Below are 57,671 nucleotides of genomic sequence, written 5' to 3' on the forward strand. Positions count from 1 at the left end.
GGATCAGGAACTAGGAGCTCTTCACCGTGCGCTTGGTCCAGCGGTAGATGAACGTTAGCGCGATAATGAAGAGGATCACGCCTACCACGGTGGCGGAGGCACCACCCTCAAAGATTTCCAGCGGGCTCTCGCCGCCAGCGGCGGCGATGATGCCGGCATTGACCACGCCAAAGAGGGACTCACCCACGATCAAGCCGGTAGCCAGGAGGGTTCCCATGCGCTTGGCAAACTCGGGGCGGGATTGCTTCGCGGCCCACTTATCGTAGAAAGTGCCCAGGATGGCGCCGATGGGGATGACGATGGTCAGCGCGGCCGGCAGGTACATACCCATGCCAGCTGCCAGCGGGGACAATGAGTACTTATCGGTGAACTTGCGCAGGAGCTCGTCAATAATAATAAGAACAGCGCCGATGGCCATGCCGATAAAGATAAGGTCCCAATCCAACGAACTATCGAAGATGCCGGAGGCAACCGAAGACATCAAGGCGGCCTGTGGGGCGGCCAAGGCGTCTTCGCCCGCACCCTCCATGCCTTGGAAACCGAAACCGTTGAGCATGACCTGCAAAATCGGCGGGATGACTAGGGAGCCGAAGACCACGCCGATAATGAGCGCTACCTGCTGCTTCCACGGGGTAGCGCCAACGAGTGCGCCGGTCTTCAGGTCCTGCAGGTTGTCATTGGAAATGGTGGCAATACCAAAGACAATGGCCGCGGTAAAGAGCGTATACGCCACCAAGGACAAAGGATCAGCGCTGGTGCCGCGGGTAACGGCGGCGATGAGCAGCGAGGCAGCAAGCACGGCAATGATACCGATGGAGGAAATCGGCGAGTTAGACGCACCAATCAGGCCCGCCATGTAGCCGCACACAGAGGCGATAATGAGGCCTACCAGCAACGTAAAGAGCACGGAGACGGTAATGAGCACGGCCATATGGTCATGGATATCGGTACCCTGCACGAAGTCCCACAGCAGCAGCGCGATGGGCACCATAAACGCCACGATGGTGGTGGCAACATAGGGGAAGGGAATATCTCGCTCGGTCACATCCACGGCGGAACCGGACTTACGGGCGCGCGAGGAGGCTAGCGACTGGCGGATACCCAGCGCAATGGGCCCGGCAATCTTCAGCAGGGTCCAGATAGCGGCAATGGCCATGGTGCCCACGCCGATGAAGCGGATATCATCGGAGAAGGTGGTATCGACGACGTCGGCAAGCGCGGTGGCGCCCGAAATATCACCGGTGGTGAAAATGGGCAGCAAGATGAAATAGGAAATCACTACGCCAACCAGCATGGCGATGCCCACCGGCAGGCCCACCAAGTGGCCCACGCCGATAAGGGCGGTAGAAAGGCTCGTGCCCAGGGTGGTCGCGCCGGCGCCGAGTTTGAAATAGGCGGTGACCTCAGAGGCGGCCGCCTTCATTGCGGTCAGCAGCGCCATGACGGCCGAGGTAATACCGCCGGCGACGATGATGCGCAGACCCTTGGCATTTTCTTCCTGGTTGGCGCCGGAAGCATTTTCATCGCCCACCTTGAGGACCTCGGCCGCGGCCACGCCCTCCGGGTAGGGCAGATCGGAGCCTGTTACCAAAGCGCGGCGCAACGGGATGGAATACATCACGCCCAGCACGCCGCCGATGATGCACACACCGGCCGTCTGCAGGAAGCCGAAGCCCTGCCAGTACCCCACCATCACTAGGCCCGGGAGGACGAAGATGATGGCGGACAAGGTGCCCGCAGCAGAGGCGATGGTCTGGACAATATTATTTTCTTTAATGTTATGACCTTTGAAATGGCGCAAGACTGCCATGGAAATCACGGCAGCGGGGATGGAGGTAGCAAAGGTCAAGCCCACCTTCAGGCCTAGGTACACGTTGGCAGCGGTGAAGATGAGGGTAATCAGGCCGCCGATGATAATGCCGCGCAGAGTCAGCTCGGGCAGGGTGGCCTTGGAACCTGCGGCGGATGATGCGTTCGCCATGCCAGGTCCTTTCTATTCTCGGCTATGAAAGTTTCTCGTTTCACCCCGCGTAACAAACCGCAGCCTGCCACGTCCGTTCCTGTCTGTTTGTCCCCGATTCCTCGCCGGAATGGGGTCCGAACGGACAAAATCCGCACAGGGTGGAATGAATAAATTTTAGTTCACCACCCCAGCGTTTTCCTATTCCGGTTGCTCTATAGCTTGGGCAGGACGGGTACGGTAGTACACATGACTGCACTTAGTGAAAGCATCCGCAACGACCGCGAGACCATTTTCCGCCAGCTCAGCGAGCTCGTAGCCTTCAACTCCGTCCACAATGAGGAGGGCTTGGAGGACCAGACCAAGGGCGCGAGCCAGTGGGTTAAATCCGCACTCGAAGAGGCTGGAGTGAGCGTAGAAACCATCACTACGGCCGATGGCTCCACCGCCATCTTGGGCGAGCGCAAGGGCGACGAGGGGGCCAAAACCGTCCTGCTTTACTCCCACTATGACGTAGTACCGGCGGGCAACCGCGAAGCGTGGGATTCTGATCCTTTTACCCTTACTGAGCACCAGGCCGCCGATGGCTCTACTCGTTGGTACGGCCGCGGCGCCGCCGATTGCAAGGGCAACGTGGCCATGCACCTAGCGGCCCTGCGCGCGGTGGACAATAACGGCGGCACCAAGGTCAACCTGAAGTACCTCATCGAGGGTTCTGAGGAACGCGGCGGCGAGGGCCTGTCCCAGCTCATCAAGGACCGCCCGGAGCTTTTTGCGGCCGATGCCATCCTCATCGCCGATGCCGGCAACTCCGCCGTAGGCCAGCCGACCTTGACCACTTCCCTGCGCGGCGGCGCGCAGATTGGTGTGCAGGTCGATACGCTGGCCGCCGGCGTTCACTCCGGCCAATTTGGTGGCGCGGCCCCGGACGCCGCCAAAGCCCTGATGCGCGCCATCGACTCCCTATCCGATGAGTACGGCCGCACCGTTATCGATGGCGTAGATACCACCGCCGAGTGGTCCGGCCAGGAATACTCGGCCGAGGCCTTCCGTGCCGATGCACAGCTGCTGGAGGGCACCAAGATCATGGGCGAAGATGACCCGGCTGGCGCCACCCCGGTGGCAAATATGGTCTGGTCCCGCCCAGCCATTACCGTGACCGGCTTTACCTCTACCCCGGTTGCAGAAGCAGTCAACGCCGTGCCCGCTACCGCTTCCGCCCAGCTCAACCTGCGTGTTCCAGCTAGCGCCGATGCCGCTGCGATTGCCGACGCCGTCTGTGCGCACCTCCGCAGCCACACCCCTTGGGGCGCCCACGTCAAGGCCGAGGTGCTCGAGTCCAATGCCGGCTTTGCCACCGATCCGGAAAAGCCAGCCGCTGCCCTGCTAGGCGAATGCCTTTCCGAGGCCTATAACGCAGAGACCGCCGCTCAGGGCATGGGCGGTTCCATTCCGCTAACCACCGAGCTGCAAGAGGCGCATCCTAACGCGGAGATCGCCCTCTACGGTGTGGAGGAGCCCAAGTGCACCATTCACTCCGCCAATGAGTCGGTGGATCCCACCGAGATCGAAAATATTGCCGCAGCCGAGGCACTCTTCCTGCAGCGCTACTCCTAAGGCTTGCGCCCCTGGCCCAGCCTGGGTCCTGGCTATTGCCGCGGCACTGCGGCGTACCCCGCTCCCCACGGAGCGGGGTTTCTTTATGCCGCAAAACAGCAGCATATAATACAGCGCCAAAAATAGTTCTTTCAAAGCCGTAGAAAAGCCGGTAAAGTGGCAAAAAGTTGGCCCCGCGCTCGGCCATGTTGCTTGCACTATGCCCCCGCGGCGTACTCAGCGGCGTGCGGCTCGTGAATGTTCTCGTCTCTCAGTAGTTGTGATGCTCGTGGTGTTCGCGGCAGCGGGGCAAGAGAACGCGATACAACCAAAAGGAGCGCAGTAACCAACGTGCTAATACTCCTGGGTACTCTCATCGCCGCCACCGTGGTGGCACCGCTGCTCATCATGCGATTGGGTCGCCCGGCATTTGGAATTTTGGCCCTAGTCCCCGGCGCAGGCTTTGTGTGGACGCTCATGCACTTTCTGCGCGGCACCTTCGCAGACGGTGGCGCGGTTGAGCATACCGTGGAATGGATGCCCTCCGCGAACCTAAGTTTTGACCTCCGCTTAGACAGACTAGGCGCGCTGTTTAGCCTCATCATCTTGGGCATGGGCGCGCTGGTATTGATCTACTGCTGGGGCTATTTCGACGGCACGCGACGCCGCTTGGCCATGTTCGCGGCGCAAATGGTGGGCTTCGCCACCGCCATGTTTGGTCTAGTGGCCGCGGATAATTTCCTGCTGATGTACGTGTTCTGGGAGATTACCTCCCTGCTGTCTTATCTCTTGGTTAGCTACTATGCGGAACGAGCCTCCTCCCGCCGCGCGGCCCAGCAGGCGCTGATGGTCACCGCGCTGGGCGGGCTAACCATGCTCATGGGCTTTATCTTGCTCGGGCGGCAAACTGGGGCGTGGACCTTTAGTGATATCTCCGCCTATGAGAACTTTGCGCAAACACCCTATGTCACGGTGGCCATCGTGCTCATCTTGGCGGGCGCGCTGACAAAGTCCGCAATCGTACCGGCACACTTTTGGCTCCCCGGCGCGATGGCGGCGCCGACTCCGGTCTCCGCTTATCTCCACTCCGCCGCGATGGTTAAGGCCGGCATCTACCTCGTCGGGCGCTTGGCGCCCTCGATGTATGAGGTGGCAACCTGGCACGTGGTGGTTATCTCCTTAGGCGTATTTACCATGCTGCTCGGTGGCTGGATGGCGCTCAAACAGCGCGACCTGAAGCTGATTTTGGCCTATGGCACCGTCTCCCAGTTGGGTTTTATCACCTCCATCATGGCCGTAGGCTCGCGGGAAGCCATGCAGGCCGGCCTCGCGCTGACCTTTGCGCACTCGCTATTTAAGGCGGCGCTTTTTATGGTCGTCGGAGCTATCGATCACTGCTCGGGCACGAGGGATATCACCAAGCTATCCGGCTTGGGGCGCAAGGAGCCCTTCCTTTTCGGTATTGCGATCATTTCCGGGTTCTCCATGGCCGGCGTCCCACCACTGTTTGGCTTCGTGGCTAAAGAGGCCGTGCTGGAAGCCACCATGCACGAAGAGCTCTTGGCCGGCATGCCGCGCAATATGATGCTTGTGGCCTATGTCCTCGGTTCTATCCTCACGATGGCCTATACGCTGCGCTTTTTGTGGGGTGCCTTTGCCACCAAGAAGGAGGTCAATGGAACGGAGCTGGCAGAGGCCGTCGCCAAGATGCATCCGGTCAACCTGGGGCTATGGCTCTCCCCTGTCTTACTTACCGTCCTGACAGTGGTACTTGGTGTATTCCCCAAGCCGCTTTCGGCAGCCTTTGACCAACACCTCAATTCCACCTTCGGCCCGGAGGAGCATAGCGAGCTAGCCCTGTGGCATGGCTTGACGGTGGCGCTGGGCCTCTCCGCACTCATTATTGTGGCCGGTATTATTATGCACTGGCAACGCCAGGTCCTGGTCAAGTGGCAATTCTCCTACCCCGCACTGGGCAATGCGGATGACGCCTACGATTCGGTCATCGCTCTTTTGCGCCAGCTCTCGCTGCGCACGACGGCAACCACGCAGCGCGGCTCCCTGCAGCTGAACTTGACGGTTATCTTTGCCACGTTGATGCTGCTGCCACTGGCTATGATCATCAAAGGCGATCTCACTGATATCCGCATGATAGTGGCGGAAAATCCTTGGCAGATCGTCGCCGCCTTCATCATCATGGTGGCCGCCGTGGCTGCCACGGTCACCGATAATCGTTTATCAGCCGTCATCATCGTCGGGGTGACTGGCTATACGCTCGCCTTCATCTTCGCTCTGCACGGTGCGCCGGACTTGGCGCTGACGCAGCTGTTGACCGAGACCATCGTGATGGTTCTTTTCATGCTGGTTCTGCGCCGCATGCCGGCCTCCACCGAATGGAAGCAGGACCCCAAGATGGGCCGCCTGCGTGCCTGGCTTTCCGTGGGCACGGGTCTTACCGTCACCGTAGTAGCGATGTTTGCTATTAACGCGCGTCAGTCCAAGCCCATCTCCGAGTTCATGCCGGATCTGGCCAAAGAGATTGGACACGGTGCCAATACTGTCAACGTCTTGCTGGTGGACCTGCGCGCCTGGGATACCTTTGGCGAAATCACGGTGATTATCATTGCCGCACTGGGCGTGGTCTCGCTGATTTATCGCACCCAATCTTTCGGCCGTGAAAGCCGCCGCCCCACCCTGCGGGTTACCGGCCGGCGGTGGCTGGCCGCCGGGGTGGAATCTGAGCAAGCACTCAACCGCTCGCTGATGATCGATGTCTCCACCCGCGTGCTCTTCCCGTCCATGGTCGCACTGTCCTTCTATTTCTTCTTCTCCGGCCACAATGCTCCTGGCGGTGGCTTTGCCGGCGGCCTCGTGGCAGCGCTAGCACTCATCCTGCGTTACCTGGCTGGTGGGCGCGCGGAGCTGGAAGAAACCCTGCCTATTGACGCCGGCCGCACCATGGGCACCGGTCTCTTGCTGTCCGCACTAGCCACGGTGACCCCGATGTTCTTTGGTCACCCGCCGCTTACCAGCGGATACACCTCACCGGAGATTCCGCTCATCGGCAAGGTTTCGCTACCTTCAGCGTTGGTCTTTGACGCAGGTGTCTACCTCATCGTCGTGGGGCTCACGCTCTACATCCTAAATTCCTTGGGCGCCAAGCTGGATGAAGAAGAGGATATGCGTAAGCAACGTGCCCGCGATCGCGCCCGCTCGCTGGCCCGGCAGCAGCGCCAACGCACCGCCAAGCAAAAAGCGCAACGGGCCCAACGCAAGGAAAAGAAACAAGCCGCTACAGCAAGCACAACCGCCACCACAGGGAAGGAGAAATAAATGGAAGCCAACCTCTTCCTCCTCTTGGCCGCCGGTGTGCTCGTAGCCGCGGGCGTCTACCTGCTCCTGGACCGCGCCATGACCAAAATGCTGCTTGGACTGCTGCTTTTGGGCAATGGCGCAAACCTCTTCCTGCTGCAGTCCGGCGGTTCGGCCGGTTCTCCGCCTATCGATGGCCGCGACTCGGAACCTTTCGGCACCGAGATTGCAGATCCGCTGGCACAAGCAATGATTCTGACTGCCATCGTCATTTCCATGGCGCTGACGGCCTTCATCCTTACCCTGGCCTACCGCCAGTACCGCTACCGCACGGATGATGTCATTGAAGATGACGCGGAAGATACCGCTATTGCCGCCAAGGCCGCGCGCCCCGGCAATGCGGCCGCCAGCCCGGACCAAGATGCGTCCAATGATCCGGCTACCGGCCGCGCCACCAAGCAAGGCGATAACTTCGGCCCTGCATCCTTCGAGGAACCAGTAAAGGGGGCCCGCGATGAGTGAGACCGTACAGCCGCTTGTCGATGCCCTCTTTCCCTACATCGGCTACCTCATTCCGCTGCCCATTATCATCCCGGCAGTGGCCGCGGCCCTCGCCTTGATCTTTTGCCGCATTCCCAATGTGCAGCGCCAGATCGTATTTTTCTCACTGCTCATTACCGCCGTGGTCAATGCCGTACTCATCCTCATCGCAGATTTTGAAGGCATCCAAACCCTGCAGGTAGGAGGCTGGGACGCCCCGGTGGGTATCACGCTCGTGGCGGATCGCCTCTCTGCGGTCATGCTCTTTACGTCCTCCGTGGTGCTGTTTTCTGTCATTTGGTACGCCATTTCTCAGGGCGTTCGCGACGGCACCAAGGACGAGCCGGTGGCCGTCTTCTTGCCCACCTACATGCTGCTGACCATGGGCGTTAATATCTCCTTTTTGGCTGGCGATCTCTTCAACCTCTACGTGGGCTTCGAGGTCTTCCTCGTGGCGTCCTATGTGCTGTTGACCTTGGGGGCCTCGGCTGGTCGAGTGCGCGCCGGCGTGGGCTACGTGATGGTGTCGATGGCCTCATCCATGATCTTCTTGCTCGCGTTGGGGTATGTGTATTCCTCCGTGGGCACGATGAACATGGCACAGATTGGCCAGCGCATGCAGGACATTCCGGAAGGAACTCGCACCGCTATCTTTGCCACGTTGCTCGTCGCCTTTGGCATTAAGGCCGCCGTGGTCCCGCTGGATGCCTGGCTGCCGGACTCCTATCCCACGGCACCTTCGCTGGTTACGGCCGTCTTTGCCGGCCTGCTGACCAAGGTGGGTGTCTACGCCATCATCCGCGCCCGCACCTCCGTCTTTACTGCGGGTGGGCTCGATACCGTGCTCATGTGGGTAGCCCTCGCCACGATGCTGGTGGGTATTTTGGGCGCCATCGCGCAATCCGATATTAAGCGCCTTTTGTCTTTTACCCTGGTCAGCCACATTGGTTATATGATCTTCGGCGTCTCTTTGGGTACCGCGCAGGGGCTTTCTGGCGCCATCTTCTACGCCGTACACCACATTCTGGTCCAGACTGCGCTATTTCTGGTGGTCGGACTGGTTGAGCGCCAAGCCGGAACATCTTCGCTGCGCCGTTTGGGCTCGCTGATGTATTCCGCCCCGCTCATCGGAATCTTGTATTTCATCCCCGCCATCAACCTGGGCGGCATCCCGCCGTTCTCCGGTTTCCTGGGCAAGGTCATTTTGCTGCAAGCCGGTGCGAATGAAGGATCCTGGATGGCCTGGGTACTTATCGTTGGAGCCGTGGCTACCTCCCTGCTTACCCTCTACGTGATGATGCTGGTGTGGGCTAAGGGCTTTCAACGCGACCGCGCCGATGCCCCTGAAGGCAACGTGGCGCTCGCCCGCCCGGCCCCGCTTTCCGATATCACCGATGAGGTGGAATTTTCCTCCCGCCAGGATGTGGGCAGGGTGCCCTTTGGCATGATCGCCTCTACGACCCTGCTGGTGGCCGCGTCTACGTCCATTACTTTCCTGGCCGGACCGATTTCCGGTGTAACCTCGCGCGCGGCCGAATCCGCGCAGGATACGTCCATCTACCAGTACGCCGTGCTGGGCGACCGCGCGGATGATCCCACCCGCCACCTCAACCAGAAGGAGCGCTACACCGGCGGCGCTGATTCCTATGAAAATAGGCGCAGCCACTCTCCTGAGGCGGAGCCCCCGGCCTCGCCGGGCCTGGATTCCCGCACCGATCCAGAAGCCGGTGGACGCGATGCGCATTCCACCACCGTAAAGTCCCCGGACGCCGCCAAGAGGAAGGATATTAGCGATGACTAACTCGCGCTTTTCCGGCCTGCACCACCGCTTCCGTCCGTGGTTCATCGTCTGGCTCATCATCATGTGGTGCATGCTGATGGGCGAGGTCACCGTGGGAAACTTGGTGGCGGGACTTATCATCGGCGTCGTTATTGTCTTTGCCCTACCGCTGCCGGCCATGCCGATTACCGGCATCGACGTCTCCTGGGGCAAGCTCATTGCTTTTATGCTCCGCTGGTTCTGGGAGTTGTTCTACGCCTCGCTCAAGGTGGGATGGCTGGCCGTGCGCCCGCAGCCGGTGCCCAAGACCGCCATCTTGGAGCTGCCCATGCGCTTGGATAATGAGTTTGCCATCTCTTTGGCGGTGACGCTGTACAACCTGCAACCGGGTGGCACGGTAACCGATATTGATATTGCTAACCGCATGCTCACCGTCCACATCTTAGATGCCCACGATGAGGAGCAAATCCAGCGCGAGATCAATGCCGTGGCCCGTATGGAGGTCTCATTCATCGAAATCTTTGAAAGGAGCCACCCCTAATGGATCCTCAGATCTACAATGCGATTTTGCTGGTGGCCGCCGCGCTGCTGGTCGTCTCCTTCCTCATTACCGTCTGGCGCATTATCACCGGGCCTAATTCGCTGGACCGTTTGGTGGGTATGGATGGCTTTACCGCGATGTTCCAGTGCGCGCTTGCTACCTACATGTGCTGGTCGCTCAACACCACGGTGGCCTCGGCCATGCTGGTCATTGCGCTCTTGGGTTTTATCTCTACCGTGTCGGTTACAAGGTTTAGGAAGAGGGATAACCAATGAGCTGGTCCTTTATCGCTGATGTACTCTCGCTCATCCTCATTATTAGCGGCAGCCTCCTCACCTTGGCCGCAGCCATCGGTATCGCTCGATTCAAAGACACAATGTCGCGCGTACACGCGGTGAGCAAGCCGCAGACCACCGGTCTTATCCTCACCATCCTGGGCGCGATCATCCGCCTCACGGGCGCGGAATCCTTCAGCGTGGCCGAGCGGGGGGATTTAGGAATGCTCATTTTGCTGGTACTGTTTGCCATGTTCACTAGCCCGGTAACCGCGCAGCGCACCTCACGTATTGCACGCCGTGAGGGCCTATACGGCACCGAGGAAACCATGTCCCGCAACGACCGCCCCGCCGCGAAGTCGCTGCGCCGCAAGTAGGAGACGCTTTTCACCGTGAAAAAGCTTTATGGGCTTCCCACTGTGGTGACTTTGCTCGCCGCCCTCATCGGCGTCATTGTCTATCGCTTCAGCATCTACGATGGCAATAGCGCCTTTGTGTGGCGCGTTCCGCTAGATCTGAAGATTTATTGGCTCGCCGGTGGTGAGGTAGCGCAGGGCGCAAACTTGTACGATAACGCCTATATTGGTGACCTGCCTTTTACCTATCCGCCCTTTTCCGGCACTCTTTTCACGTGGCTTTCCTCGCTTGCCGACGACCCTTTGATCCTCCTTTGGCAAGGCGGCACCGCCCTTGCCCTGTTTACGGTCATCATGCTGGTTCTGCGCGAGCGCGGGCTCAAGCTCTCCCCGGCAATGTGGTTATTGGGCATCTTGCTTTTGTGCTGCACCCCGGCAAATGAACCGGTGCACGGCACCCTATTCTTTGGCCAGATCAACATCTTTTTGATGTTGCTGGTTGCCTTGGACCTCCTCCCGCGCAAGCGGGCCCTGCCGGGCATCGGCATCGGTTTGGCTGCGGGTATGAAACTTACCCCCGCTTATATGGGACTGGTTCTGCTCTTCCAAAAACGCTGGTGGCAGGCGATTATCGCCATCTTGACGTTCGCGGTAACCGTTGCCATTGGCTTTGTAACCATCCCGGATGCCGCCGAATTCTGGACCGATGCCATCTTTAAATCCTCCCGCGTGGGCGAGCACACTAACCCAGGTGCGCAGTCCATCCGCTCCGTGATGGTCCGCGCATGGGGCATCGACGGCGGCTGGGTATGGCTTGCCGCCGTGGTCGTGGTCTTTATTCTGACCTGCTTGGCGCTGCGTACCGCGATGAAGCACCGTAATAACTCGGCCGCGCTTGCGCTCGCCGGTATCAGTTCCTGCTTGGTCTCCCCCTTCTCCTGGTATCACCACTGGGTATGGACGGTGCCTTTGGCCGTCGTCGTACTGGTTTCCGTTAACCAGGCGCTGGGCAGGCGCTTGCACGGTTTCCTCGGCGCACAGTTCGCTGGTTTCGTATCCGTGCTGGCCATGTGTGCGGTAACCATGCCGTTCATTTCCGCAGCCGTGTGGTTGTCTGCTGCTAGCCGCTCGCTCAACCACTGGGATCTGCAGCCCTGGGGCATGTTGGCCTTTACCGGCGCCGGCGTTATCTATATCGCCTTCTACGCGGTGTGGGGATTTATCCCTGGCACCCAACCGGCCAAGGAAACGACCGCCCCTGGTAGCCCCCAGCAGCCCGCTGCCGCGCAACCTGCTGCCACCACGACCGCGGCCCATCCGGCGCATTCAGTGAACACCGAGTCTACGACCCGTGGTGGTCATTCACGGGCAGCGCGCACTATCAGCGATGAAACGGCAGAAATGCCCGCGGTGGGTCCCGAAACGCGCGCTTTCCCCGCGTCCCAGGACATCACCGATATCCCCGATACCCCGGCTTATGGGCGCCACTCGCGCTCCGAGGACTAAGCCCGAGGCGGCTACCGGCCCCCTGCCCTCCCGCTTTAGAGCGGGCGGAAGGTGCGCAGCTCGCGGCAGGTCTCCTCAACCACCTCGCGCCAGCTGCCAGTTTCTTTGAACAAGCGGCGCTGCCGCTCATAGCCGGCGCCGCCATCAATAATTTCGTGGATAAGCTGCAGCTCATTAAAGCATCCCAGCTCGCGGGCGATGGGGGCGAGTTCTTCCACCATCTGCGCTAGCTCGTCTTTGACCCAGGCTTCATCGGTCTCGCGGGAGGTAATTACCAGCGCATCCATGCCGTAGCGGGCGCCGCGCCACTTATTTTCTGCCACGTGCCAGGGCTGCAGGGTGGGAAGGGGTTCCGCGGCGTCGATAAGCCGGTCGTAGTAGACCACCAAGCAGTGAGTAAGCGCAACGATGGCGGAAAGCTCGCGCAGATTCGACGTCGCATCGCTCACGCGCACCTCCACCGTGCCCCACTTGGCGGCCGGCCGAATATCAAAGTGCATGGAGCCGGTGTGGTTGATAACGCCGGAAATCGCTTGGTCGCGCATATAGGACTGCCACTCGGCCCAATCGCGGAATTGATATGGCATGCCTGCGGTAGGCAGCTGCTGGTAGAGCATGGTGCGGTTGGAAGCATAGCCGGTATCCAGGCCCTCCCACCCCGGCGAGCACGCTGATAAGGCCAGCAAGTGGGGGTACTTGGTCATTAGCGCATTGATGATGGGCCACACGCGGTCCTCGTGGCTAATGCCCACGTGCACGTGCGTGCCCCAAAGCAACATCTGCTTGCCCCAGTACTGGGTGCGCGCGATGATTTCTTGATAGCTGGGTTTATCCGAAAGCGGATTCTCGCGGAAATCCGTAAATGGGTGCCCACCGGATGCCCAAACATCTACCCCCAGCTTATCGGCGGCTTCTTCCACCGCGTTCAGGGAATTTTTCAGGTCAGCGATTGCTTCCGGAACGGTGTGGCAAATGCCTGTAACTAGCTCCACCGTATTTTGGAGAAATTCCTTTTCCAGATGGATATCGGGATAGGTCGCATTGGCCAGATCGATAAGTTCCGCACCGCGCGGGACGAGGTCGCGCGTTTCGCGGTCCACGAGCGCTACCTCCCATTCCACACCTAGCGTTGGTTCGGGAGAGCGGGCGAATTGTTCTGCCGGGATCTTCACCCATTCAGCTTAACGGCTGACAGGTATTAAGACGTGAATTTTATTTAACCCATTCTCAGCGGCGGCCGTGCGGGTAGGCAATATCTCAGATCATAAAAGTCCAAGGGCATCCGGCCACAGAACAATAAAGTTTCTTTGTGGCCGGATGGCCTTGAACTTTAAGTCAGGTACGCAGCTAGCTTAGGCCTGCGGCACCGCTAGGGCGACAACGACGGCGCCGTCATCGGTTGCTTCCTTAGGCAGGTCGCGATTCATGGGCGCGATATCGGCCTGATAGCGAGCGGCTACCTCTTTGGCCAGTGCTTCAGCAGAGGTATCGCCTTCCGGGTAGAAGACGGTGGTCTTCGGGACGGTAAGGACATCGCCAGGCAGGTTGCCCACGTAGCCCACCTTGAAGCCGCCGCCTTTGAGGGAATCGGCTTCCTTCTTGGCTTTGTCTACCTCACCGGAGTTATTGAGGACGCTGACCTTAATATCTTTGCGGTCGCGCGCGGCGGAGTGGGCGTTTTCCTCTCCTGCAGCGTCATTGCCCTGAGGCGCAGCAGCCTCGTCGGCAGCACCGGAAGCAGCCGAATCACGTGGGGCATCGCCCTTTCCTGGCGCCGGTGCAGGGGAAGGAGCGCTTGCGCCCTCGGAAGCGCCTGGGGCACCGGGGGCACGGGAACCTGCGGCATCGGGACCAGCGGAGCCTTCGGGTGCGGCACCAATGGTGGAACCGGTGGAGTTTTCTTGCTTGTTCTCGGAGGCCACGGTGGAATCATCGTCGCCCGAGGTTATGGAGTACAAAGCCCAGAGGCCGAGCATGACGGCCACCGCGATGAGGACCATCGCCAGGCCGCGCAGCGGGAGTCCGCCCTTTTTAGCGTGCGCGCCGCCACCAGCGGGGCGCTTAGCGGCACGGGAAGCGGACGCACCGGCAGCGGAGCCGGCGCGGGTTTCGTCGGGTACCTTGTCGGTCGAATTTTCCGGATTCACATTAGTCACATACGCAACACTAGTACCCAGAATTAACTAGAAGGGGTATTTCCCCGCGCGGCGCGCCGCGTGTTTTCTCTCTCCTCGCGCAGGCGGCGCAGCCGGGCGACTAGGAGGGGATGGGATTGGGCGGCCGCGGGGGCGTCGAGAAGCAGGTTAAGGCGCTGATGGTAGCGCACCGGGGAGATATCCAGTTGCGCGCGGATGGCCTCTTCCTTGCGGCCGATGCTGCGCGGCGCGTTTTCTTCAAAGTCCAAAATGGCGGTGTCTAGGTCAGACAAGGGGTCCATGCCTAAACTGTAAGGCATGACTATTCGCCCCATCGTTATCCACGGCGAGCCCGTGCTTCACAATCCCACCCAACCGGTGGAAGAATCCGAAATTTCCACCCCGGAAATGCAGCAACTCATCGCGGACATGTATGAAACCATGGATGCCGCCCATGGCGTGGGCCTAGCCGCAAACCAGGTAGGAATTGGCAAGCGCCTCTTTGTCTACCACTGCCCCGATACGGACGGGCCCAATGGCACCGAGCTGCCGTCCGAAAAGGCAGGCATGCGCAAGGGCTGCGTTATTAACCCCGTGTTGGAGACCTCCGAAATTCCGGAGACCATGCCGGCCGACGACGGCTCCGATGACGAAGGCTGCCTCTCCGTTCCAGGCGAAGGCTTTCCCACCGGCCGCGCCGACTGGGCGCGCGTGACCGGCAAGGACGAAAACGGCAACGACATCTCCGTCGAAGGCTATGGCTTCTTCGCCCGCTGCCTGCAGCACGAGACCGGCCACCTCGATGGCTTCCTGTACACCGATACCCTCATCGGCCGCTATAAGCGCCAGGCCAAAAAGGCCATCAAACGCAATGGGTGGACCGAGCCGGGTTATTCCTGGGTACCGGGCGAGGACGCCGATCCCTTCGGCCACGACGACTAATGTCACGTATTTTCCGCTCCGATGCCGTCCAGGTGGGCGAGCGCGTGGTGGCCCGGCGCGATTTCGGCGGCGTGCATAGCGACGTCATCGGGCACGTGCTGAGCCTCAATCCGCTGGTTATCCGCCCGCAGGAGGTCGGTGGTTTCCCCTCTGACCTGGATGCGGTAGAGATCCCGCCGGAACAGCTGAAAATCATCAAGCGGCTCTCCCCGCGCATGGTCCGCAATTCCGATATCCGCGCCGTGGAGGTTGCGGCGGCCGCGGCTTTCCCCGGCGGGGAGCACGCCTGGACTAGCGATGGTTCTTGGCTCCTGCGCGCCGGCGACGGGGCTACCGGCAGCTCCAATTCGGCCGTGCCTTTGGGCCCTTCGGCCGGCTTTACCCCGGTGCCGATGGAAGAGATTAAGGACTTCTTCGCCCGCCGCGACCTGCCGGTGCGCCTATTGGTTCCAGAGCGCATTGGCAAACCCGCCGAGCGCCTGCTTGCCGACGCCGCCTCGGAAACCGAACCAGAAACGCTCGCTATGGTCTTGCGCGATCTGCCCGCGCTTGCCGAAGCCCCCTCTGCTTCCCCCACCTTCCATGTCGAAGACCACCCCGATGACCAGTGGCTGGAGATGTATCACTCCCGCAGCGGAACCCTTTCGCCTCAGGCACTGAAGCACCTGAGCGCCCCCATCGAGGGCATACTTGGCTTTGGCCGCCTAGCGCTCGAAGGCGTAACCGTCGCCATTGCCCGCGGTGCCATTAGCGAATCCGGCGATGGCACCGCGTGGCTGGGCCTTTCTAATGTGGAGGTAGCTGCGAACTCCCGCCGCCGCGGATTCGGCACCCTGCTAGGCCAGCACCTGCTGCGCTGGGGCCGCGATAATGGCGCGGAGCATGCCTACCTCACCGTTCCGGCTTCCAATACCGCAGGAGTGCGGCTGGCTGAGAAGCTCGGCTTCATCGAGCAACACCGCCGCGTCTACGCCCGCCTGCGGGGCTAGGCCCCGCGCAGCACCCTTTCGGGCTGGGTGGTGAGCCTTATGGGACTGCCCACTGACCTCGCTGCAGCGGGCAGGTACTGTATGTGGCATGCGCATCGCCACGTGGAATATTAACTCCGTTCGTACCCGCACACAGCGGGCGCTGGACCTTATCTCCAAGCACGATATCGACGTTTTGTGCCTGCAGGAAACTAAGGTAAAAGACGATAAGTTTCCACGCGAGCCCTTCGAGGAAGCGGGTCTGCACGTCACGTGCCACGGGCTCAACCAGTGGAACGGCGTGGCCATCGTGTCCACAGACGCGCCCGAGGAGGTCTTTGTAGGTTTCCCGGGACAACCCGGCTTTGCCAAAGATCCAGATAAGCCACAAGACCGTGAAGCACGAGCGCTAGGGGCCCGAATCCGTGGCGTAGAAATGTGGTCCCTCTACGTGCCCAACGGCCGCGAGATCACGGACCGCCACTATGACTACAAGCTGGACTTTCTCTATCACCTGGCGCACTATGCGGAAAATAATGCGCAGTCTAAACTTCTCTTGACCGGTGATTTCAATATTGCTCCGCGCGATGAAGACGTATGGGACATCGAAGCCTTCCGCGGCAAGACGCATGTCACCGAGCCAGAGCGCGCCGCATTCCAGATGCTGGAAGAGTCCGGGCTCGAGGAGGTCACCCGCCGGTTCACGGAGGACCAACGCTATACCTACTTCGATTACAAGGGCATGCGCTTCCAAAAGAACGAAGGCATGCGCATCGATTTCCAGTTGGCTTCCGCCCCACTTGCCCAACACGTAACCGGCGCACAGGTAGACCTGGTTGAGCGCGCCGGCGATAAAGCTTCCGATCACTGCCCGCTTCTCGCAGATTTCAATCTGCCCGATTTCGATTCCGTGCGATAAATGTCTTGGTCGCTTGATCTCAGCTTCTGGCAGCTTTTATTCCTAATCCTGGATTACGGCATCAAGATTATTGCCGTCGGCTTCGTGCCCGAAGGCCGCCGCCCGTCCAGTTCCACCGCGTGGCTGCTGGCTATTTTGGTGCTGCCGTTTATCGGTCTGCCGCTGTTTTTGCTTATGGGCTCGCCGTATATCAACCGGCGCCGCCACCGCATCCAGCAGCAAGCAAATGAGAAGATTGAAAACGTCACGGCCCACACCCCTGACCACCCACAGGGCATACTTTCGGCAGAAACTGAGTCGGTCATCCGGCTCAACCGCGAGCTGACCGGATTCCCAGCGTTGGTGGGCCACAACCTGGGTCTGCACGCGGATTATGACGAATCCATTCGCGCTATCGCCGCCGCCATTGACCGCGCCAAGAAGTACGTGTCCATCGAGATCTACATCCAGTCCTGGGACGAGGTCACGGACGTCTTCTTCGAGTCACTGCGCAGGGCTACCGCCCGCGGCGTGAAGGTGCGGCTACTGCTGGATCAGATCGGCAGTTTTAAGTACAAGGGCTATTTCAAGCTGGGCAAGCAGCTGACAGAGATAGGCGTGGACTGGCATCTCATGCTGCCCATTCAGATACACAAGGGCCGTTTCCGGCGTCCGGACCTGCGCAACCACCGCAAGCTGGTGATCATCGATGGCAAGGTGGGCTTTATCGGCTCGCTGAATATGATTAAGCGCCAGTACAAAACCAAGGACCGCTACTGGATCGACTACATGGTAGAGCTCTCCGGGCCGATTGTGACTTCCATGTCCGCGGTCTTCGCCGTGGATTGGTACCTAGAGGCAGACGAGAACCTTCCCCTCGATGAGCTGCCTTATGACGACGCCCAGACTGCCGACGCCAATCACCTCCAAATCATCCCCTCCGGACCTGGTTATACCACTGAGCCAAACCTGCGCATGTTCAACTCCCTGGTTCACCACGCCAAGGACCGGCTAGTTTTGTGCTCGCCCTACTTTGTCCCGGATGAGTCCCTGCTAGAGGCCGTGACCACCGCTTGCTACCGCGGCGTGGATGTGGAGCTTTATGTATCGGCAAAGGCGGACCAATTTATGGTCAACCATGCCCAGTCCTCCTACTATCAGGCCCTGCTAGAGGCCGGCGTACACATCTACCAATTCCCCTATCCCTTTGTGCTTCACTCCAAGTTCATTATTACCGACCCGGACGATCCCGGCCGCGATCCGCTGTGTATGTTCGGCTCCTCCAATATGGACCCGCGTTCCTTTGGTCTGAACTATGAGTCCACCATGCTGGTGGCCAAGGGAGACCTCATTGACCAGTTCAACCAGCTCGTAGCCAATTACCGCGCCGTGTGTCACGAGCTAACTTTGGAGGAATGGAATGAGCGCGGCTTTATCCGCCGCTACGTGGATAATGTCATGCGACTTACCTCCGCGCTGCAGTAGAGCGAACACGGACCACCGCGGCTGCAGCGAAAACGGTCCGGAAACAAGACACCGCCCCGGTGAGCAGCGAATGAGCTGCCGGCCGAGGCGGTGAAGCGCCTAAGCAATGGGGGCTTAAGCGTTGGAGGTGTTTAGGCGTCGCGCTTTTGCAGGACGATGACGCCGAGGACCCACAAAAGGAGAGCCCAGGCAATAAATACCAGGCAAAATACCCAGTTATCTTTCCAGGGAGCATCAACCGGATCTATCTCCCACAGCCAAGACTGGAAAGACTTGAACGGCATAAAGTTGACCAGCTTGCTACCAAACTTGGGAAGGGCAGCCACAAGATTATCCACGCCGAGGAAGAGGATGAGACCAATGGCCACGGAGCCAGCCGTCGAGCGCAATAACAGTCCGAGACCTTGGGAGAAAAGGACGAGCAGCGCGGCGGCTAGAGGATACTTCCACAGCTGCTTCTGCCCCATCTCATCGTCCCAAGGCTGGAATTGCGCGGCTACCTCATCGTGAGCAAAAAACTCGGTGAGTAGGTAGGCACCCACCACGGCCACAAAGGTCAATGCTGCGGCGATAACCGCGTACATGAGCAACTTGACCACAGCGACCGACCAGCGGCGTGGGGTGGCCATGAAAGTGATGGTCTGCGTACCAAAGCGGTACTCAGTGGTGACAATCATGATGGCTTGGATCATGAGTACAGGCAGGCCAAGGGAAAAAAGGAAAGTCACTGCGCCATCTGGGGTAATAATCCCCATGCCCAACTCTACATCCTCGGGGGTTTCCGCCGGTTGGGTAAGGCGAGCATTCAAGATGGCCCAACCCCAGACAAAGAAGAGGAAGATGAAGGTAGTCCACCAGAAGGAGCGGGTGGTGTGCAGCTTGGTCCATTCGGACTTCAAGGTATTCAGCATGGCGACTTAAACCTCCTGCTGGGTGGGTCGAGCGAACGGAGTGGCGGCGCCAGCGGTTCCGGGAGTGGGGGCGCCGGTGGAGCCGTGGTACTGGACGGCGTCGCCAGTAAGCTCCATGAAAGCATCCTCTAGGGAGGCGCTCTTGAGGCTTAGCTCATTAAGCGGCACACCGGTGGAGTACGCCAGCTGGCCCACGAAATCCGTGGTCTGGTTGGCAATCACCAAGCGGGGGCGGCCTTCCTCGTCGGTGGACTCGGTAAAGGAGATTCCCTCGGCGCGCAGAGCAGAGCCAAAGGCATCGAGGTGATCGGAGCGCACCAGCACGGAGGACTCCGAGTGGTCCTTCACAAAGTCATAGGTGGGCTGGTCCGCTACCAAGCGGCCCTTACCAATGACCACGAGGTGATCTGCGGTTTGGGACATCTCCGACAGCAGGTGGGAAGAAATCAAAATGGTGCGGCCCTCTTTGGCTAGGGCACGTACCAGCTGGCGGACCCAGCGAATGCCCTCCGGGTCAAGGCCGTTGACCGGCTCGTCCAAAATGAGGATGCCCGGGTCACCGAGCAGTGCGCCGGCGAGGCCCAAGCGCTGGCCCATGCCGAGGGAGAAGCCGCCGACTTTCTTACCGGCGACGTCGGAAAGCCCTACCAGCCCCAAGACCTCGTCAACGCGGGAAGTAGAAATGCCATTGGACTGTGCGATCCATTTCAGGTGATTAGCGGCGCTGCGGTTGCGGTGCACTGCCTTGGCATCGAGCAAGGCACCCACCTCACGCAGGGGCTGCTTGAGCTCGTGGTAGTGCTTGCCGTTAATGCGCGCCTTGCCGGCCGTAGGAGCATCCAAGCCGAGGATCATGCGCATGGTGGTGGATTTGCCCGCGCCATTGGGGCCTAGGAACCCGGTGACCATGCCGGGTTTTACCTGAAAGGTGAGATCATCAACGGCGCGGACAGACTTATATTGTTTAGTCAGTCCTTCTACTTCGATCATGGCACTAGAGTGCCATAAATCTGGCAACTTTACCTGTTCAATGCCTCCATACTCTCCCGCAGGGTGGGAAAGGAGCGACGAAAGGCAGCCAATAATGGGAGGGTCTCCACCTCGTCGAAAGGCACCCAGCGCAGCTCATAGGACTCTTCATTAGCTGTAGTAGGAAGCGGAACACCGGTGCGCGTGCGCGCGAGCACGGTGGTATAGGTCCACTCCCCCGGTAGATCCCCCGCTGCGGGATAAGGCCCGGCCGTGACTTGCGCATCGAGTACCTCTACATCGTGGGGCGCAATCGCGCATTCTTCCTGAGTTTCGCGCAACGCGGCCTGGGTCGGCGTCTCCGTAAAATCACGGGCGCCACCCGGAATCCCCCATGTATCGCCGTGATTGGTCCACGCGGCACGGTGTTGGAGAAGCACCTTGCGCCCGGCAACAAGAAAGAGGCCAGCGGCACCGAATTTTCCCCAGACCCGAATGCCGCCAGGACCTGCCGCCCAGCCGTCTCCACTGTGAGGATTATGCATGCTGCCTATCCTAGCCACACACGCGGGTATATGGTGGCCCCCAGCACACTGCGGACGCTATTCTGAGTTAATGACCGAGCAGGCAGTCCGGGCAGAAAGCGTGCACAACGAGCACGCTCACCCGAGCGATCACTGGCTCGATGAGGTCACCGCGCCCACCGGCCCGGCCTTCAGCGGGCTCAGCAGCCGCGCCATGCAATGGTTCGCAGGCCCGGCGCGCCTGATGCGCCGCTTTTACTACTTTGCCTCCACCACCCCGGGCAAGCTTTTTACGGTCACGCTCATCCTCACCGTGGCCCTGGGCGCTGCCGGCTTATCGATGTCCCAATCTTCCGCCGCCCGCCACTCCGATTTGGACGAGCTGCTAAGCACTACCGAACCGATGTCGAATGCGGCGCACCACCTTTATAGTTCGCTTTCGGTGGCCGATACCGTGGCCACCACCGGCTTCGTACAGGCCGGTGTGGAATCAGAGCAAAATCGCGATAGCTATAACGAAGCTATTGATGCCGCTTCGGTGGCAGCCACCGAATCCGTGCTGGGTACCACACAGGAAGATGGCCGTGTGCGCGAGCTGGTGACCTTTATCCAGCGCGAGCTGCCCGTCTATACCGCGATGGTGGAAAAGGCCCGTTCTAATCACCGGGCGGGCAATGCGGTAGCTAACTCCTATATGTCCAATGCCTCTGCACTAATGCGCGAGCATATCCTGCCGGCCGCCTCCGAGCTTTTCCAACTGACCACCGCCAAGGTAAACCAGCAGCAGCAAAAGCTCACTTCGCCGCAGTGGGTGCCGCTCTCCGGCCTCTTTGCCGCGCTCTTTTTCCTCGTTGTGGCCCAGTGGTGGCTGTGGCGCCAGACCCGCCGGCGTTTTAATCGTGGCTTTTTGACGGCCAGCGTGCTGCTCTTCCTAGCCATTTCTTGGGTAGCACTATCCAACCTCGCTACCTGGTCCACCGGCCACCAGGGCTTTGAGACAGCCTCGCGCCCATGGGATTCGCTGACGGCCTCGCGTATTGAGGCGCAGCAGGCGCGCACCTCTGAAACCCTGGCGCTGGTGCTGCGTTCCTCCGAGGAGGATACGATGGTGCGCTTTTCCAGCTCGATTAACTCCATCGAAATGGCCTTGCAGGATTATGAGGATGCCCTCAATGATGAGGACGTGGAGGTCACCGACCCCGAACTCATCCACAGCGCCCGGGCGGCCGCCGAGCAGTGGCGTGGCACCCACGATAAGCTCATGGGCGCGCTGAAAGACGGCGACTATGATGAAGCCATCTACCAGGCCACGGCCACCGAGCCCAAGGACGGTGAGATGACCACGGCGCGTTCCTATGACGAGCTCGACGCGGAGCTCTCCGATCTCATTAGTCAGGCGCGCGTCGCTATGCGCAGCTACCTGGAACGCGGCCTGACCGCCATGACCGCGGTGTCCTCGGCCGTATTCTTGCTGACCTTATGCGCCATTATCGCCGTGTGGCTGGGCATCCGTCCCCGATTGCAGGAGTACCTCTAATGCGCCGCCCACGCCTCGTCCTCGCTTCGCTTGCCTGCGTCTGCGCCGCGCTGCCTCTGGCTTCCTGCGATGTCCGCTCTACCCCGCCACTGGAGGCGCCCGCCGAGCAGGCCCTTGACGCAAAGCCGGGCCCGCCGCTGCCAGATGGGGCAAAGATTGAAAAGGCAGGAACCACCCCCGCGCACCGCGCCTCTGGTGAAGACATTAAAGGCAGCTACCGCCCAGATGACAAGAAAGCGAAAGAACGGGTGCCGGACATCGTCAAGCGCGGCCGGCTCATCGTGGGTGTGGACCGTTCCAATAACTTGCTGAGTTACCGCGACGCCGCCTCGGGTGAAGTACGCGGCTTCGAGGTAGATATCGCCCGCGAGGTTGCCCGCGATATTTTTGGTGATCCCAATAAGGTGGACTTCCGCTTCGTGGAATCCTCCAACCGAGTCGATGCCCTTAATTCCGGCGCGGTGGACATGATTGTGCGCACGATGACCATTAGCCCGGAGCGAGAGCGGGAGGTGGCCTTTTCCATCCCCTATATGCGTACCCAAACCCGCATGCTGGTGCTCAGCAAATCTGGCATCAAATCCATCAAGGACACCGCTGGGAAGACGCTGTGCGGTGTGGGCGAATCCACCGCACTCGATACCATCCGCGAGCACGCCCCCAAAGCCGATATCTTGGTCACCCGTTCCTGGGGCGATTGCCTCATGGCACTGCAGCTCAACCAGGCCGATGGCATCGTCGTCGATGATGCCCTGCTCTCCGGCATGGCCGCCCAGGATTCCTATACCTCCATCGTGGGCGAACCGCTGGAAACCGAAAACTACGGCGTGGCCGTGCGCCTGCCCAGCAAGCAGCATGACACCCGCCCACTGCTGCGCCAAATAAATTCCACGCTAGAGCGCATACGCCGCGATGGCACGTGGTCTTCCCTTTTTGAGGAGTGGCTCGGTGCCTACTTAGAAGAGCCCACGCTGCCGGCCGGAAAGTATATCGAGGAGGAGGCTAAACCATGAGCCATAACCCGAACTTTAGCGATGATGAGCTCGAATACATCGAGCCGGAAAACCTTGATACCCAGCGTGCCTTCCGCCAGCCCACCAATGCCACCAATTCCGCGCAGGAGCCGGATGCGCTAGGCGATGCCTCCTCGGACGACGGCCCCGCCACAGCAGCCGTAGCTTTTGACCCGTTTGCGGACGAAGACGAGGAAGCAACCGCGGCGGTGGCCTTTGATCCCTTCGCTGACGAGGATGAAGCAGACGGTGATACCGGCACCTCCGCGGTAGCCTTCGATCCCTTCGCAGACGATGACGAGGATGGCGATGGTTCCATCGACCCGGACCATATCTCTAGCCTCTTGGCGGACCTAGACAATATCCGGGCTAAGCGCGAACAGCAGCGCGCCCAGCAGACCCAGGAGGACTCCTCGCAGCGCTCGCGCCGCCGCGCACTCGATACCTTCCGCGAGCGCCGTGGCACCCACCGCACCGAGCGCCGCGTGGCCGATGGCATGGTGCGCCTGCCGTTTATCACCCCCTCCGAGCCGACCGACGCCCTGATCGACCCACACGAGGCATCCTCCGGTAAAAAGATCCCGCCACCGCAGTTACAGCCTGGTGACATGGTGGCCGGCCAATATGAAATCTTGGGCGTCATCGCCCATGGCGGCATGGGCTGGATTTACCTGGCCAATGACCACTTTGTTTCTGGAAGAGTGGTGGTCCTCAAAGGTATGCAGGCCCAAAAATCGGCCGATGAAACCGCAGCTGCGGTGGCAGAACGCGAGTTCCTCGCGGATATTACCCACCCGGGCATCGTCAAGATTTTCAACTTCATCGATGACCCCCGGGTACCCGGCGGCTTTATTGTCATGGAGTACGTCGGCGGGCCGTCGCTTAAAAACAGGCGGAAAAAGCAGACGGACAAACTACTGCCGGTCGATATCGCAATCGCTTATATCCTGGAAGTCCTGCCCGCGCTGGAGTACCTGCATTCGCGCGGGGTGGTCTATAACGACTTAAAGCCCGATAACATCATCGTCACCGAGGACCAGGTTAAACTCATTGACCTGGGCGCGGTCTCCGGCATCGGCGCCTTTGGCTATATCTACGGCACCAAGGGTTATCAGGCCCCGGAAGTCGTCACCGAGGGGCCTTCCATCGCCAGCGATATCTACACCATCGGCCGTACCTTAGCCTCGCTGTGCCTCAAGCTTCCTACCGAAGACGGCGTTTATCTGCCAGGTATCCCCACCCCCACCGAGGAGCCGGAACTGCGCCGTTTCTTGTCCTTATACCGCCTGCTACAGCGCGCCACGGACCCGGATCCGGAGCGCCGCTTTACCTCCATCAAGGAGCTGCGCACCCAGCTCTACGGCGTGCTGCGCGAGGTCATTGCCATCCGCGACGGCCTGCAATATCCTTCCCAGCACTCGCTCTTTTCGCCGCAACGTACCACCTTTGGCACCAAGCACTTGGTCTTTCGCACCGACCAGCTTATTGACGGCATCGATCGCACCGTCCAGATCACCGCCCCCGAGGTAGTCTCCGCCCTGCCCACCCCGCTGCTAGACCGCGACGATGTGGGCGCCGGCCTGCTGCAGGGTGCTTCCTACGCGGAGCCACAAGAAGCCCTCGAAACCCTCCGCCAGGCCATGCAGACCCCCGAGTACGAGCACTCGGCCGAAATTCCACTCGGCGTGGTGCGCTCCATGATCGACCTGGGCTATACCGGCCAGGCGCGGCAGTGGCTCAGCTCCATCGAAAACCGCCTCGGCCGGGACTGGCGCTTCCAGTGGTATGCCGGCATCACGGAACTGCTCCTCGATGACTACCGCGACGCCCAGAAATACTTCTCCGCCGTCCTCGATCTCCTTCCGGGCGAGGCGGCACCCAAACTCGCCATCGCCGCCATCAACGAACTCATCCTGCAGCAGCTGGACTACAGCGATATCTCGCTCATTGATCCCACGGTGGCCCGGGCCTGTTCCAATATGCATTCCACCTTGGCCGATCTCCCCAACTCCGCCTTTGAGGGCCAGCCAGAAATCTGGAACCACGTCACGCAAGACCCCGCTGCCCTGCGGTTTAACTCCATGCGCCTCTACGGAATCGTGTGGTCCACCAACCCCACGACCGTGTCCTCCTCCTTTGGCCTCGCCCGCCAGCTGCGCTCCGAGGGAGAGGTGGAGGTCGCCGTCACCGTACTAGACAAGGTTCCTAATGCCTCGCGTCACTACCGTATGGCCCGCTTGACGACGATCCTTCAGCTCATCGTCCACGATCTCTCCGAGTCCCGCATCCGCCGCGCTGCCCGACGCCTCGAAGAGGTCCCCACCAACGAGCCGCGCTTTCTCCAGATTAAGATCGCCGTCATCTCCGCCGGCCTAAACTTCCTGCGCAACGCGGATCTTTCCCATGCCGCCTCCCCCAACGATCTTTTCGAATACGCCTTCACCCAACGCGGCCTGCGCACCGGCCTGTCCGAGACCCTCCGCGCCCTCGCCCGCCAGGCACCGTTTAGTCGCCACCGCTACGCCCTCGTGGACCTTGCCAACCAGGTCCGCCCCGTGACCACCTTCTAGCTTGCGTTCTTTCATCTACTCGCACAGCGCAGAAAAACAAAAGAAGGGGGCGTGCGGTCTTTTTACCGCACGCCCCCTTGTTCACTGCTCGGCCGCTTTCGCTGGCCGGGGAGGAACCTTTCTATTTGTAAAGCCCAGCCTCACGCGCCATAGCGGCGATTTCGGCAGACTTCTGCGCGATAGCCAGCTCCTCATTGGTCGGAACGACAAAGACCTTAACCGGGGAATCCTCAGTGGAAATCATGCGCGGCTGATCGGAGCGGACCAAGTTGCGCTCCTTATCAAAGTGGATGCCGTACATATCCAGGTTGTACAGGGAGTCCTGGCGCACCTCGGTATCGTTTTCACCCACACCGGCGGTAAAGGTGATGGCGTCAACGCGGCCCAGGGAAATCATGTAGGAACCGATGAAGCGGCGCAGCTGGTGGATGTAGATATTGTAGGCCAGCCACGCGTCCTGGTCCTCGTTGTCGATGCGCTCGCGCAGCGTACGGAAGTCATTGACACCAGAGATGCCCTTGACACCGGACTGCTTATTGAGCAGGTTGTCAATCTCATCCACGCTCATGCCCGCTTGGCGGACAAGGTGGAAAATGATGCCTGGGTCAATATCGCCAGAACGGGTACCCATGGCCAAACCGGCCAGCGGGGTCAGGCCCATCGAGGTATCAATGGCGCGGCCGTTGCGGATGGCCGCAGCGGAGGCACCGTTGCCCAGGTGAAGGGTGATCTGGTGGGTGTGCATCGGATCGCGGCCCAGCAGGCCTGGAACCTGCTGAGAGACGAACTCGTGGGAGGTGCCGTGGAAGCCGTAGCGGCGAATATCGTACTTGGATGCCACCTCATTATTGATGGCATACAGCGCGGCTGCCGGCGGCAGGGTGTTGAAGAAGGCGGTATCGAAGACGGCAACGTGCGGGATATCCGGCAGCATCTTGCGAGCCACGCGGATGCCGTCCAAGTTAGCCGGGTTGTGCAGTGGAGCCAGCGGGATGAGGTCCTCAATCATGGACTCGATCTGGTCCACGATGAGCTGCGGCTCGGAGAAGAGGCGTCCGCCGTGGACGACACGGTGGCCAACGGCGATGACATCCACGTCGGTCGGGCCCACGTTGTGCTCACTCATGATGGCAAAAGCGCGCTCAAGGCCGAAGGAGTGAGTAGGAATTTCCAGCTCTTCCTTGTACTTCTCGCCACCGGTCTTCACGGTGACAGCGCCGAGGGGCTCGCCAACCTGCTCGACCAAACCAGAAACCAACGGGGTATCCGTGGCGCCGGATTCGGGATCGACCAGCTGGAATTTAACGGAGGAAGAACCTGAGTTAAGGACCAGAACGTATGACATTTATTTCTCTCCAGCCTGAATAGCGGTGATTGCAACGGTGTTGATGATGTCCGGAACGGTCGCACCACGCGACAAATCGTTAACCGGCTTGTTCAGGCCCTGCAGAATCGGGCCCACGGCGAGCGCGCCGCCGGTGCGCTGTGCCGTCTTGTAGCCAATATTGCCGGCCTCCAAGTCCGGGAAGACGAAAACATTTGCCTGTCCGGCAACCTCAGAATTCGGCATCTTCTTCGCAGCAACGCCTGGATCGCAGGCGGCATCGAACTGCAGCGGACCATCCACCTTGACGGAGGAATCCAGCTTCTTGGCGGCCTCTACGGCGGCCACGGCGCGCTCGACGTCCGGGCCGGAACCGGAAGTACCGGAGGAGTAGGACAGCATGGCCACGCGCGGGTCGATGCCGAACTGGGAAGCGGTCTGTGCGGAGACAATCGCGATCTCACCCAGCTGCTCGGCGGTGGGGTTCGGGTTGACGGCGCAGTCACCAAAGGCCCACAGGCGGCCGCGCATGACCATCAGGAAGATGGAGGAGACGACGGAAGCATTCGGCTTGGTCTTGATGATCTGGAAGGAAGGCTTGATGGTGTGGGCGGTGGTGTGAGCAGCGCCGGAGACCATGCCATCGGCCAAGCCCTTGTGGACCATCATGGTGGCGAAGTAGGAGATATCCTGCATCGTCTCGCGCGCCTGCTCGAGGGTGACACCCTTCTTCTTGCGCAGCTCGGCAAAGTCGGCGGCGAACTCCTCTGCCAGCGGGGACTCGAGGTGGTTGATGATCTCGGCACCAGCCAGGTCGAGCTTGAGCTCTTCGGCGCGGGCCTTGATATCGGCCTCATTGCCCAGAATGGTCAGCTTGGCAACCTTATCGCGCAGCAGCACATGAGCGGCTTCGAGGATGCGGTCATCGTCGCCCTCTGGCAGAACGATGTGCGAACCGGCGGCGCGGGCCTGGTCAATGAGCTGCTTCTGGAAGAGGTCTGCGGACATGACCGGGGTGACGTCGCCAAGCGAGGCAAGTGCGCCCGGAACCGCTTCCAGATCGGTGAAGATGCCAGCGACGGTGGCACCCAAGGATTCCGCATTCTGCTGGGCCAGTTCGCCGGTGCGCTGCGGGGCGCCGGAAATGATGGCCAGAGGCAGGCCGAGGGCGGCAGCTACCTCAGCATCAAAAGCGATATCGCCGGTGCCCTGCGCCACGATGTTCTCGGCAGCAGGCGCCTCAGCGAGTACAGCGGCGACGGTGGCGTCAAAGTCTTCGAGGCGGATGAACTCCGCCCCCAAGTCTTGGGCTAGGGCCGACACGTCGAGGCCATCAAAGCCACGGCCGATAGTGCTGATAACTGCGGAATGGGATGCAGACATGCAAATTACCTTTCATTCACGGTCACTTGAACACAATTAACGCGTGTCATAACTTCATGTCATCCATCACAGTTATTAACACGCGGTGACTCTTCCACTGTACGCGATTTACCCCCTCCTATGCCCTATCGTGACCGCCCTAAACTGGGGTTAGTAATGCTGTGGTTTTTATCGCATAGTGACCGCGTAGAATATGCAGCACAACGAAAGAAAGGACACCCTAAGCACATGACTAACCCAGTGCGCGTCGCCGTGGTCGGCTCCGGCCCGGCAGGCATTTACGCCTCTGACCTTCTAGTGAAATCCGACCTCGATGTGCAGATCGATCTTTTTGAAAAGATGCCAACGCCGTTCGGTTTGATCCGCTACGGCGTGGCACCGGATCACCCGCGTATTAAGGGCATCGTGCAGTCCCTGCACAACGTTATGGAAAAAGAAGAGATCCGCTTCCTGGGCAATATCGAGGTGGGCAAGGACATCACCGTCGAGGAGATGCGCGAGTATTACGACGCTATCATCTTCGCCACCGGCGCCACCGCCGATAAGCGCATGGGCATCCCCGGTGAGGATCTTAAGGGCAATCACGGCGCGGGCGAGTTCGTAGGCTTTTATGACGGCAACCCCAACTTCGAGCGCGACTGGGATCTCTCCGCAGAATCCGTCGCCGTCGTGGGCGTGGGCAATGTCTCCCTCGACGTCTCTCGTATCTTGGCCAAGACCGCCGACGAGCTGCTCGTTACCGAGATCCCGGATAATGTCTACGCAGCGCTGAAGAAAAACCGCGCCAAGGAGGTCCACGTCTTCGGCCGCCGCGGCCCGGCACAGGCCAAGTACACGCCGAAGGAGCTCAAGGAGCTAGACGAGTCCCCGACCATTGAGGTCATTGTCAACCCCGAGGACATCGAATATGACGCCGCCTCCGAGGAGGCACGCCGCGCCGCCAAGTCCACCGACCTGGTATGCCAGACGCTAGAGTCCTACGCTATGCGCGAGCCGGGCGATGCCCCGCACAAGCTCTACATTCACTTCTTCGAATCCCCGGTAGAGGTATTGGGTGAAGACGGTCATGTCACCGCCATCAAGACCGAGCGCACTGAGCTCAATGGCGATGGCTCCGCAACCGGTACCGGCAAGTTCACCGAGTGGCCGGTGCAGGCCGTCTACCGCGCGGTGGGCTACCACCCGCAGTCCGTCGACGGCGTACCTTTCGACGAGACCCAGGCCACCATGCCTAACGACGGCGGCCACGTGCTGGCCAATGTCGACGGCGAAAAGCTCCCCGGCCTCTACACCACCGGCTGGATTAAGCGCGGCCCGGTGGGCCTGATTGGCAATACCAAGTCCGATGCCAAGGACACCACCACCATGCTCATCGCCGATTACAAGGCCGGCGACTTGGAGCCGGCCACCAAGCGCGATCCGCAGGATATCCTGGACTTCCTGGCTTCCCGCGATATCGCCGTGACCACCTGGGAAGGCTGGCACCGCCTGGATGCCGCCGAGCGCGCCGCTGGCGAGCCGCACGGCCGCGAGCGCATCAAGATCGTCGAGTGGGACGAGATGGTCAAGCACGCCGGCCCGCAGGCCTAACCCGTGCCGCATTTTATTTCCGCCGCGCCCTTGGGTCAACTGGCAGCCTTGGACGTCCACCAGCTCTACAAGCTGCGGGTGGATGTCTTTGTGCACGAGCAGCGCTGCCCGTATGCCGAGATTGACGCCACCGACGCCGACCCCCAGACCGTGCACCTGCTGGCCTGGGATACGGACTCCCACGAATTGCTCGGCACGGCCCGCGTCTTTCCGGCTGCGCCTACTGACGCCGCGCTTGCCGACGCCACCGGCGCACAAATCGGCCGCTTCGCGCTCGCGCCCGCCGCGCGCGGCACGGGCCTCGGCCGCGAACTTCTCCAGGCGGCCGTCGACCTAGGCGAGCGCATGCACCCAGGCAAGCCGCTCTACCTAGAGGCGCAGGCCGGCCTCGTGGACTATTACGCCGGCTTTGGCTTTACTCCGGTAGGCGAGCTATTCGACGACGAAGGAGTCCCCCACCAGCCGATGCTGCGCCCCGCCAGCTAGACGCTTGGACAGCTGGCCGCCTCCTAGTCGGCGTCGTCCACGCCGGAGGCGAGCTTCGGATCGAGCTCCACGCCGCCTGCGTACTCCACGACCTCAATATCGGGAACATTCTCGGTTTCTGGATCGATGCCGCGGGCGCCGCCTTGCGCCAGCAGACCCGGCGTGGTGGTCACCTCGATCTTGTGTGCCGCTAGAGCCGCACGGTCGCGCGCCTCCTCCGCGCTTTCCGCGGTAGCAGACACCAAGCCCATGCGGCGGCCCTTGTAAGCCCCGGGCTTGCCAAAGAGTTTGACGTCCGTCTCCGCATAGCTGAGGGCCGCGGCGACGCCGGTATAGGCCACCTCATTCAGCTCCTCGTCCGCGTGGATGACCACGCTGGCACCCGGGGTGACCAGGGTGGCGTCGATGGGGTAGCCCAAAATCGCCCGGGCATGCAGGTCAAACTCGGAAAAGCGCTGCGTGTAGGCGGTAAGCATCGCCGTATCCGCGGGGCGCGGGGATACGGAGGAAAAGTACACGTCATCGCCGGCGACGAACAGCTCCACGCAGTACACGCCGCGACCACCCAGCTCATTGGAGATGCGCGCCGCCACAGAGCGGGCATTTTCCAGCGCAATCTCGCTCATTCCAGTAGGCTGCCACTCCTCTACGAGGTCGCCGCGCTCGTGGCGGTGTCCGATGGGCTCGCTAAACCACGTGGCCAGTTTGCCCGTGGCCGGGTCGATGGAGCGGATAGCTAGCAGGGTGACCTCAAGATCAAAGTCCACGAAACGCTCGGCCACCACGCGCTGCGAGTCCGAGGACACCCGCCGCACGGTCTCCCAGGCCACACGCACATCGTCCTCATCTCGGGCAATCATGTGGCCCTTGCCGGAGGTGGAGACATCCGGCTTAATGATGCACGGAAAGCCCAGCTCCCCGACTGCTTCTTCTAGCTCCTCCAATGAGCTAGCAAAGCGATACGCGGAGACCGGCAATCCAATATTCTCGGCCACCTCGCGCACGCACTGGCGATCCTGCGTCATGGCGCAGGCGCGAGCCGAGGGGACCACGATGGCGTCACTCTGCGCTTCCATCTCTTCCAGCGCTTCTACCGCTACGGTCTCTACCTCTGGAACCACAAAGTGCGGCTGAATCTCTCGTGCTAGCTGCAGGATGCGCCCGGCGTCCTTGATATCGGCGACGTAGCTATACTGCGCCACTTGGTGTGCCGGCGCGCCCGCATACGAGTCCACCGCGTGGACCTCAAGGCCCAGGTTCTGGAAGGACATGGCCAGCTGCTTGCCCAGCTCGCCTGAGCCCAGCAGCAATACCTTGGTGGCATTGCTGGTCAGCGGCGTGCCAATATGACCGGCGATCTCGCCTGGATTATCCATGAAAATGCTCCTTCTAAGCCGCAGGCAGCGGCGGTTACTGCCTTAAATTATTTCATATTTAGGCCCCAACCCCACTACCCACATGCCAGGTGCCACGGATAAGAAAAGGCGCCCTGTGGGCAATTCCACAGGGCGCCTGAAAGGTATCCGCTAGGCTGCAGGGGCCTCAGCCGGGGCCTCCCCTGCCGGTTGCTCGGCGGGCTGCTCTGGCTCGCCTACCGGCTCTGCCACGGTAATGATGTTGTCCTCATAACCCAGCGCGCCGCCAACGAACTGGCCGCCGCAGGTAATAAGAACCAGGCGGTTCTTACCCTGCTTATCGTTGACCACGTCCGGGAAGCCGGAACCCTTGGGCAAGCGATACGGCGCTTCGGTCACGCGGAAGGTGCGCTCTTGGCCGTCGATGACCACGGTAAATTCCTGGTCTTTCTTCAGCTTCGTGAACTTCTCCGCATAGCCGGTGCCCTGGCCCTGGTAGTTAATGTGCCCGGTAATCACACTCGAGCCCACATTGCCCGGCTCACCTGGCACGGCGGAGGCGGAGTACCAGCCCACGCGGGTGACGTCGTGTGGCGGCAGCAGCACACCCTGGTCCGTGACCTGTACGGGGTCCACGGCCGCGTACTCGCCATCGATGCCCACGGACATGCCTTCAAAGCCCTTGAATTCACCAGGCGCGGCCTCATACTCGTGCTCCTGCTGGCCCGAATCATCCACGAAGGCATCCGACTTCGGCCCGGATTCCTCCGGTGCGCTCTCGCTGGCCACCGTCTCTGGCGCCGAGCCGGCCTCATCCTCATCATCGCGCGCCAGGTACAGCACTACCTGCAGCAATACCAATGCCACGACAACAATTGCCGCAATAATGGCGATCAGCTTGCCACGGCCCATGCCCTGCTTGCCGACGCCCCCTTCTTCCCCACTCGCCGGATACTGCGAAGTTCCATTCTCTTCCGGCTGCTGTGGTTGCGCGTGCTTTCCCATAGCTAGCTTCCTTTACTTCCTCGTTTTGTCTACCTTGTGCAGGTTATATGCAAATCCCCTCCAGCGTGTGCAGTCACACCCTGGAGGGGATTTTTGGTGTTTAAGTCTCAACCCCGGTGGGGCGACCCGCGGGCCGCCTCACCGATGCTTATGGACTACTTGATGTAATCCTGCATACCCGGCTCAAGCTCGGTTGCGCCGGACGGTACGGACTTAATCTCAACGCGCTCGGCGTTGGATGGCAGTGCGTTACCAGTCTCTTCAGGTTCCTGACCTTGGACCTCGACGCCGCGGCCGTGTCCATTGTCAGCGTTGCCGCCCTTAGGGGCATCCTGACCCTTGACCTCATGACCATTGCCACCATCGTGGTTACCGGTGTTGTCACCGTGGCCACCATTGTGGCTGCTGGTGTTGTCACCGTGGCCACCGTTGTGGTTGCCATGATCCTTGTGGTCGAAGTGATCCTTGATGATCTTGCCCAAGCCGATGCCCGGAATCAGGATGAGCCACCACTTATTGTCCTTAGAGGAACCGTTAGAGGATCCACCGTTGGAGGTGTCATCGTCAGGATTGTCCTGATCCTCAACCTCGTGGGAAATCACGGTCTGGTCATCATCGTCGATGTCCTTATGCTCAGCGATGTGGTTCGGCTTCTCCGGAGTAGTACCCGGAGTCTCCTCACCCTTGTCATTGACCTCGGTGGAGGTGAGCTCCTCGAAGGCAACCGCAGCCTGGACAGGCTCCTTCACATCATCGTTCACGGTGATGGTGACAGGGACCATGCCGTGGGACTTCTCCGGGGTGAAGGTCTTTTCACCGGTACCCAGAACAGTCTCGCCGTCCTTCTTGTTAATGAGCTCAGCCTTCAGGGTGTATTCCTTACCCGGAACCAGGCCCTCGTAGGTAACCTCATCGATAATCTTGGCACCAGCAATAACTGCGTGGGAGCCCTTCTCGAAGTCAGCGTTAGTGGTGATCTTCGGGGTCTTCTCAGAGCCCTCGGAGGTCACAGTCTGGTCATCATCATTGATGTCCTTGTGTTCACCAACGTGGTTCGGGTTGTCCTTGTCGGTCGGCTTGTTCTCACCGTGCTTATCCACCTCAGTGGAAGTCAACGTCTCGAAAGCAACCGCAGCCTCAACCGGCTCAGTTACCTTCTCATCGACAACGATGGTGACAGCCTCAGTGCCATTAGCCTCATCCGGAGTGAACTTGTGGCCCTTGGTCTCACCCAGAACAGTCTTACCGTCCTCCTTGGAAATCAGCTGGGCATCCAGAGTGTATTCCTTACCCGGAACCAGACCCTCGTAAGAAACCTGGTCCACAACCTTGGCACCAGCAACAACCTCACGCAGGCCACCCTCGAAGTCAGCGTTAGTGGAAACCTTCGGAGTCTTCTCAGAACCCTCAGAGGTCACAGTCTGATCTTCGTCATTGATGTCCTTGTGCTCACCAACCGGATTCGGGTTGTCCTCATCGGTCGGGTTGTCCTCACCGTGCTTATCCACCTGGGTGGAAGTCAGCGTCTCGAAGGCAACCGCAGCCTCAACCGGCTCGGTCACATCATCATTGACGGTGATGGTGACAGCCTCAGTGCCATTAGCGCTCTCCGGAGTGAACTTGTGACCCTTAACCTCACCAAGAACGGTCTTGCCGTCCTCCTTGGAAATCAGCTGGGCATCCAGAGTGTATTCCTTACCCGGAACCAGACCCTCGTAAGAAACCTGGTCCACAACCTTGGCACCAGCAACAACCTCACGCAGGCCACCCTCGAAGTCAGCGTTAGTGGAAACCTTCGGAGTGTCCTTCTCGTCGTCACCAGGGGTACCCGGCTCGTTAGGCTCGGTCGATTCAGAAGGCTCGGTCGGCTTATCCGGGGTCGTCGACTCGCCGTCCGAAGGCTTGTCAGACTCAGAGGTCTCGGAAGCTTCAGAAGACGTGGTCTCTACAGACTCGGACTCAGAAGACTCACTGGACTCAGACTCAGACGGTTCCTCAGACTCGGAAGGCTTCTCACTCTCAGAGTCACCCGGCTCCTCAGACTCGCTGGCCTCGCTAGTCGTCGAGGTAGAGGAATCCTCAGAGGAAGAAGGCGTAGAGGTTTCACCCTCGCCACCGTGACCAGGCTTATCCGGAACCTCCTCGGTAGAGGTGGCGGTCTCCGGAGTGGTGGTCTCGGAAGGCTTGTCAGACTTTACAGTCTGAGCCTCGTCCTCGATATTGGTGTGCTCGGCGATGTCATTCTTCTCACCAGTGGTGGAATCCTCGCCGTCCTTGTTAACAGCAGTGGAGGTCAGGTACTCGAAAGCAACTGCCTCATCAACGGCCTCGGTAACACCCTCATCAACGGTGATCTTGACTTCTACCGTGCCCTCGGAGGTCTTCGGTACGAAGGTCTTCTCACCGTGGCCGATTACCGGGAAGTCACCAGTGGTCTCGTCCTTGACCTTGGAACGCAGCTCTGCATTCAGAGTGTATTCCTTGCCAGGAACCAGGTCGTTGTACTTAACCTTATCGGTAATGACGGTGCCAGCCTTGATCTCATCGCCCTCAGCCTTCTCAGCCTTGGTGCCGATGGATGGCTCCATCTTGGAGGTTACGGTCTGTGCCTCATCATCGATGTCGCGGTGATCGGTAATCTTCTTCTCTTCGTCAGAGTTCGGAGTGTCCTTACCGTTCTCATCGACCTGCTTGGAATAGAGATCCTCGAATGCGACGGCAGCCTTGATAACGCCTTCAACGTCATCGTTGACCTTAATGTCAACAACCTGCTCGCCGGAAGACTTCTTCGGAGTGAAGGTTACATCGCCCTTGCCGACGACCTCGTGCTCACCCTTATCATTCTCAGCCTTGTTACGCAGCTCAGCCTTCAGGGTGTATTCCTTACCCGGCACCAAGTCGGTGTAGGTAACGGTGTCCTTGACGGTGACGCCAGCCTTTACCTGCTTAGCGTTGTCAAATTCAGCCTTAGTCTGGATAGACGGGGTCCACTTGGTGTTAACGGTCTGCTTCTCATCGTTGATGTCTTCGTGAGTAGCAATCTCGTTCTCATCGGAGGAGCCAGTGGTCTCGTTGCCATCCTTGTCTACCTCGGTAGATACAAGCTTCTCGAAGGCAACCGCAGCGTCAACAGCAGGATCTGCCTTCTCGTTGACGGTGATCTCAACCTTCTGTTCACCGGCGGACTCCTTCGGAGTCAGTTCCGCAGAGCCTTCACCCAGTACGGTTTCGCCATCTTTCTTGGAGATGAGTTTTGCCTTCAGGGTGTACTTCTTACCCGGAACAAGATCCTTATACGTCACAGTGTCAATAACCGTGGCACCCTTCTCTACACGGTTGCCATCCTTGATCTTGGCCTGCGTGTGAATCTCAGGATTCCACTTGGTATTGACGGTCTGCGCCTCATCATCAATGTCCTCGTGCTTCGCAATGAAGTTGCCATCGCCGGAATCGTTCGGGACATCCTTGCCGTTCTCATCCACCTCGTGGGAGTACAGCTTCTCATAAGCAACGGCAGCAGCAACAGGGTTCTTCACACTGTCATCGACATTGATCTTTACCTCAACGTCCCCGGACTCACCCGTAGCTTCAAAGGTCTCAGAACCGGTACCAAGAATAGCGTGCTCGCCGTTCTCGCCAGCAGCCTTGTTACGCAGCTCAGCCTTTAGGGTGTACTTCTTACCCGGGACAAGCTCCTCGTAGTGAACCTTATCCTTAACGGTAGCGCCAGCAACGACCTGCTGCTTGTCGCCATCAAAGGAAGCTTCAGTCTTAATCTCCGGATTAAGGTCCTTCTCCTGCTCTTCAGTGCCTGGAACCGGAGCGGTCGGCTCAGTCACCTTAGTGGTCTCGTCAGGAGAGGTCGGTTCAGTAGTGGAATCCTTTGGAGTGGTCTCCTCAGTGTTAGACGGCTCAGACTCCGTGGTCGTCTCACTATTAGGGGTAGTCTCCTCACCCGGATTCTCAGGAGTGGTCTCATCGGACGGATTTTCCTCCGTCTTCGGAGTCTCCGGAGAAGTAGTAGGTTCCTCAGTTTCACCTTCATCGTCGGGCAGACCCGGCTGATCCGGCGGCATTACTCGCTGCATGCCTGGAGCCCTTTTCCCATTCTTCTCAACCGGAATAACCACAGTGACGAAATAGTCTGCAGGTTGCTCAGGAATCTCTGAAACCTTCTTGAAAGAAGGGCCCTTATTTCCCGGAGTATAAGCGCTCTCAATCTCAAGACCCGTTAGATCTGTGAATTCTTTCATAGAGCCATTAAAGGTCGGAAAGTTGACTTGATCATAAGGGTTGTTGTACTTGGGCTGTTGCCCGTTAATGGTATAGGCGGCCGCAGTCCTGTTATCCGGACGTTCACTTACCAGCGCTATCATGTATACCACATACGTACCCGCAGCGGCCTTATCCCCAGCCTTAATGGCCTTTTGCCACTCGAGAGCTAACCGAATCACAGCGTCCCGATACTCGGAAGGAATGCTCAATTTTGTCGCGTTGTCCTTCGAGTACAAAACGCTAGTTTTGTTATTTGGGTACTTGTCAAGAGGATCTATACACCAAGCCCACCCCACGTTGTTATTTGGGTTTGCCTTCGTGCCATCCTTAGGGGGACCTGCCCACGTCAGAGAGCCCCATGCCTGGGCGTCCTCGCCTACATTAACCCTACCGCCCATCTCTACGTTCGGCGTAAAGTCGGTAGGCTCAGCAGCCCCTGCCTTACTACCCGGAACGGTGACCATGGCCGCGATTACCGCAATTGCAGCAAGCACTGCGGTAAAGACCATCCACCCCTCTCGGGATATATTTCTTAACTTACTCATTCTTTCCTCTTCGAGCGGTACAAATACTTACATTCGTTTTCCTGTACAGCGAGTGTCTTCGCTGAACAGAACCTGAAATTGAGACTTGAACACACTGCGGTTAATCAGGGTTTTGAACCCGAATCTGGATTAACTCTTATCGTGCCCTCAGCATAGTATCACGGGAAAATTTAAGGCGCCAGCCAGAAAGCTTTAGAAAACTGCAGGTTATGCAGGATTTCTAATTTCATACCCACAGGTGGATGCACTTATTTCCACGGTTAACCTAGGTTTAAATACGTATGTTCAATGTATCCTAGGCCTTTCTTAAGGTCTGGACACCACACTAATGGTTTAATCAATACTAAGATTAGCTTTAACAAGACCTACGTAGATATTTCTTTACGCTGTGCTTTATCTAATTTCTTGCAAATTTTAGAGAGGGGGGATTGCACGCAATTTCTTCGCGTCACCCCGCTACCATCCCCAGAAAGTTGGTGTTACAGGTGTAACTGCATGGCATTCGATAAGAGTGTACGCACGTTCGACATTTAGAAATGTAGTAATCCTTAACCCTTTTGCCTCTCATCTCCAAGAAGGGCTGTGTGAGCGAAAACTCTGCCTAAGGTCGTCACAATCACACTTAGGACCCCCGAATAGGGAGTGAGGGAGAATTGGGCAAAGAAAAATCCGCACGGGCGTCGGCAAGCGGATGCTTTACCGAGGCCGCAGTGCGGATCCTGGAATGAACTAGGCCTTAAAGAACGGCAGTAACCCGGTAGCCCTTTTCCTGCAGGAGCTGGGAAACCGCCTCAAAAGTATCGCCATCCTTGTCCGGGTTGTAGGTCTCCGGGTTCAGGGCAATATGGGCGGTGTCGCCTTCGTAACGGACGCTGATGAAGTCGTAGCCGGCTTCGGCATGGGCGGCGTCGATAAGTGCCTGCACGTCGTCGTTGTTGCCCTGCCCAGCAACGGCAACCTGCTCCTGCTCAGGAGCCGGCGCAGCCTCCTGCGCCGGGGCGCCCAGGCCGAAGAAGCCCATAATCGTGGCTAGCAGGCCGCTCACAAGCTTGATAATCATTGAAGTAACTCCCTGTGTAGTAATACGCGGGAATAGGGCCCGCGAAAGCTGAAAAACTCTCAGTACTTAAAGCAATCTTAACTTTAGCTTAGTATCTAGTTACGTTCAACAGGGAAAGCCTTAATTCACCAAATCATGGGCTTGAGGTGGTTAAGGGGCGCTGAAAACGCCACAGCGCCCGTGCTCCGTCTCAATGACGGGACACGGGCGCTTTCACTCAATTAGGGCTAAATCCTTAAAGGGACCGCGAGCTGGATAGGGGTAGCAACCTTTGTTGTCTGCTTGGAGGGCTAGAAGAAGCATCGTGCAGAGAGCCAGTTCAGCTGTGCTAGAGAGTGGGGCTCTCACCCCAGGCTAATAAGGACTACATCCTTACTGGTCTTCCATGACATCGTGACGCACGATGGTCTGGTCGCGGCCCGGACCAACGCCGATATAGGAGATACGGCAGCCAGACAGCTCTTCCAAGCGCAGGACGTAATCCTGCGCCTTCTGTGGCAGCTCTTCAAAGGTGGAGCACTCCGTGATGTCCTCATCCCAGGCCGGCATGGTCTCGAAGATGGGCTCGGCGTGGTGGAACTCGGACTGGGTAAGCGGCAGCTCGTCGTAGCGCTTGCCGTCGACGTCGTAGGCCACGCAGATAGGAATCTCGCCAATGCCGGTGAGAACGTCCAGCTTGGTCAGGAAGTAATCGGTAAAGCCGTTCACGCGGGTGGCGTAGCGCGCGATGACGGAGTCGTACCAGCCGCAACGGCGCTTGCGGCCGGTGTTGACGCCAATCTCGCCGCCGGTGGTCTGCAGGTATTCGCCCCACTTATCAAAAAGCTCGGTGGGGAACGGGCCAGCGCCCACGCGGGTGGTGTAGGCCTTGATGATGCCCAGGGAAGTCTTGATGCGGGTTGGACCAATGCCGGAGCCCACGGAAGCACCACCGGCGGTCGGGTTAGACGAGGTCACGAACGGGTAAGTGCCATGGTCCACATCCAGCATGGTGGCCTGGCCGCCTTCCATGAGTACGTGCTTACCAGACTCGAGGGCCTTGTTGAGCTCGAGCTCGGCATCGATAACCATCGGGCGTAGGCGATCGCGGTAGCTCAAGAAGTACTCCACAATCTGATCTGCCTCGATGGCCTTGCGGTTGTACATCTTCACCAGCATCTGGTTTTTAATGTCCAGCGCAGACTCCACCTTCTGGCGCAGGATGGACTCATCAAAGATGTCCTGCACACGGATACCGATGCGCGCGACCTTATCGGCATAGGTCGGACCAATGCCGCGGCCGGTGGTGCCAATCGCGCGCTTACCCAAGAAGCGCTCCTGCACGCGGTCGAGCGTCTGATGGTAAGGGGCTACTAGGTGCGCATTGGCGGAAATCTTCAGGCGCGAGGCATTCGCACCGCGGGCTTCGAGGCCATCAATTTCATCAAAGAGCGCCTCGAGGTTAATTACCACGCCATTGCCCAGCACCGGGGTAGCGTTCTCAGACAAAATGCCGGCCGGCAGGAGCTTCAGCTCATATTTATCGCCGCCTACCACGACGGTGTGGCCGGCGTTATTACCGCCGTTCGGCTTGACCACGTAGTCAACCTTGCCGCCGAGGATGTCGGTCGCTTTGCCCTTGCCTTCGTCGCCCCATTGGGCGCCGACAATGACGATCGCTGCCATTGTTTAGTCACTTCCTCATTATTGAAGCCAAAATACTCTCCAACTTTACACTTTCCCGGCCCAAAAAGCGCGCGTAGCATGGTGCGCATGCGTTTTTTGTTCCTCCGCTGCGGCGCCCCGGACATTTCCATGCCCGCTGAGGCCCACGATCTCTCGGCCGTTCCTACCCGCAAAGAGCTCGCGCTTATCGACGCCTTCCTCAACCCCCTCCTCCCCACAGACCCCACTCCCTCGCTCGATGACATCGCCGCGCAGCCCGACGTCCGCCACCTCGGCGCCCCCGAACCTGCCCCACAGGCCCCGCACCTAATAGAGCCCGCCCGCATCGTCGTCGCCGGCTCCGACGCCGCCCTCTCGGCCGTGCTCACCCGCCTCATGCGCTCCGACCGCCTCTGGGCCGAGGTCGCCTTCATCCCCGTCCCCTCGGCCGCAGCCTCCACCCCGTCAGCGGCCGCGCAGAACTGGGGGATTCCCACCTCCCCGGCCGAGGCCCTCGATTTCGCCCGCACCGTCCCGGTCCGCCCTGCGCCGCTCATCCGCAACGATTCCGGCCTCGCCGTCGCGGGCTCCGCCACCATCTCAGACGCCGCAAATGGCTCATTCACCGGCGAAGTCATCATCGATGACCACACGCTCGCCGCCACTTCCCCCAAAACCTTCGGCGCACGCCTCGTCCCGATGACCGATGCCCCCGGCATCCTCGCCGCCCGCGCCACTTCCCCCGTCGAGTCCCAGGGCCGCCTCCGCTCGCTGCTGCGCAAGCCCGGCCAGCTCGCCCCTGAATCCGTACGCACCGGCCGCGCCGTCCAGGCCGGCGGCCCACAGCTGCGCGTCATCGTCGATTCGGTCCCCCACAAGCGGCCGGTGACCCGTGTGACCTTCTACCGCCACCTACGCGATCTCCAGATCGTCCGCCCTTAGCCCCGCGCGACGACTTCAGTCCTCGCGCCCCCACACCTCCGGCGGATAGGCCGGATGCTGCGACGTCGGCACGAGGTGCGCCACGGCCGACTCACGCGAGAGCCCGCACACCATCAGCATATCGACCACAATGGAGCGCGTCTGGCCCAAAATCATATAGGCCGATAACGTGCCGTCCTTGTCGATGATGTCTAGCCCGGCGCGCCCGCCCACGATGCGCAGCCGCTGCACGAGGTCCGGAATCTCAATCGCTTCGTCGTGCCCATGCTGTTTGCCTTGGCCGTAGAGCTCGCTGATGGCGAGCATGATTTCAGAAAGCTCATCGAGCAATTCCACCTGCGCGTCTGAAACCTTGTCGCGGTCCTCCGTCAGGCCTAATGCCTGGCGGGAGAGCACGCGCACGCCGCGCACCGCGTTATCTACCGGCATGAGGATGCGCTCCAGCGAGCGAATGCTGCGCCGCGATGCCCACAACAGTGGCGAGACCTCCGAGGCCTCCCTGCCCGATTGCGCCGCACTCAGCAGGGTATTCACGCTGTCTTGCGTACCGCGCACCGCCTCGCGCGCATCTCGGATAACGGCGGGGTCTTGCTGGCGGATGCCGTACGTGACGTCGGCAAGAATGCTCGAGGCAATCTTGAGCACCTTCGATACCTCGCGCCGCGCCTCCACCAACGGGGAATTGGGAATCAACGCGATGGTTATCAGGCCAATGCCTGAGCCAATCATCGCGTCGATCGCGCGGTGCAGGCCACCCGGGCCCTGCGTGGGTGGAAAAATCGTCGCAATCAAAATCGCGCCAAAGACAATCTGGTTAGTAATCAGCGGCGACTTGGTCAAAAACGAGCCCACCACCAGGCCCGCGCCCACGATGAAGAAAATCTGGAACGGCCCCTGCCCCACAATCTGAAAGAGCAAGTCGCCTACGGCCACGCCGATGATGCCGCCAATCGACATCTCCAGCGCCTTCTTCATCCTGTCCCCACCGGACATCCCTAAAATGATGACCGCGGAAATCGGCGCAAAGAACGGCTGCGGGTGCCCCACCACATCGCCGGCCACCCAGTACGCGAGCGCCGCACCAATGGTCGCCTGCACAATATAAACAAACCGCGAACGGATGCGGTTTACCCGCGAGAGCACCGAGCGGTCAATCACCCGCAGCTTTTGCCGCGTTGAGACTCTTTCCTTCGCTTCCGACATGCCTTCCAGCATAGAAGACCGCCCCTACCATCGCCGCTGTCCCCGCGCATCTCGGCCGCCGGCTAACTTGTGGACAGCTCTTGCCGACGCCCCTTCTCCCCCCCACCCATCCACAATTTCCCCCTCCCCGGCCGCGCACCGCTTGTTCAGCCCTCGCATGCCTTTTAGCTTCGGCCGTGTGAACACCGAATTTCTCTTGCTATGCCGCCGCGGCGTCGACCTCGTCGCCGAATTTCGGGGCTGCTCCGAAGACTCGCTTCTCGAAGCCGGAGCCAGTCCCCTTCTGGCTGCCCAACTCGCCCGCCTGCAGCACGTCTACTTCGGCCGCACGTCGAATACCCGCAAGCAACGCCACGCCCGCGAGGCCGCCCGCAGCCGCGGCCATGACCTCACCACGCTCGATAGCATCGAGTCTTATACTCGCCGCGTGCGCGATACCAACCGCGCTTGGGACCTGCGCCTAACGCTCTGCCGCACCGAGGCCCGCCTGATTCCCTCCGTGGCCAAGAAGCTACTCAAGCAGATCAATCCGCCCCGCCGCCCGGAGCCCGGCGTGCGCTATACCCGCCGCCCCGACGGCCCACACACCATCTCTATTACGGCCGATCCCACCGATATCGCCGATATCAAGGGCGTGCTCTCCTCCGTCAACAAAGACGATCCCCTCGCCGCCGCCAAGAAGGTGCTCCTCGAGGGCAATCCCGGCGCGCTGCCGGCCGTGCATACCAACGTCATCCTCACCCTAGACCAGCTCGACCGCATCGTCGCCGCGCCTTCCGACGCCTCCGATATCACCCTCCAGCTCACCAACGGCGCCCGCATGACCGGCGCACAGCTGGTTGCCCGCGCTCTCGCCCAGCGCGGCTACGTCAGCCTCGTTCACCCCGAGCACGGCCCGGTAAACCTGTATCGCACCGAACGCATGGCCACGTGGAAACAACGCATGCTCGCCGCGGCCGAGCACCCCGTGTGCGCGTGGCCGGGCTGCACTACGCCTGCCGACGACGCCCAAGTCCACCACCTCACCGCCTGGTCCACCGGCGGGCCCACAAACCAAGAAAATCTGGTCACCTTGTGCGCGCACCACAACGCCGCCAACCAAGATGACCCCTCCCGCCCCACAGAACGCGGCCGCATGGTGCGCGTCAATGGCCGCATCGCCTGGGTGCCGCCGTGGAGCAATACCCCACGGTTCGTCCCCAGCCCCGCCCGGCCACCGAATCCCCACACATAGCCACCCAGCCCTTAGCCCCCGGCCCCACCACCCACCAGCGCCGCCCGCCAGCGCCGCCCGCCAGCGGCTCCTACCAACGGCGCCCGCCAGCGCCGCCCGCGAAATCCCGACCCTGGCCGAAGACATGAAAAAGCCGCCTCCCACGCGGGGGAAGCGGCCAGTTCGGCGTGCCTACTTAAGGGGCTGCCGCAGCTTAGAAACTTTACTTGGAGAGGGACTTGCCCACAGAGTGCAGGTCCTGGCAAGACTCGATGACGCGCTCGGACATGCCCTGCTCTGCCTTCTTCAGGTAGGAGCGTGGGTCATAAACCTTCTTGTTGCCAACCTCGCCGTCAATCTTGAAGACGCCATCGTAGTTTTCCATCATGTGGCGAGCAACCGGGTTGGTAAAGGCATACTGGGTATCGGTATCCACGTTCATCTTGATGACGCCGTAGCGAAGTGCCTCTTCAATCTTTTCCTTCTCGGAGCCGGAGCCACCGTGGAATACGAAGTCGAAGGCGTACTCGTCCTCACCCAGGCCGAGCTTCTTCTGTGCAACCTTCTGGCCCTCCAGCAGGACCTCTGGGCGCAGCTTCACGTTGCCTGGCTTGTAGACGCCGTGAACGTTGCCGAAGGTAGCGGCCAGCATGTAGCGGCCCTTCTCACCGGTGCCCAGGGCATCGATGGTCTTTTCAAAGTCCTCCGGGGAGGTGTACAGGTTAGCGCCTGCCTTAGCCTGAACGCCGTCCTCTTCGCCACCGACGACGCCAATCTCAGCCTCGAGGATGACGTGAGCGTTCTTAGCCTTTTCCAGCAGTTCCTGTGCGATGACCAGGTTCTCGTCGATTGGAATAGCGGAGCCGTCCCACATGTGGGACTGGAACAGCGGGTTCTCGCCGCGGTCGACGCGCTCCTGAGAGATAGCCAGCAACGGGCGGACGTACTCATCGAGTACCTCCTTCTGGCAGTGGTCGGTGTGCAGCGCGATATTGACGCCGTAGTGCTTCGCGGCCTCATGAGCGAATGCGGCCAATGCCTGAGCACCCTTGACCTTGTCCTTCAGTGCCAGGCCGGAACCGAAGGCTGCGCCGCCGGTAGAGAACTGGATGATGCCGTCGGACTCGGCCTCCGCAAAGCCCTTCAGAGCTGCGTTAATGGTCTCAGAAGAGGTGCAGTTGATAGCTGGGAACGCGAAGCCATTCTTCTTCGCGGTATCCAGCATCTCGTTATAGACCTCAGGGGTTGCAATTGGCATGAATTTCCATCCTTAAAAGTGGGTTTGTGGTCAAACACGTTCCAGCACCCAAGTATGCCCGTTTCACGGAATTTCTGCCGCAAAAACTCTGTGACATTTTCAACCCATCTATGCGCGCCGCACAACTGGCCCGCCCCAGCGGACTATTTAGATAGATGTCGCGTCACGCGAGCGCAGGCCTCCATCAGCATCCATCCGGAAAGTTGCACGGACAAATCGCGCTCGTCCACGCGGATGATGCCTACCTTCTCACTCATGGTGCGCCGGCCGAAGCCGTAGTTATGCGGCAGGCGCGCATCGGACAACCAATCAGAGCCGAAGATCGGCAGACCATCAACCTCTAAGCGGTGCTCCCACACCGATTCGGCCGAGGCCATCACCATGCGCGCGGCCAGCTTCTTCGTGGCGCGGTTGGCGGGAGAATCGCCGGGCAGGCGCACGGCGACGTCGGCAAGATAGCGCATCAAAATGCCTTTAAACAGGCCACCGTCACCATCGCCGGTCTCCCAGTCCACCACGCCCGAGGGGGTAGCCATGCCCGAAGCCACGGTCTGCACCAGGCCGCGGATGCGGATAATGTAGTCCATCATCTCGGACGCCAGCTCGGCCTCGTGTACGCTGTCGATTTGCTCCAAATCACCGATACCGGCCTTTTCTCGCAGCGCCAGCACAATTTCCAAGCACGCACCTAGGACCACGCCTTGGCAGTAGGGGTGGATGTTTTTTACCACCTCAGGGCCGTCCATGCGCATGCGGACGCCGTCCATGATGTAGCCGTCGTCATCAAGCAGGTGATCGTAGATCCAGTCGATGATGTGGCGCGCTTCCTCAATGCGCCCCATCCGCGCCAACATGATGGCGCCCGGGCCATTGGAGGGCACGTTCATGAAATTCTCGCCGAGGCGCCACGGCAGCACGCCGAGCGATTCATCGAGTCCTTCGTGGATATTGCGCTGCAGCTCCGCCAAACGCTTCGGCGTCTTCGCCTTCTTTAGCTCCTCCACGCGGCCGAAGGCCAAGGCGAGCCACCCCTTGTCATCGTAGTATTTATTCTTCGTCAGCTGCGTCAGGTTGCGGATACGAATACCCCGCATGGTGTCGAAGATGCGCTGTCGGCGCACCTTGGTGTTATTGCGCAGCGCCGCATCAACGAGGCAATCCAAATAATGGGCCTGCCACCAATAGTGCCAATGGATGAAGAGTTTTTCTTTCGTGGTAGGCGGCCAGCTCACCACCGCAAGATTGGTGCGCGGCAGGCCCCACACAGGGTGCGCGTGGCGCTCATTGATGGCGGCTTCTGCGAGTTCGGCGCGGTGGGCCCATTTTTCTTCCACGATTCCTCTATCACTCCAGTTACGCGGGTGGATATAGCTAGTGTAACGATCTTCCTACCAAGAATCGGCCAGATCAGCGTGCTGGCGAATCCAGGCGTGCATGGCGATTCCGGCCGCGACGCCTGCGTTGATGGAACGGGTGGAGCCGAACTGGGCGATGGAGCAGGTCATCACGGCGGCGTCCTGGGCCGCTTGTGTCACGCCGGGACCTTCTTGGCCGAAAAGTAGAAGGCTGCGCTCGGGCAGCTCGGCCGTTTCCAGGGGCACGCAACCGGGGGTGTTGTCGATGGCGACGACGGTCAGCCCCTCCTCGGCCGCCCACGCAATAAGCTTCTCGACGCTCTCATGGTGCATCAAGTGCTGGTACCTATCCGTCACCATTGCCCCACGCCGATTCCACCGCCGGCGGCCGACGATGTGCACTGTATCGACGGCGAATGCGTTGGCGGTACGCACGACGGTGCCAATATTGGCATCGTTTTCAAAGTTCTCGATAGCGATGTGCAGGCTATGCCGGCGCTTATCGATGTCCTTTTTGATCGCTTCCCTGCTCCAGTAGCGGTAGGCATCGACGACGTTGCGACGGTCGCCTTCAGCGAGCAGCTCTGGGTCGTATTTCTCGGCCTCTGGCCCTTGCGGCAGCGGACCTTCCCACGGTCCTACGCCATGGCGGCCCTCGTTCCACTCGGTCGGGCCCTTGGCCTCGTCTGCGTTAGGCAAGGTCAAGGTCGCCCAGGCCCAGCAGGGAGCGGTATTCAAGGCCTTCTGCGGCGATGACGTCGCCGGCACCAGTCTCGCGGTCTACGACGGTCGCCACGCCAACGACCTCGGCGCCAGCCTCGCGCAGCGCAGCCACGGCGGTCAGCGGGGAGTTACCGGTGGTCGTGGTGTCTTCTACGACAAGGACCTTCTTTCCTTCCACGTCCGTGCCCTCGATGCGGCGCTGCATGCCGTGCTTCTTGGCTTCTTTGCGCACGACGAAGGCGTCGATATCGCGGCCGTCGGCATGCATGATGGAAGTAGCAACAGGGTCAGCGCCGAGCGTTAGGCCACCGACGGCCGCGAAATCCCAATCGGCGGTCAACTCGCGAAGCAGCGCACCGATGAGGCGGGAGGCCTCGTGGTGCAAGGTAGCGCGGCGCAGATCCACGTAGTAGTTAGCTTCCTTGCCCGAGGACAGGGTCACCTTGCCGTGGACTACGGCCAGTTCCTTGACTAGCTCGGCAAGGCGGGCCTTCTTCTCGGCATCCAGGTTCTGGGCATTCGCGGTGTGCGCATTGGTGTTGTGAGAATCCACAGTCATCTGCTCCTTGTCGTGGTTCGTGCGCGGCGGTTCGCGCGTGGTGGCAGGCCTCCAGTATCGGTCTCTAGGCTACTCTTCCCGGCGCGGGTCCGATTCCTCGGCTGCACGGGAATCGGCCGCGCCGGGGGCGGGCCCACTAGTGGAATCGTCGGAGGGGCCGTCGAAGATGGAGGCAGCGCGGAACTGCTGGCGCGGCAGGCGGGCGGTATGAGAATCGGGGGTGGGGCGCTCGCGGCCGTCGGCAATAGCGTCTACTTCGTCGCCGCCTAGCGCGCTGTGTTCGACCGGGCCGCGAGTTTCGGAGTACGCCCGGGACGGCATGTGCAAAGGCTCTTCCGGCCGCTGGATGACGGGACGCTCAAACACGGGTGCACCGGCAGCCGGCGCACCGCCGACAGCTTCCGCGATGGGCTGGGCGGGAATCTCGCGAGCTGGATCCAATTCCTCTAGTCGCACCACGTGGGTGGCCGAGGAGCGCGGTGGCAAGACACGGGCGGCGTCTGCCAATAACGCAAGCGGCGGTAGCATCGCTTCCCATTCCGCGGAGCGCGCCTGCTTTGTAGTCTGTGCTAGCACCCACTCAGTTTCCATCCACAGTGCGGTGACCGCTTCGGGCATTTGCTGCAGGGCGACGTGAACACGCTCGTCTACCATGCGCTCGGTAACAGCACTATCCGAGGAATACACATCAAACCCCTCAAGAGTCATGGCTAAATGCAGATCCTCGGAGGCCTTCGTGTCTTCGCGGTCGAAGCGACGGAAGTCCACCACCATGTCTGAGGCCGCTCCGGTGCGCATCGCCATGACGTTGACGCCATCAATATCCATCAACAGCATCTCGTGGCCATACACGTTTCCCGCGACAATGTCTTTTGGCGCCGCACCGGTAGAGGCCACTCCCCTCGTCCATTCATCTACGAGGTAAGGATCGGACTTCATAAATTCGAAGCCTTTTGCTTCTGCCCAACTGCGGCGCTCGCGACGCAACGTTCCCGGCAGAATCGGCCGATGGCGGGTGTGCGGCTTGGAGGGCGCGCGGTTCTCGCTCGCGGTCTCCTGGCTCGGATTGTGGCTTCGCTCGTGCTTCGGCTCGTTGCTCGGCTCCTGGTCTGGTCCGCGCTCAGGGGTTGGCTCAGGGTCTTGCTGGGTTTCAGACTCCGGTGCGGACTCTGGTGCGGCTTCGGCATGGGACTCGGGAGCTGGGGCAGCTGGCGAAGACGCTAGGTGGGCTGGGTCGACAGCGGGGGCATCGCTAGAGGTCGAGTCAACGGGAGCGGCATCGGAAGAAGCAGGCTCGGCGGACTCGGTGGACTCGGTCCTGAGCTCAGGCTCGGGGGAAGCGGCGTCGACAGGCGCGGCGTCTGCGGGAGTGGTGTCCGCGGGCGCGGTGTCTGCAGGCGTGGCGTCAGCGGGCGTCGGGTCCGTGTCGGCGGAGAGTGTAGGGGCGGAGGTGCGCTGTTTGCCGTCGTAAAGCAGCAAGGCACCGCCGACAATGCCGAGAAGTAGCGCCAAAGCAAGGATTAGAAAAGCCATCACCCCACGATAGTAGTAGGAACAAACAAGCCCTCAGCGCTCGGCGCGCGGAGGCGGGAGGCTGAGGGCGAGGGGTGAGCGTGGGCGATTAGCCGTTGACGGTAAGGCGGTCGCCGCGCTCGACAGGGTTCTTAGGGTTAGCGGACCACTGCGACCAGCCGCCGACATAGTGGCGCAGGCCGGTGAAGCCGGCGTCGTGCATGGCGGCGAGGGCGAGGGCGGAGTGGTTGCCAGAGCCGGAGTAGATGATGGCGCCTTGGACATTGTCGGGGGTTAGTCCGGCGTCGAAAAGAACTTCGCGGATTTCACCCGCAGACTTCCAGGTGCGCAGGCCGTCGTTGTGGAAGAGGCGCTCCGGCACATTGACGGCGCCGGGGATATGACCGGCCTTAAGGTCGAGGTTTTCGCGGCGGCCGGCAAAGCGGTTGCGGGTGCGGGTATCGATGAGCAGGCCATCGTGACTGCGCACGTCATCAATGGTGGCCACCGGCATCTGGCCGGGGTTTACCGTGGCGCTGGCGCCCACGGCGAAGTTGCCGGGGCCGGTCAGCGTCGTATAGCCCAGGTGGCGCCAATTGGCCAAGCCGCCGTCGAGGATGCGGACGTTGTCCAAGCCGGCCCAGCGCAAGGTCCACCACGCACGGCCGGCGAATAGGCCGCGCCCCTCGTCATAGACCACGACGGGGCGGTCCTCACGGATTCCCCACTGGCGGAAGTGCTCCTGCAGCTTATCCGGATCCGGCAGCGGGTTGCGGCCTACCTGTGAACCGGGGAGACCGGCGAAGGAATTAGCGGTATCGCTAAACAGTGCCGTAGGAATATGCAAGGAAGTGAACTGGTTATAGCTCTGACGCAGCTGTGGCTGCCAGTGGGTGGCCAAGAGGGTAAATCGTTCGCCGTGATAAATGGATTCGCGGAGTTCTTGTGGGGAGACCAAAATGCTCATGCCCCGAGTCTAGGGGCATGAGCAGGATTTGGCGCGGCGGGCGGTACGCGGCCGACTAGAGGGCGGCGATGTCTAGCTCGGCACCGCCATCTGCGACGTCCACGTGGACAGTGTCGCCATCGACGATATCGCCGGCCAACAGCTTCTTGGCGAGCTTGTCACCAATGGCCTGCTGGATGGTACGGCGCAGCGGGCGGGCACCATAGGCTGGGTCGTAGCCGCGCTCGGCCAGCCAGGACTTGGCAGAATCCGAGACTTGCAAGGTCAGGCGGCGGGCGTCGAGGCGCTCGGCCAAGCCACGCAGCTGGATATCGACAATGCCGCGTAGGAGCTCCTCAGAAAGGGGCTCAAACATGACCACGTCATCGAGACGGTTGATGAATTCAGGCTTGAAGGCCTTCTTCACCGCATCCATGGTTTCTTCCCGGGTGCCGCCGGCGCCCAAGTTGGAGGTCAAGATGATGACGGTATTGCGGAAGTCGACGGTGCGTCCCTGGCCGTCGGTAAGCCGTCCCTCATCCAAGACCTGTAGGAGGACGTCGAAGACATCGGGGTGGGCCTTTTCTACCTCGTCGAAAAGCACGAGCGTGTAGGGGCGACGGCGCACGGCCTCGGTGAGCTGTCCGCCGGCCTCATGGCCGACGTATCCCGGAGGAGCACCAACGAGGCGGGAAACGGAGTGCTTCTCCCCGTACTCGGACATATCGATGCGAACCATCGCGGATTCATCGTCGAAGAGGAAGTCCGCCAGGGCCTTCGCAAGCTCGGTCTTGCCCACGCCGGTAGGACCGAGGAAGAGGAAAGAACCGGTGGGGCGGTTCGGATCGGCCACTCCCGCACGGGAACGGCGCACAGCATCCGATACCGCGGTAACGGCTTCCTTCTGTCCCACCACGCGCTTGCCCAGCACGGATTCCATATTGAGCAGCTTTTCTGTCTCGCCCTGCAGCATCTTGCCGGCCGGAATGCCGGTCCAAGCGGAGACGACCTCAGCGATGGTGTCTGGGCTTACTTCCTCATCGAGCATGGTATTGCGCTGCTCGGTGGCCTTAACTTCGGCGGCCGCAAGATCCTTTTCCAGCGGCGGAATCTTGCCGTAGTTAATCTCAGAGGCGAGTGCGAGGTCGCCATCACGCTCGGCGATTTCTGCTTGTCGGCGCAGGTCATCGAGTTCTTCCTTGATGTTTTGCACATCATCGATGGCCTTCTTCTCATTAGCCCAGCGGGCCTTGAGCTCGCCGAGCTTCTCGCGCTGGTCCGCAAGCTCACCTTGCAGGGTGGCCAGGCGGTCTTGAGAAGCAGCGTCCGATTCCTTCTTCAGCGCGAGCTCTTCAATCTCCATGCGGCGGACGATGCGCTCGAGCTCGTCGATTTCCTGCGGGGAGGAATCGATCTCCATGCGCAGGCGGGAACCTGCTTCGTCGACAAGGTCAATGGCCTTATCCGGCAGGAAGCGGTTGGTGATGTAGCGATTGGACAGCTCGGCGGCCGAAACCAACGCGGAGTCCATAATGCGCACGCCGTGATGCACCTCGTAGCGCTCCTTCAGGCCACGCAGAATACCGATGGTGTCCTCCACGGAGGGCTCGGCAGCATAGACCTGCTGGAAGCGGCGCTCCAGAGCGGCGTCCTTTTCGATGTACTTGCGGTACTCGTCCAAGGTAGTGGCGCCTACGAGGCGCAGCTCGCCACGGGCCAGCATGGGTTTGATCATATTGCCGGCGTCCATAGAGCCGTCACCGGTAGCACCGGCGCCGACGATGGTGTGCAGCTCGTCGATGAAGGTGATGATCTCGCCCTCAGAGGACTTAATCTCATCGAGCACGGCCTTTAAGCGCTCCTCGAATTCACCGCGGTACTTAGCGCCAGCGACCATGGAACCCAAGTCCAGGCTGATGAGGGTCTTGCCCTTGAGAGACTCGGGGACATCGCCAGCCACGATGCGGCGGGCCAAGCCTTCCACGATGGCGGTCTTGCCCACGCCGGGCTCGCCAATGAGTACCGGGTTATTCTTCGTGCGCCGGCTGAGCACCTGGACCACGCGGCGAATTTCCTGATCACGGCCGATGACCGGGTCGATCTTGCCTTCGCGGGCGCGAGCAGTGAGGTCAGTGGCGTACTTTTCCAAAGCCTGGAATTGGTCCTCCGGATTCTCGGAGGTTACCTTGGCAGCACCGCGCACGGAAGGGAAAGCGCCCTTGATGGCGTCATAAGTAGCACCGCGGCCGGTAAGCAGCTCGGCGGCATCGGTCTTGGAGGCGGCGATGGCAGCCAGCAGAACCTCGGTGGAAACGAATTCATCACCAAGCTCACCGGCCAGTTCCTGCGACTGCGTTAGGACGTTGAGGCCGTCGCGGTTAAATTGCGGGTTGGCCATATTGGCGCCCTCGGCCTTGGGATAAGAATCAACAAGCTCGCGGGCTTCCTTGAGCACAGTATCCGGATCTACGCCGGTGGCCTTAAGAACCGGAGCGGCGATTCCGCCGTCCTGGCTGAGAATTGCCGCCAGCAGGTGAGCCGGGCGGATATCCGGGTTTCCATTAGAAGAGGCGGTTTGCAGGGCGTCCTGCAAGGCCTCTTGTGTTTTAGTGGTGGGGTTAAATGAGTTCATGTGTGCGTTGCTCCTTCTAAGATTTATTCACCCACTGTAGGGCTTCACTTAGTACAACGCACCCAGAGTTGAGCCTATTCCACTCAACCTAAATATTTTTGAGCGTAGGTCGCTCAACTTTGCACAGGGTGATTAAACCTGCTTGAACTCCTCGTTTTCATGGCCAAGAATCTGCAAGCCATGGGCGATGGCAAAGAAGGACACGGTTACCACCTGGATAAAAAGCGCCCACTTGAGATCTTCATTAAAGCTCTTGAAATCGCCGATGCTGCACAGATGGGCAATGCCATTGGCCCCTGCCCACACGGCCAAAGTGCTGATATAAACCAGCTGGTCGGTGGGAGTAATTCCCATCTCGATGACAAACTTGCGGAGCAGATCCATCATGATGGCGAAGTTCTTGGTCATGCCCTCATGCGAGCTACCATCACCATTGTGCGGAACTACAGAACCGCTGGCCAGCGCAATAATGGAGCTGAAACGCTCTGGGTACATCATCGCGTAGTTAAAGTAGGCGGCCGCAACAATCTGCAGGCGGTCTACCGTGGGGGTGTCATCCGGAAGCTCGGCGAGGCAGGCCTCAAAGATCTTCGCCATCTCTGTGGTGGTGAGAGTTTCTGCCACCTCACGCAGCGCGAAGTCATTGTCCACAATGGTGGTCAGGAAGTCTTTGGAGGTACCAAGCTTTTCGGCCACGTGGTCAAAGAAGCGACGGTCGACGCCGTTGCGACCAGCAACGCGCAGCGCGGCCTCAATAATGACCTTCTTGGCTTCCTCCGGGTCCATTTGCTCGAGGTTATCCGGGGCTACGAAGGGCTTTTCACGTTCGCTACCCATGACCTTTTCTACAATGCCGCGGGCATCGTTCATAATGGGGCGGCGCTGCGGGATCTGCTTATTTTTAAACCAATATTGCAGGGCATCAACCACGAGGCGATCCACCTGCTTCAGGTTAGCGGCGCGAATAACGGCATGCTGCAGGCGCAAGATGCCCACCACACTCAGGTGGCCCATGCCATGGATGAGCGACCAGAGGGCCAAAGTAATGCGGCCGATTTCCAGGGGCGAGATATCTCCGTCTGCCGCTACGACGGCACCCTGCTCTTCGGCAAAGCGCTTGACGACGTTCAGCGCCATGTCCGCACCCGGCGTGCCCGACTTTTCCCCCTTGGCAAATTGGCAGACCCGCTCCTCATCCATGGCATCGTACCGTTCGAAAAGGTAGTGGTAGATGTCGGGCTCGTCTTGCGCGTAGGCAAAGTAGGCCTCCGCCAACTGCATGAGGACATCGCCGCCAGAGTTACCCTCTGGCAGGTGACGTGCAGCCTCCACCATGTATTCAGACATGCGGCAATCCAAAAAATCTGGGATTTCCGCAAGCATGGCAGCACCGCTGCTAAATTCCTCAGAAACCGCCTCCGGCGAGAGGCCAGCCTGGTCTGCCACAGATTCCACGGTAACGGCCTGCTCGCCTTCGCAACCCGCTACATAAACAGCGGCTTCCAGGATAATCACCCGCCTGGAAGCCCCATCCAACTGGTACATCTATTTCCTCATCACGCCAGAGATTGACACCAGCTGATTCTAACAAATTTTAAGGTTTAGGGATAGTCCCAATCGATTGCACTTTTCAAGTATTTTTACCCTCACCGATGTTGACGGTGGTAGCGGGACCGATAGGCCATGGTCACGACCGCAGCCGCGTCCACCCGCCTCGCACTGGGAACCATTTTCTAAGTTTTGGTGCGCCCAATCTCATAGTTTTTTAAGGTAGCGATGCGGGAGGGGGGGACGTCGGCAAGCGCGGCTATTCCTGCCTTTGTCCTACATGGCCAATACCCTCTTGGAAGATGGTGCCGCGCGGTGGCATAAGACGCATGGATTTAAAGGCGATATAGACGCCGATGGAAATCGCCAAGGAAATGGCGCCGAAAATGCCGGTAAACCCGTACATGACGGCCATTGGCGCGATGATGGTCCACGAGATTTCAAAGGGTCCGAAGCCGATATAGGCCATGCCATATTCAGACAGGGTGCCGGACTTGAGCTTGGGATCCACGATCTTCAGGATGGCAATGCCGGTCGCCACGGTGGCGGTGGCCCAACCCCAGCCAAAGATGCCGCGCTCAATCCAGCGCTCACCAAAGAACTCGGCCGGGAACCACAGCAAGAAGAACACACAGAAGATGGTGCCGAGGATAAAGAGGAGAAGAAGCGCCTGCCAGTAGGAAGCAATGGCGGCCGGAACGATGGCGGCCACGCCGAAGGCAATGAGGTAGTCCGTGGCTGCTCCGGAGATGGAGGAAATGGAGTCCTTATCTAGGTAGTCCTCGGCGCCCACGAAGTTCATAAGCGCGCGGAAGAATAGTCCCACCACCATGGACATGGCAAAGAGCGGCACGGAGACATTCTCCCAGATGCTGCTCAAACCCTGGTTGATGCCGTAGGCAGTCATCACGGTCAGGATGATGAAGCCGAAGTGCAGTGCGAGCGGCTCGATGGACGAGGGATTGGTGGTAGCGCGGCCGAGCGACGGACGATCATCAATGTTTTTGATGTAGCCGCGGCGCAGCTCTTCCGGCAGCTCCTTGGGCACGTGGGAAACCTTGCCCTTGCGGATGCCCCAGTTGCCGGCGATAACGCCGCCAATGATTGCGGCCAGCGTGCCGACGGTCGCCGAGGTAAAGCCCAGCGAGGATGCCGCATCAGCGCCTACACCTTCGAGCGCGCCACCCACGGCCGCGGCGGTACCAAAGCCGCCGGTAAAGCCAACGGGCAGCATCATGCCGAACCAATTTGGGGTATCAAATAGCGGCGCAAAGAGGAAAAGACCCAGCACGATGAACAGGCCCCACTGGCCGGTAAACATCATGGTGGAGTAGCCCCACATATTGCGCGCACCCTTGCCCATATTTCCGCCTACTTCCATGGAGTAGGCCATAGACGCAAAGACCACCGCGATGAGGATGGAGGTGTAGTCACCCAAGTTATCGGAGAAGTTAATCCAACCCAGCACGTTTGGACCAACCAGCAAGCCGATGAGGCCGGCGGTAATCGGGGCAGGTAGCAACAGGTCCTGGAAGATGAACTTCACTTGGTGACGCAGGACATTGCCGATGACCATGAGCAAAGAAATCCAGCCCACATCCAGCATGAGCGTATAAGCGGAAAAATCTTCCATGGAGACCCTTTCTAGCTGTGCAATTATGGCGGCTTGCCCCCGTTAGAGGGCAGACGGATAGGGAATACAATACCTTCCACTAAGTGATCCACAACATAGGCTCCCGTTTTCACCCCCACTACAGCTTTCAGTATGTAGCTCGACCTCCGGTGCGGCACCGACTATTAGGATGATGAGACATGTGGGAATTGGGCGAGCATTTTCGAAATTACGCGAACGAGTACCGCGATGCGGTGCACGAGCATTTCTTTAACGCGGTGCCCGAATCCCGGCAGATATTCGCCCTGTCTATGCGCGATACCCATACCTCTCTGGTCCCCGCGCTGGCGTGGGTGATTGAACGTACGGAGCCGGGACAGCCCCTGCTTTCCGAAGTCTCTACAAAACTCACCCAACTCGCCCGCGATCACCGCCGGCATGGGTTTCCGGCCGAGATTTATTCTCGTTTTGAAGAATCCCTAGTAGCGGGCCTGCGGGTCCTGGCACTGACGCAGTATCAGTACGATTTCGCCCGCGATGTCATCCACCGCGTATGCACGACGATGGCCGAGGCTGCCGGGGAATCTGATGCCGCCGGCGAAGCACCGGCGCACTCGGCGCAAGTGGTTGCTGTAGACCACCCCACCCGTGATACTTCTATTATTCGCGTGGAAGCCGGCTTAGCCGTGCCCTATCAACCGGGACAGCACTTTCCCGTGACCACGCAGTACTTGCCCGGTCAATGGCGCATGCTTACTCCCGCGCAGCCTAGCGACGGAACCGGCCAGTTAGTCTTCCATGTCTCCACCGCGGGCGAGGCATCTCGCTCTCTCGCGCACGCGCAGCCCGGTGATTGGTGGACGCTTGGCCAGCCCGCTGGTGGAATAAGCCTCCACAACGCGGGCGCAGAAGAGCTAATTATCATTGCCTACGGCACCGGATGGGCCACGGCCCGCTGCGCGGCGCTCGCCGCGCTGGACGACGGCGACCACAATCACGTACCGCGCATCTTTGCCGTAGCGGGCAGCCCCGGTGCCCACTATGACACCTACTTCCAGCAAAATCTGGCAGCGCTAGGAGTCCGAGTGCGCCGCATCGTGCGGGAAGAAAGGGACCCGTGGTTGCTCAACGCCCGCGAATTGGCCCCCGGTGCCGATTATGTGGTCTCCGGAGAGCCGACCGATGTAGTAGTCAACGAGGTGGAGTTATCCACAGGCACTCCCCCGCGCTTCCTGCTCGTCGGCCCCGCCGAAGAGGTTGCGGAAGGTAAACAAGAGTTGGTTAAGAAGGGCTTGAACAAGCAGCAGATCGATGTCCTTAGCTGGGGCCGCGACGGGCGCTGGCAGCCGGAAGATTACGCAGCACTCGCCTAGTCCGCAGGGGTCACGACCGGCAAGGTGCGACGGGTTTTCGCTACCTCATTCGGATCGATCTCGGCATAGAGGATGTCATCTTCGTAGCCAGCCTCGGCCACGCGCACCCCGTTCGGATCAACGATGGTGGAATGACCAATGCCCGTCGGGCCGGAGGGATTGCCCGCTTCTGCGTCACCGCCTGGGCGCGATTGGCCGGCCGCCACAATGTAGCTGGTGGAATCCAAGGCACGCGCGGCCGTAAGCAGGCGCCACTGCTCCAGCTTGCCAGGGCCGTCTGCCCAGCTGGTAGGCACCACAATAAGTTGTG

Annotated in this window: 45 protein-coding genes (1 of these 45 running past the window's edge); 20 read left to right on the forward strand and 25 right to left on the reverse strand. The window is 60.1% G+C overall.

The features are described from left to right. Positions 1-10: 10 nt before the first annotated feature. Entirely contained in the window at positions 11-1,981 is a 1,971-nt protein-coding gene (locus ACP8J1_RS10455) for an OPT family oligopeptide transporter (RefSeq protein WP_023019955.1), read from the reverse strand. Between the two features lie 228 nt (positions 1,982-2,209). Here ACP8J1_RS10455 and ACP8J1_RS10460 point away from each other — a divergent pair, with 228 nt between their 5' ends. The 8 genes from ACP8J1_RS10460 (at position 2,210) to ACP8J1_RS10495 (ending at position 11,866) form a co-directional block, all read left to right on the forward strand. Next, on the forward strand, positions 2,210-3,577 hold the full coding sequence (locus ACP8J1_RS10460; RefSeq protein ID WP_023019956.1) for a M20/M25/M40 family metallo-hydrolase: 1,368 nt from the start codon (positions 2,210-2,212) through the stop codon (positions 3,575-3,577). A gap of 330 nt (positions 3,578-3,907) precedes the next feature. Further along, on the forward strand, positions 3,908-6,889 hold the full coding sequence (locus ACP8J1_RS10465; protein WP_486696673.1) for a Na+/H+ antiporter subunit A: 2,982 nt from the start codon (positions 3,908-3,910) through the stop codon (positions 6,887-6,889). Next, positions 6,890-7,390 (forward strand): Na(+)/H(+) antiporter subunit C, encoded by a 501-nt coding sequence (locus tag ACP8J1_RS10470; protein WP_023019959.1) that lies wholly within the window; start codon positions 6,890-6,892, stop codon positions 7,388-7,390. Then, positions 7,383-9,209, forward strand: a complete 1,827-nt coding sequence (locus ACP8J1_RS10475) for a Na+/H+ antiporter subunit D (protein ID WP_023019960.1) — start codon at positions 7,383-7,385, stop codon at positions 9,207-9,209. The genes ACP8J1_RS10470 and ACP8J1_RS10475 overlap by 8 nt, the downstream gene beginning before the upstream one ends. Next, on the forward strand, positions 9,202-9,729 hold the full coding sequence (locus ACP8J1_RS10480; RefSeq protein ID WP_023019961.1) for a Na+/H+ antiporter subunit E: 528 nt from the start codon (positions 9,202-9,204) through the stop codon (positions 9,727-9,729). The genes ACP8J1_RS10475 and ACP8J1_RS10480 overlap by 8 nt, the downstream gene beginning before the upstream one ends. Then, positions 9,729-10,004, forward strand: a complete 276-nt coding sequence (locus ACP8J1_RS10485) for a monovalent cation/H+ antiporter complex subunit F (protein ID WP_023019962.1) — start codon at positions 9,729-9,731, stop codon at positions 10,002-10,004. The genes ACP8J1_RS10480 and ACP8J1_RS10485 overlap by 1 nt, the downstream gene beginning before the upstream one ends. Continuing rightward, a complete protein-coding gene (locus ACP8J1_RS10490; RefSeq protein WP_023019963.1) occupies positions 10,001-10,381 on the forward strand; it encodes a monovalent cation/H(+) antiporter subunit G in 381 nt (126 codons plus the stop codon). Before ACP8J1_RS10485 ends, ACP8J1_RS10490 begins: the two co-directional genes overlap by 4 nt. A 15-nt stretch (positions 10,382-10,396) precedes the next feature. Continuing rightward, complete coding sequence (locus ACP8J1_RS10495) at positions 10,397-11,866, forward strand: glycosyltransferase 87 family protein (protein ID WP_023019964.1); 1,470 nt, start codon at positions 10,397-10,399, stop codon at positions 11,864-11,866. A 35-nt stretch (positions 11,867-11,901) separates the two neighbouring features. Here ACP8J1_RS10495 and ACP8J1_RS10500 read toward each other — a convergent pair whose 3' ends face one another. From ACP8J1_RS10500 to ACP8J1_RS10510, 3 genes are all read right to left on the reverse strand, one after another. Continuing rightward, complete coding sequence (locus ACP8J1_RS10500; RefSeq protein WP_023019965.1) at positions 11,902-13,038, reverse strand: glutamate--cysteine ligase; 1,137 nt, start codon at positions 13,036-13,038, stop codon at positions 11,902-11,904. 180 nt (positions 13,039-13,218) lie between these two features. Continuing rightward, positions 13,219-14,022, reverse strand: coding sequence for a LytR C-terminal domain-containing protein (locus ACP8J1_RS10505; protein ID WP_023019966.1), 804 nt, complete (start codon positions 14,020-14,022; stop codon positions 13,219-13,221). A gap of 23 nt (positions 14,023-14,045) precedes the next feature. Continuing rightward, the gene (locus ACP8J1_RS10510) at positions 14,046-14,321 is read right to left on the reverse strand and encodes a DUF3263 domain-containing protein (RefSeq protein ID WP_084278930.1); all 276 of its coding nucleotides are present in this window, start codon (positions 14,319-14,321) and stop codon (positions 14,046-14,048) included. Between ACP8J1_RS10510 and ACP8J1_RS10515 the strand changes: the two genes are divergently transcribed. The 4 genes from ACP8J1_RS10515 to cls all read left to right on the forward strand — a co-directional run bounded on the left by ACP8J1_RS10515 (position 14,320) and on the right by cls (position 18,294). After that, a complete protein-coding gene (locus tag ACP8J1_RS10515; RefSeq protein ID WP_023019968.1) occupies positions 14,320-14,943 on the forward strand; it encodes a peptide deformylase in 624 nt (207 codons plus the stop codon). The two genes, ACP8J1_RS10510 and ACP8J1_RS10515, sit on opposite strands and share 2 nt — an antisense overlap. Continuing rightward, entirely contained in the window at positions 14,943-15,932 is a 990-nt protein-coding gene (locus ACP8J1_RS10520) for an N-acetylglutamate synthase, CG3035 family (RefSeq protein ID WP_486696679.1), read from the forward strand. Before ACP8J1_RS10515 ends, ACP8J1_RS10520 begins: the two co-directional genes overlap by 1 nt. Before the next feature lie 88 nt (positions 15,933-16,020). After that, positions 16,021-16,830: an exodeoxyribonuclease III gene (locus ACP8J1_RS10525; RefSeq protein WP_023019970.1), complete on the forward strand. Its 810-nt coding sequence runs from the start codon at positions 16,021-16,023 to the stop codon at positions 16,828-16,830. Further along, a complete protein-coding gene (gene cls / locus ACP8J1_RS10530) occupies positions 16,831-18,294 on the forward strand; it encodes a cardiolipin synthase (protein WP_023019971.1) in 1,464 nt (487 codons plus the stop codon). A gap of 131 nt (positions 18,295-18,425) precedes the next feature. On the opposite strand, the gene ACP8J1_RS10535 is transcribed toward cls, so the two are convergent. The 3 genes from ACP8J1_RS10535 to ACP8J1_RS10545 are packed head-to-tail and all read right to left on the reverse strand — an operon-like array spanning position 18,426 to position 20,719. Then, positions 18,426-19,205: an ABC transporter permease subunit gene (locus tag ACP8J1_RS10535; RefSeq protein ID WP_023019972.1), complete on the reverse strand. Its 780-nt coding sequence runs from the start codon at positions 19,203-19,205 to the stop codon at positions 18,426-18,428. Between the two features lie 6 nt (positions 19,206-19,211). Continuing rightward, positions 19,212-20,195, reverse strand: a complete 984-nt coding sequence (locus ACP8J1_RS10540) for an ABC transporter ATP-binding protein (RefSeq protein WP_023019973.1) — start codon at positions 20,193-20,195, stop codon at positions 19,212-19,214. A gap of 29 nt (positions 20,196-20,224) precedes the next feature. After that, positions 20,225-20,719, reverse strand: coding sequence for an NUDIX domain-containing protein (locus ACP8J1_RS10545; RefSeq protein ID WP_023019974.1), 495 nt, complete (start codon positions 20,717-20,719; stop codon positions 20,225-20,227). A 70-nt stretch (positions 20,720-20,789) separates the two neighbouring features. Here ACP8J1_RS10545 and ACP8J1_RS10550 point away from each other — a divergent pair, with 70 nt between their 5' ends. Genes ACP8J1_RS10550 through ACP8J1_RS10560 form a run of 3 tightly spaced genes read left to right on the forward strand, consistent with a single transcriptional unit; the run spans position 20,790 to position 25,818 of the window. After that, positions 20,790-22,235 carry a hypothetical protein gene (locus ACP8J1_RS10550; RefSeq protein ID WP_023019975.1) on the forward strand — a complete coding sequence of 482 codons (1,446 nt, stop codon included), beginning with the start codon at positions 20,790-20,792 and terminating at the stop codon, positions 22,233-22,235. Then, a complete protein-coding gene (locus ACP8J1_RS10555; protein WP_023019976.1) occupies positions 22,235-23,248 on the forward strand; it encodes a glutamate ABC transporter substrate-binding protein in 1,014 nt (337 codons plus the stop codon). The genes ACP8J1_RS10550 and ACP8J1_RS10555 overlap by 1 nt, the downstream gene beginning before the upstream one ends. After that, a complete protein-coding gene (locus tag ACP8J1_RS10560; RefSeq protein WP_023019977.1) occupies positions 23,245-25,818 on the forward strand; it encodes a serine/threonine protein kinase in 2,574 nt (857 codons plus the stop codon). Before ACP8J1_RS10555 ends, ACP8J1_RS10560 begins: the two co-directional genes overlap by 4 nt. 121 nt (positions 25,819-25,939) lie before the next feature. Here the strand turns inward: ACP8J1_RS10560 and ACP8J1_RS10565 are convergent, their stop codons facing one another. Together ACP8J1_RS10565 and pta are read right to left on the reverse strand one after the other, a co-directional pair. Next, positions 25,940-27,163 carry an acetate kinase gene (locus ACP8J1_RS10565; protein ID WP_023019978.1) on the reverse strand — a complete coding sequence of 408 codons (1,224 nt, stop codon included), beginning with the start codon at positions 27,161-27,163 and terminating at the stop codon, positions 25,940-25,942. Next, positions 27,164-28,525: a phosphate acetyltransferase gene (pta, locus tag ACP8J1_RS10570; protein ID WP_023019979.1), complete on the reverse strand. Its 1,362-nt coding sequence runs from the start codon at positions 28,523-28,525 to the stop codon at positions 27,164-27,166. Positions 28,526-28,753: 228 nt separating this feature from the next. Here pta and ACP8J1_RS10575 point away from each other — a divergent pair, with 228 nt between their 5' ends. Further along, complete coding sequence (locus ACP8J1_RS10575) at positions 28,754-30,115, forward strand: FAD-dependent oxidoreductase (protein WP_023019980.1); 1,362 nt, start codon at positions 28,754-28,756, stop codon at positions 30,113-30,115. Positions 30,116-30,118: 3 nt separating this feature from the next. After that, on the forward strand, positions 30,119-30,601 hold the full coding sequence (locus ACP8J1_RS10580; protein ID WP_023019981.1) for a GNAT family N-acetyltransferase: 483 nt from the start codon (positions 30,119-30,121) through the stop codon (positions 30,599-30,601). A gap of 23 nt (positions 30,602-30,624) precedes the next feature. On the opposite strand, the gene purT is transcribed toward ACP8J1_RS10580, so the two are convergent. The 5 genes from purT to ACP8J1_RS10605 form a co-directional block, all read right to left on the reverse strand. Next, on the reverse strand, positions 30,625-31,977 hold the full coding sequence (gene purT, locus ACP8J1_RS10585) for a formate-dependent phosphoribosylglycinamide formyltransferase (RefSeq protein ID WP_023019982.1): 1,353 nt from the start codon (positions 31,975-31,977) through the stop codon (positions 30,625-30,627). A gap of 150 nt (positions 31,978-32,127) precedes the next feature. Continuing rightward, positions 32,128-32,961, reverse strand: a complete 834-nt coding sequence (locus tag ACP8J1_RS10590) for a class F sortase (RefSeq protein WP_023019983.1) — start codon at positions 32,959-32,961, stop codon at positions 32,128-32,130. Between the two features lie 155 nt (positions 32,962-33,116). Next, positions 33,117-37,781 carry a VaFE repeat-containing surface-anchored protein gene (locus ACP8J1_RS10595; protein WP_248133583.1) on the reverse strand — a complete coding sequence of 1,555 codons (4,665 nt, stop codon included), beginning with the start codon at positions 37,779-37,781 and terminating at the stop codon, positions 33,117-33,119. A gap of 736 nt (positions 37,782-38,517) precedes the next feature. Continuing rightward, positions 38,518-38,841 carry a hypothetical protein gene (locus ACP8J1_RS10600; protein WP_023019986.1) on the reverse strand — a complete coding sequence of 108 codons (324 nt, stop codon included), beginning with the start codon at positions 38,839-38,841 and terminating at the stop codon, positions 38,518-38,520. A gap of 372 nt (positions 38,842-39,213) precedes the next feature. Next, positions 39,214-40,506 (reverse strand): adenylosuccinate synthase, encoded by a 1,293-nt coding sequence (locus tag ACP8J1_RS10605; RefSeq protein ID WP_023019987.1) that lies wholly within the window; start codon positions 40,504-40,506, stop codon positions 39,214-39,216. Between the two features lie 87 nt (positions 40,507-40,593). Here ACP8J1_RS10605 and ACP8J1_RS10610 point away from each other — a divergent pair, with 87 nt between their 5' ends. Then, positions 40,594-41,427, forward strand: a complete 834-nt coding sequence (locus ACP8J1_RS10610) for a hypothetical protein (RefSeq protein ID WP_034656001.1) — start codon at positions 40,594-40,596, stop codon at positions 41,425-41,427. Between the two features lie 15 nt (positions 41,428-41,442). Here the strand turns inward: ACP8J1_RS10610 and ACP8J1_RS10615 are convergent, their stop codons facing one another. Then, entirely contained in the window at positions 41,443-42,642 is a 1,200-nt protein-coding gene (locus ACP8J1_RS10615) for an FUSC family protein (protein ID WP_023019989.1), read from the reverse strand. Positions 42,643-42,808: 166 nt separating this feature from the next. Between ACP8J1_RS10615 and ACP8J1_RS10620 the strand changes: the two genes are divergently transcribed. Further along, positions 42,809-43,864, forward strand: a complete 1,056-nt coding sequence (locus ACP8J1_RS10620) for an HNH endonuclease signature motif containing protein (protein ID WP_198010437.1) — start codon at positions 42,809-42,811, stop codon at positions 43,862-43,864. Between the two features lie 202 nt (positions 43,865-44,066). Here ACP8J1_RS10620 and fbaA read toward each other — a convergent pair whose 3' ends face one another. The 9 genes from fbaA to ACP8J1_RS10665 all read right to left on the reverse strand — a co-directional run bounded on the left by fbaA (position 44,067) and on the right by ACP8J1_RS10665 (position 56,009). After that, positions 44,067-45,101: a class II fructose-bisphosphate aldolase gene (gene fbaA, locus ACP8J1_RS10625; RefSeq protein WP_023019991.1), complete on the reverse strand. Its 1,035-nt coding sequence runs from the start codon at positions 45,099-45,101 to the stop codon at positions 44,067-44,069. A gap of 143 nt (positions 45,102-45,244) precedes the next feature. Continuing rightward, positions 45,245-46,435, reverse strand: coding sequence for a glycoside hydrolase family 76 protein (locus ACP8J1_RS10630; RefSeq protein WP_023027775.1), 1,191 nt, complete (start codon positions 46,433-46,435; stop codon positions 45,245-45,247). A gap of 54 nt (positions 46,436-46,489) precedes the next feature. Continuing rightward, positions 46,490-47,155 carry a TrmH family RNA methyltransferase gene (locus ACP8J1_RS10635; protein ID WP_034656007.1) on the reverse strand — a complete coding sequence of 222 codons (666 nt, stop codon included), beginning with the start codon at positions 47,153-47,155 and terminating at the stop codon, positions 46,490-46,492. Further along, positions 47,148-47,738, reverse strand: a complete 591-nt coding sequence (gene pyrE, locus ACP8J1_RS10640; RefSeq protein WP_051138304.1) for an orotate phosphoribosyltransferase — start codon at positions 47,736-47,738, stop codon at positions 47,148-47,150. Before pyrE ends, ACP8J1_RS10635 begins: the two co-directional genes overlap by 8 nt. 69 nt (positions 47,739-47,807) lie before the next feature. Beyond that, positions 47,808-49,271, reverse strand: a complete 1,464-nt coding sequence (locus ACP8J1_RS10645) for a type III secretion system chaperone family protein (protein ID WP_023019995.1) — start codon at positions 49,269-49,271, stop codon at positions 47,808-47,810. 88 nt (positions 49,272-49,359) lie between these two features. Beyond that, positions 49,360-50,217: a sulfurtransferase gene (locus tag ACP8J1_RS10650; RefSeq protein ID WP_023019996.1), complete on the reverse strand. Its 858-nt coding sequence runs from the start codon at positions 50,215-50,217 to the stop codon at positions 49,360-49,362. Positions 50,218-50,272: 55 nt separating this feature from the next. Next, positions 50,273-52,828 (reverse strand): ATP-dependent chaperone ClpB, encoded by a 2,556-nt coding sequence (gene clpB / locus ACP8J1_RS10655; RefSeq protein ID WP_023019997.1) that lies wholly within the window; start codon positions 52,826-52,828, stop codon positions 50,273-50,275. 132 nt (positions 52,829-52,960) lie between these two features. Then, a complete protein-coding gene (locus ACP8J1_RS10660) occupies positions 52,961-54,373 on the reverse strand; it encodes a TetR/AcrR family transcriptional regulator (RefSeq protein ID WP_023019998.1) in 1,413 nt (470 codons plus the stop codon). A 262-nt stretch (positions 54,374-54,635) separates the two neighbouring features. Next, a complete protein-coding gene (locus tag ACP8J1_RS10665; protein ID WP_023019999.1) occupies positions 54,636-56,009 on the reverse strand; it encodes a sodium/glutamate symporter in 1,374 nt (457 codons plus the stop codon). 179 nt (positions 56,010-56,188) lie between these two features. Here ACP8J1_RS10665 and ACP8J1_RS10670 point away from each other — a divergent pair, with 179 nt between their 5' ends. Continuing rightward, the gene (locus tag ACP8J1_RS10670; RefSeq protein ID WP_023020000.1) at positions 56,189-57,361 is read left to right on the forward strand and encodes an FAD-binding oxidoreductase; all 1,173 of its coding nucleotides are present in this window, start codon (positions 56,189-56,191) and stop codon (positions 57,359-57,361) included. Here ACP8J1_RS10670 and ACP8J1_RS10675 read toward each other — a convergent pair. Continuing rightward, a protein-coding gene (locus tag ACP8J1_RS10675; protein ID WP_034655549.1) for a carbon-nitrogen hydrolase family protein crosses the window boundary here: on the reverse strand, positions 57,358-57,671 show its 3' end. It continues 502 nt past the right edge of the window; the window shows 314 of its 816 coding nt (coding positions 503-816); the start codon falls outside the window, past its right edge; it ends in the stop codon at positions 57,358-57,360. The two genes, ACP8J1_RS10670 and ACP8J1_RS10675, sit on opposite strands and share 4 nt — an antisense overlap.

The sequence above is a fragment of the Corynebacterium sp. LaCa_205 genome (genome assembly GCF_057458085.1).

Excerpts from the sequence above, each read along its gene's own strand:
- ACP8J1_RS10455 (WP_023019955.1), bottom strand. The coding sequence starts at position 1,981 with ATGGCGAACGCATCATCCGCCGCAGGTTCCAAGGCCACCCTGCCCGAG.
- ACP8J1_RS10460 (WP_023019956.1), top strand. The coding sequence starts at position 2,210 with ATGACTGCACTTAGTGAAAGCATCCGCAACGACCGCGAGACCATTTTC.
- ACP8J1_RS10470 (WP_023019959.1), top strand. The coding sequence starts at position 6,890 with ATGGAAGCCAACCTCTTCCTCCTCTTGGCCGCCGGTGTGCTCGTAGCC.
- ACP8J1_RS10475 (WP_023019960.1), top strand. The coding sequence starts at position 7,383 with ATGAGTGAGACCGTACAGCCGCTTGTCGATGCCCTCTTTCCCTACATC.
- ACP8J1_RS10480 (WP_023019961.1), top strand. The coding sequence starts at position 9,202 with ATGACTAACTCGCGCTTTTCCGGCCTGCACCACCGCTTCCGTCCGTGG.
- ACP8J1_RS10485 (WP_023019962.1), top strand. The coding sequence starts at position 9,729 with ATGGATCCTCAGATCTACAATGCGATTTTGCTGGTGGCCGCCGCGCTG.
- ACP8J1_RS10490 (WP_023019963.1), top strand. The coding sequence starts at position 10,001 with ATGAGCTGGTCCTTTATCGCTGATGTACTCTCGCTCATCCTCATTATT.
- ACP8J1_RS10515 (WP_023019968.1), top strand. The coding sequence starts at position 14,320 with ATGACTATTCGCCCCATCGTTATCCACGGCGAGCCCGTGCTTCACAAT.
- ACP8J1_RS10510 (WP_084278930.1), bottom strand. The coding sequence starts at position 14,321 with ATGCCTTACAGTTTAGGCATGGACCCCTTGTCTGACCTAGACACCGCC.
- ACP8J1_RS10520 (WP_486696679.1), top strand. The coding sequence starts at position 14,943 with ATGTCACGTATTTTCCGCTCCGATGCCGTCCAGGTGGGCGAGCGCGTG.
- ACP8J1_RS10525 (WP_023019970.1), top strand. The coding sequence starts at position 16,021 with ATGCGCATCGCCACGTGGAATATTAACTCCGTTCGTACCCGCACACAG.
- cls (WP_023019971.1), top strand. The coding sequence starts at position 16,831 with ATGTCTTGGTCGCTTGATCTCAGCTTCTGGCAGCTTTTATTCCTAATC.
- ACP8J1_RS10535 (WP_023019972.1), bottom strand. The coding sequence starts at position 19,205 with ATGCTGAATACCTTGAAGTCCGAATGGACCAAGCTGCACACCACCCGC.
- ACP8J1_RS10540 (WP_023019973.1), bottom strand. The coding sequence starts at position 20,195 with ATGATCGAAGTAGAAGGACTGACTAAACAATATAAGTCTGTCCGCGCC.
- ACP8J1_RS10545 (WP_023019974.1), bottom strand. The coding sequence starts at position 20,719 with ATGCATAATCCTCACAGTGGAGACGGCTGGGCGGCAGGTCCTGGCGGC.
- ACP8J1_RS10550 (WP_023019975.1), top strand. The coding sequence starts at position 20,790 with ATGACCGAGCAGGCAGTCCGGGCAGAAAGCGTGCACAACGAGCACGCT.
- ACP8J1_RS10555 (WP_023019976.1), top strand. The coding sequence starts at position 22,235 with ATGCGCCGCCCACGCCTCGTCCTCGCTTCGCTTGCCTGCGTCTGCGCC.
- ACP8J1_RS10560 (WP_023019977.1), top strand. The coding sequence starts at position 23,245 with ATGAGCCATAACCCGAACTTTAGCGATGATGAGCTCGAATACATCGAG.
- ACP8J1_RS10565 (WP_023019978.1), bottom strand. The coding sequence starts at position 27,163 with ATGTCATACGTTCTGGTCCTTAACTCAGGTTCTTCCTCCGTTAAATTC.
- pta (WP_023019979.1), bottom strand. The coding sequence starts at position 28,525 with ATGTCTGCATCCCATTCCGCAGTTATCAGCACTATCGGCCGTGGCTTT.
- ACP8J1_RS10575 (WP_023019980.1), top strand. The coding sequence starts at position 28,754 with ATGACTAACCCAGTGCGCGTCGCCGTGGTCGGCTCCGGCCCGGCAGGC.
- purT (WP_023019982.1), bottom strand. The coding sequence starts at position 31,977 with ATGGATAATCCAGGCGAGATCGCCGGTCATATTGGCACGCCGCTGACC.
- ACP8J1_RS10590 (WP_023019983.1), bottom strand. The coding sequence starts at position 32,961 with ATGGGAAAGCACGCGCAACCACAGCAGCCGGAAGAGAATGGAACTTCG.
- ACP8J1_RS10595 (WP_248133583.1), bottom strand. The coding sequence starts at position 37,781 with ATGAGTAAGTTAAGAAATATATCCCGAGAGGGGTGGATGGTCTTTACC.
- ACP8J1_RS10600 (WP_023019986.1), bottom strand. The coding sequence starts at position 38,841 with ATGATTATCAAGCTTGTGAGCGGCCTGCTAGCCACGATTATGGGCTTC.
- ACP8J1_RS10605 (WP_023019987.1), bottom strand. The coding sequence starts at position 40,506 with ATGGCAGCGATCGTCATTGTCGGCGCCCAATGGGGCGACGAAGGCAAG.
- ACP8J1_RS10610 (WP_034656001.1), top strand. The coding sequence starts at position 40,594 with ATGCGTTTTTTGTTCCTCCGCTGCGGCGCCCCGGACATTTCCATGCCC.
- ACP8J1_RS10615 (WP_023019989.1), bottom strand. The coding sequence starts at position 42,642 with ATGCTGGAAGGCATGTCGGAAGCGAAGGAAAGAGTCTCAACGCGGCAA.
- fbaA (WP_023019991.1), bottom strand. The coding sequence starts at position 45,101 with ATGCCAATTGCAACCCCTGAGGTCTATAACGAGATGCTGGATACCGCG.
- pyrE (WP_051138304.1), bottom strand. The coding sequence starts at position 47,738 with ATGACTGTGGATTCTCACAACACCAATGCGCACACCGCGAATGCCCAG.
- ACP8J1_RS10645 (WP_023019995.1), bottom strand. The coding sequence starts at position 49,271 with ATGGCTTTTCTAATCCTTGCTTTGGCGCTACTTCTCGGCATTGTCGGC.
- ACP8J1_RS10650 (WP_023019996.1), bottom strand. The coding sequence starts at position 50,217 with ATGAGCATTTTGGTCTCCCCACAAGAACTCCGCGAATCCATTTATCAC.
- clpB (WP_023019997.1), bottom strand. The coding sequence starts at position 52,828 with ATGAACTCATTTAACCCCACCACTAAAACACAAGAGGCCTTGCAGGAC.
- ACP8J1_RS10660 (WP_023019998.1), bottom strand. The coding sequence starts at position 54,373 with ATGTACCAGTTGGATGGGGCTTCCAGGCGGGTGATTATCCTGGAAGCC.
- ACP8J1_RS10665 (WP_023019999.1), bottom strand. The coding sequence starts at position 56,009 with ATGGAAGATTTTTCCGCTTATACGCTCATGCTGGATGTGGGCTGGATT.
- ACP8J1_RS10670 (WP_023020000.1), top strand. The coding sequence starts at position 56,189 with ATGTGGGAATTGGGCGAGCATTTTCGAAATTACGCGAACGAGTACCGC.